Genomic DNA, 57671 nt, shown 5'->3' with positions numbered 1-57671 from the left:
AGGCCTCGGGGGCCGGGGCGGCCTCCTGGGTCTGAGCCTCGGCGATGGAGGCGCGGACGGCGTCCATGTCGAGCGCCTTGACCTGGCCGATGAGGTCCTCGAAAGTCGGGGCGGGAAGCGCACCCGGCTGCGAGAAGACCAGGATGCCGTCGCGGAACGCCATCAGCGTCGGGATGGAGGTGATGCCGGCGGAGGCCGCGAGGGCCTGCTCCGCCTCGGTGTCGACCTTGCCGAACACGACGTCGGTGTGCTCCTGCGAGGCCTTCTCGAAGATGGGGCCGAACATGCGGCACGGACCGCACCACTCCGCCCAGAAGTCCACGAAGACGATGTCGTTCCCGGTGATCTTCGACTCGATGTTCTGCGCGGTCAGCTCGACGGTGGCCATGGGTGTCTCCTAATGGTCGAGGGGTTCTCGCGGCCGTCGGGTGCAGTGGGCCGCACTGAGTGGAACGGTACGCCCTCCTTCGGCATTCCCCTGCTCTCAGCGGACGAACAGGGACGGGCAGTCGAGCAGGATTGGAGAAGCACCGCGGAGGTCAGGGCTCCTACCGTGATCTCCATGACCTCCATCGATCACATCACCCTCGAGGTGGCGGACGCCTCCGCCGCCGAACGGTTCTACGCCGAGGCCTTCGGGCTCGGCGACCGGGTGCGCGTCCGGGCCTCCGACGCGCCGACTTCCGGCTTCCGCGGCTACACCGTCTCCATCACGGTGTCGCAGCCCGCCGACGTGCGCGCCTACGTGGACTCCGCGGTCGCGGCCGGCGCCACCGTCATCAAGCCGGTCACCACCTCGCTCTGGGGTGTCGGCGCGACCGTGCAGGCGCCCGACGGCGCGATCTGGAAGATCGCGACCTCCGCCAAGAAGGACACCGGCCCGGCCACGCGCGAGCCCGAGTCCGTCGTGCTGCTGCTGGGAGCCGACGACGTCAAGGCGAGCAAGCAGTACTACGTCGGCCGCGGCCTCCCGGTGGGCAAGAGCTTCGGATCGTACGTGCAATTCGACCTGAAGGGCAGCCCGGTGCAGCTGGGCCTCTACAAGCGCCGCGCCCTCGCGAAGGACGCGGGGGTGCCCGAGGACGGCGACGGCTCGCACCGCATCGTCATCGGCGGCGGCACCGACGACGTCGTGGATCCGGACGGGTTCGCCTGGGAGGCCGCAGCCGACTGAAGGGAGCTCCATAGCAACCCCTCAGAAGACGCATTCGCAGGGCATAACCTCGCGAAAGGTCACAGGAATGTAACGACGCCAGGGTGGCTGTCATGTCCCAGCCATCGACCCTCTCGCTCGACATCGTCGTGCCCGTGTACAACGAGCAGGCGACGCTCGACACGTCCCTCCGCCGGCTGCACGCCTACCTGACCGACGCGGTGCAGGCGAGCTGGCGGATCACGATCGCCGACAACGCCAGCACCGACGAGACGCCCGCCATCGCGGACGGTCTCGCCGCAGAGCTCGGCGGGGTCGTCGCCGTGCACCTCCCGCTGAAAGGACGCGGTCGCGCCCTGAAAGCGGTGTGGGGCTCCTCGCCCGCCGAGGTGCTCGTCTATCTCGACGAGGACCTCTCAACCGACCTCGCCGCTCTGCCGCCGCTCGTCGCGCCGCTCCTCTCCGGTCACTCCGATCTCGCAATCGGCACCCGGCTCGGGAGGAGCTCGCGCGTCACGCGCGGCGGCAAGCGCGAGTTCATCTCCCGCAGCTACAACCTCCTGCTGCGCCGCACGATGTCGGTCGGGTTCTCCGACGCGCAGTGCGGCTTCAAGGCGATCCGCCGCGACGTCGCCCAGCGGTTGCTCCCGCTCGTGGAGGACGACGGCTGGTTCTTCGACACCGAGCTGCTCATCCTCGCGGAACGCGCAGGGCTGCGGATCCACGAGATCCCCGTCGACTGGGTCGACGATCCGCACAGCTCGGTCGACATCGTGCGCACGGCACGCGACGACCTCAAGGGGATGTTGCGGGTCGGCACCAACATCGCGCGCGGCCGCATCCCCGTGGAGGCCGTCTACGCCGAGCTGGGTCGCCGCCCGTTCGCGCAGCCCAGCCCTCCGAGCTTCTTCGGCCAGGTCGTGCGGTTCGCGATCGTGGGCGTGCTCTCGACCGCCGCGTACGCATTGCTGTACCTGCTGCTGTCGGGTGTCCTCGGCGGTCAGGTCGCGAACTTCGCGGCCCTGCTGTTGACGGCCGTCGCCAACACCTGGGCCAACCGGCGCTTCACCTTCGGTGTGCAGGGCCGCTCCGGGATGGTCCGGCACCAGTTCCAGGGTCTCCTGGTGTTCGGGATCGCGTGGGCGCTGACCAGCGGCTCGCTCGCGGTGCTGCACGCCGCCGCGCCCGGCGTCTCCCCTCGGGTCGAGCTGATCGTGCTCACCGCGGCGAACCTCGTCGCGACCCTGCTGCGGTTCGTGCTGCTGCGGCTGTGGGTGTTCCGGGCGTCGCGCCGGGCGACGGCGTCGACGCCTGCCGTGCCCGTCCCCACGGCGTCCACTCGGGCCGCCCTAGTCCTCACCCCGACCGAAACGGAGAAGTGACCCATGTCCGTCACCACCGCATCCACCCCGACCGCCCCTCCCGCGAACGCGCCCGCGGCCTCCCCGGACGCGAGCCCACCGACCTCCCGGCTCGGCTCCGCCCTCCGTCGTCTGATGCGCGGACGGGAGGACGCCGCCGCCTGGGAGCGCCCGGCGCTGCTCGGCCTCCTCGCCGTCACAGCGTTCCTCTATCTGTGGGATCTCGCCGCCAGTGGCTGGGCCAACTCGTTCTACTCGGCGGCCGTGCAGGCGGGGTCTGTGAACTGGGAGGCCTTCTTCTACGGCTCCAGCGACGCCTCGAACTCGATCACGGTCGACAAGCCGCCGGCGAGTCTCTGGATCATGGCCCTCTCGGTGCGGATCTTCGGGCTCAGCTCGTGGAGCATCCTGGTGCCGGAGGCGCTCATGGGCGTCGCGACGGTGTGGCTCGTCTACCTGACGGTGCGCCGCAACTTCAGTGCGCGCACCGCGCTGCTCGCGGGCGGAGTGCTCGCATTGACGCCGGTCGCCGCGCTGATGTTCCGGTTCGACAATCCGGACGCGCTGCTCGTGCTGCTGCTGACGCTCGCGACCTATCTGACACTTCGCGGCATCGAGTCGGGCCGCATCCGCTGGGTGATCTGGGCGGGCGTCGCGGTGGGCTTCGGGTTCCTCACCAAGCAGCTGCAGGCCTTCCTCATCCTCCCGGTGCTGGCCGGCGTCTACCTCGCCGCGGCGCGCGTCTCGTGGGCCAAGCGCTTCGGGCACCTGTTCGCCGCGCTCGGCGCGGTCGTCGTGGCGGCCGGATGGTGGGTCGCGATCGTCGAGCTCGTGCCGGCGTCGATGCGCCCGTACATCGGCGGCTCGCAGACCGACAGCTTCCTCGAGCTGACCTTCGGCTACAACGGACTCGGCCGGCTCACCGGCAACGAGACCGGCAGCGTCACCGGTGGTGGCGGAGCGACCGCCGGCGGCGCGACCGGCGGCGGCATGTGGGGCGCCACCGGCATCCTGCGGCTGTTCGAGAACGAGATCGGCGGTCAGATCACCTGGCTGCTGCCGGCCGCGCTCGTGCTGTTCGTCGTCGCACTCGTGCTCGGCAGGACGGCCGCGGGCACGGACGCACGCCGGGCGACGCTCCTCCGCCGCGCCACCCTTCTGCTGTGGGGCGGCTGGCTGATCGTGACCGCTCTCGCGTTCAGCTTCATGGCCGGCATCTTCCACGCCTACTACACCGTGGCGCTGGCACCTGCGCTCGCCGGGGTGGTCGCCATCGGCGCCTCCGCGGTCTGGGGCGCACGCGACCGGCTGTGGGTGCGAATCCTCTCGGCCGTGACGATGCTGGGCACCGGCATCTGGGCGTGGGTGCTGCTCGACCGCGCGACCGACTGGCTCCCGTGGCTCAAGGTCGTCGTGCTGATCCTGGCGGTCGCGGCGTCCGTGCTCCTGCTCCTTCCCCAGCGCAGCCGGGCGCTGTCGGCCGTGACCATCGGCGTGACTCTGATCGCGGCCGTGCTGGCGCCCACGGCCTACACGCTCCAGACGATCACGACAGGCCACAACGGCTCCATCGTCACGGCGGGACCCACGGTGTCCGTGGCGATGGGCGGACCCGGTGGAGGTCCCGGCTTCGCGGGCGCGCCGAATGGCGGTCGGGGCGTGTTCGGCGGGACGCAGGGTGCGCCCGGGGGCACCGCCAACGGCCTCCCCGGCGGCACCGCGCAGGGCGGCGCGGGCGGGATGGGCGGCCTCCTCGGCTCCAGCACCGTCAGCTCCGAGCTCAGCACCCTCCTGAAGGCGGACGCGTCGAAGTACACCTGGGTCGCCGCGGCCATCGGCTCCAACTCCGCCGCGGGCTACCAGCTCGCGACGCAGGAGGCCGTGATGCCGATCGGCGGGTTCAACGGCTCCGACCCGTCGCCCACCCTCGCGCAGTTCGAGCAGTACGTGGCCAAGGGCGAGATCCACTACTTCATCGCGGGCGGCGTCGGTCAGTCGAACGGCGGGAGCAACGCCTCCAGCCAGATCGCCGCCTGGGTGGAGGCGAACTTCACCTCGACCACCGTCGGAGGCGTCACCCTCTACGACCTGACGAAGTAGCCCGCGCTGTCCGCGGATGAGCGAAGGATGGCAGCGGATGGGCTGCGCGATGTCGGTGGCCCGCGCCAAGATGATCGGGTGACGGAAAGCGCGCCATCGACCACGCGAGTGCCGGCGGGGCAGTCCGTCGAGCATCGCGGCCACCTCGGAGTGGCCGGAGGCACCGCGCTCTACGTCGCCGCCGTGCTCGGCACCGGCATCCTGGTGCTCCCGTCACTCGCGGCGGCTGCCGCGGGGCCGGGCGCCATCCTGGCCGTCGCCGCCCTCGCGCTCATCTCGGTGCCGCTCGCGGCCACCTTCGCCGCGCTCGCCCGGCGGCATCCCGACGCGGGAGGTGTCGCGACCTTCGCCCGCCGTGCGTACGGCCCCACGTCGGCACGCATCGTGAGCTATTGGTTCTTCTTCGGCACCCCGATCGGCGCTCCGATCGCCGCGCTGATGACCGCGCGCTACGTCGTCGCCGTGATCGGGGGCGACGCCGCGCAGACCGTCCTCATCGCGATCGCGCTCATGGTGATCCCGGTCGCCGTGACCGCCTTCGGCGTGCGGTTCGCCGCCTCCGTCCAGCTCGTGCTGTCGGGCGCGCTGGTGGCGGTGCTCGTCTTCGTCCTGGCCGCCGCCGCGCCGCACGGCCGGGTCGAGAACCTCGAGCCGCTCCTCCCGCACGGCTGGTCGGGCGTCGGGCTCGCGATGAGCCTGTACATCTGGGCCTTCGCGGGGTGGGAGGCCGTGGCCGGCATCGGCGGCGAGTTCCGCAACCCGCGCCGAGACATCCCGCGCGCCACCGCTCTCGCGCTCGTGATCGTCTCGGTGGCCTACCTCGCGATCCAGACGGTCACGGTGACGGTGCTGGGCGGCGCGGCCTCCACGTCGGCGGTGCCGCTGCTCGATCTGGTCGACGCGGCGACGGGATCCGGTGGCGGCGTGGTCGTCGCGGTGATCGCCGCGATCGTCGTGACGGGCGTGTTCAACGCCTACCTCGCGGCCTTCAGCAAGCTGGGTGCCGCGATGGGTCGCGACGGCGACCTGCCGCGCTGGTTCGGCCGCGGGGCCGAGAACGGCGCTGTGGCCCGGCGCGGGCTGCTGCTCTCTGCGGTCGTCATGGCGCTGTACTCGGTGGTCGTTCTCGCCAGCGGCGACCTCCAGCCGTTCATCCTCGTGCACACCAGCATCGCCGCGGCGGTCTACGGGCTCGGAGTCGCGAGTGCGATCGTCCTGCTGCCGACACGATCGGTCGGCTGGTGGATGGCGGTACTGTCGTGCGTGTTCGCCGCGGGGCTGCTCGCCCTCGCGGGATGGCACCTCGTGTTCCCGGCAGGCATTGCGGTGATCGCCGTGCTGGTCGGAGCGTTCGCCCGGCGCACGAGGCGTCGTCGCGCATAATGGGTGCACGCTCCTCACCCGGAGGAGCACCGCGGGCGCCAGCCCGCATGCGACACCGCGGGGGAGGGTGCCGTGACCCACGAGCCTGCGACGCCGGAGGACGCGGCCGCTCCCGCCTCCGTCACCACCGCGTCCATCCCGATCGTGCGCGCCGCCAGCATGCGCGACGTCGCGCAGTTGGCCGGCGTCTCGCACCAGACGGTCTCGCGCGTCATCAACGACCATCCGAGCATCCGCGACACCACCCGGCAGCGGGTGCTCGACGCGATGGAGGCCCTGCACTACCGGCCCAACCCGGCTGCGCGCGCCCTCGTCACGGCGAGGTCGCGCACCCTCGGAGTGCTCTCGACGACCGCAGCGGCCCTCTACGGACCGGTGTCGAGCATCAATGCCGTGCAGAGCGCCGCCCGCGACGCCGGGTACTACCTCGCCGTCGCCCAGCTCGCCGAGCTGAACGCCGAGGGGATCGCCGCGGCCCTCGACCACCTGCTCGCCCAGGCCGTCGAGGGCATCATCGTGATAGCGCCGCAGGAGCTCGTGATCGAGCAGCTCTCTGGCGCAGGACTCGTCGTGCCGTACGTCACCCTCCAGGGCGGCGCCGAGTACGACGCGCGCGTACTCACCGTCGACCAGGAGGCCGGCGCGAGGGCGGCGACCGCGCACGTGCTCGCGCTCGGTCATCGCTCCATCCACCACATCACCGGACCTCTCGAATGGTTCGAATCGCAGGCCAGGGTCGCCGGCTACACGCGCGAGCTGGAGGCCGCCGGCCTGCCCGTTCCTCCGTTGCTGGAGGGAGACTGGTCGGCCGAGTCCGGCTACCGCGCCGCACGCGAGCTCCTGAGCGACACCGAAGCGACCGCGGTCTTCGCGTCGAACGACCAGATGGCGCTCGGCGTCTACCACGCGGCACGCGAGGCCGGCCTGCGGGTTCCGGACGATCTGAGCGTCGTGGGGTTCGACGACATCCCGGAGGCCGCCCACTTCTGGCCTCCGCTGACGACCGTGCTGCAAGACTTCACCGAGCTCGGCCGCCGCAGTGTCGGCCGGCTGGTCGCCGAGATCGAGGGCGGCGAGGTCCCCGGCCCGGTGAGCCTCGTCCCTGAGCTGATCGTCCGCTCGTCCACGGCCCCGCGCTGAGGCTCGTAGCCGACTCGCGAGACGGCGCAAAGTCGCCCCGAATCCGCCGAGGCGGCGGATTCTCCGCCGCCTCGCGGCGCTCTCAGGTCCGCCCCGACGTCACCCGCAGGCCGTAGGCTCGAGAGATGAGCACCGACCGGGGATCGACGACGGCCGCCGGGCAGCTCTCGAAGCCGGAAGGGGTGCTCGCACCCCGGTATCGCTGGGTGAGCATCGGCATGTGCCTGCTCGTCACCCTGGCCGCGTTCGAGGCGCTCGCCGTCACGACGATCATGCCTGCCGTGAGCCACGAGCTCGACGGCGCCGCGCTCTACGCCTTCGCGTTCGCCGGGCCGCTCGCCGTCGGCGTCGTCGGGATGGTGATCGCGGGCACCTGGTGCGACCGCGGCAACCCCCGCACCGTGCTCTACGCGTCGGTCGTGCTGTTCGCCGCCGGCCTCACGCTCGCCGGGGCCTCGCCGACGATGCCGCTCTTCGTGACCGGGCGGCTCGTCCACGGGCTGGGCGGCGGGGCGCTGACCGTGGCGCTCTACGTGATCGTCGCGCGCGTCTATCCGCCGCGCCTCCACCCGAGCATCTTCGCGGGCTTCGCCGCGGCGTGGGTCGTCCCGTCGCTGATCGGCCCGGTGATCGCCGGAACGGTCGCCGAGACCGCGGGCTGGAGGTGGGTGTTCCTCGGCGTCGTCGCACTGGTCTTCCTGGCGATGCTGATGGTCGTCCCCGCCATGCGCGGCGTCCACGGCCCGAGCGAGCGTCCCGAAGGCGGAGGCCGCGAGTTCGCGCGGATCGGCCTGGCCGTGCTGGTGGCGGTGGCGGTTCTCGCGCTCACCCTCGCGGCCGAGGCACGTGGGCCGGTGCAGTGGATCGTGCCCGTCGTCGCAGCGGTGGTCGCGGTGGCGGCGTTGCGTCCGCTCCTCCCGCGCGGCGTCCTGCTCGCGCGTCGCGGGCTGCCGAGCGTGATCCTCGTGCGCGCGATCGTGGCGGGCACGTTCTTCTCGGCCGAGGTCTACGTGCCGCTGATGATGGTGACGCAGTACGGCGCCTCCCCGGCGATCGCCGGCCTCGCCCTGACGGCCGCCGGGCTGAGCTGGGCCGCAGCGTCGTGGGCGCAGGGCCGGTTCCCCGCGATCGGCAACCGTCTCGCCGCTCTGCTCGGCGCCGTGGGGTTGACGATCGCGATCGGGTCGCTGCTGATCACGGCACTGACCGGGGCGTCGCCGGTCGTCGTCGTCGTCGTCGGGTGGGCGTTCGCGGGGCTCGGCATGGGAGTGCTCTACCCGAGGCTGGGCGTCCTCACCCTCGAGTACTCGACGCCGAGCGACCAGGGCTTCAACAGTTCGGCGCTCTCGATCGCCGACTCGACCGGCTCCGCCATCGCCCTGGCGGCGACAGCGATCGCGTTCTCGGCGCTCGGCGGTGCGGCGTCGCCGGCCGCCTTCGCGGGGGTGTTCGGCGTGAACGGCCTCCTGTGCGTCGCCGTGTGGCTCTGCGGGCCGCGCATCCTGGCGCGCTGAGGAGGGCGCCCGGCGCGGCGTCGGCGCCCACTGCGTCCGTCAGGATGGGACCGCGGCGTCCCCGTGCTCGTCCCGAACGCCTGCGGTGTCGGCGGGATCGCCCTGTCGGCGGCTGGCGAGCAGGAACGGGATCCCGATCAGCTCGATCGCCCCGCCGATGACGAGCGAGGTGCCGTACCCCCAGAGGTCGGCCGCCCGTCCGAGCGCCGGCTGGATGACGACGCCGCCGAGACTCCCGAACAGAGAGTCGAACGACAGCACCGTCGCACGCTGCTTCGACGGGATCATGTCGTTGAGGTACGCCTGCCGCACCGGCCCGGCGACGGCGTAGACGAAGCCCCACACCACCAGCAGCACCACTGCGAACCAGAAGAGCGACGTCAGCCCCAGCAGCACCAGCACGACGATGCTGCTCAGGGATGCGCCGATCACCGTCGTCGTCCGCTTGGCGAACATCTTCCGCAGCCGGGGTGCGATGAGGCCGCCGGCCACCTGCGCGAGCGACAGGATGGCCGCCGCCAGCCCGGCTATCGAGTAGGCCTTCGGGTCGCCGTAGAGCTCGAGGAGATACGGCTGCAGGGCATAGAACGCGTAGATGCCGACACCGGAGGCGAACGGCGCCGAGAGGATGACGTACCGGACGGAGCGCTTGCGCATCCCGTGCTCGATCGACTGGGTCAGGATGTTCCTGGTCGCCTTCAGCGGTCCCATGGATTTGTCGGGAGTGAAGCCGAGGTCGCGCATCGCCACGAACGCGAAGACGAACATCACCACCAGCACGGCCGCCCGCAGCAGGAACGGCACGCCGAGGTTCGTCGCCTGCGCGATCACGCCGCCCAGCACCGACCCGGCGAACATCGCGACACCGGTCACGACGAGCCCGCGGCCGAAGACCGCCTCCAGGCTCCCCGTGTAGCCGGTCGCGGCGAGGGCGTCGACGAGCCAGGCATCGACGGCGCCCGAGAAGAAGGTGAAGCCGAGCCCGAGGAGCATGGAGGCGAGCGCCCACCACACGAATGGGGCGTGCCACACCCAGAGCAGCCAGTAGAGCGCGGTCGACAACGACAGGGTGATCGTGCCGAGCAGATAGGAGGCGCGCCTCCCGATCGTGTCGGCGACGACGCCGGTCGGGATCTCGAAGATCACCATGCCGGCCGTGAAGAAGGCGTTCGCGGCGAACGCCTCGAAGTTGGTGAGCCCGGCGTCGAGGAGGAACAGCGTGTTGATGCCCCAGATGAACGACGCGGCGAGGGTGTTGCCGAGCAGCAGCGTCAAGTAGACGCCTTGCACTCGCCGTGCGGAGGAGGTCATGGTGCCGACCCGCGTGATGCCGTCATGGCGGACATCATCGTCCGACCGCGGGCCGTGCGCCAGAGGCCCGTGCGGCAGAGGCCCGTGCGCCAGAGTCCCGTGCGCCAGAGGCCCGTGCTGCGGCCGCGGTTGTGGCAGGGTGAGTGGCATGGCCACCGTCGTCTTCGCCCCCGACTCGTTCAAAGGCTCGGCGACCGCGACCGAGGTGGCGACGGCGCTCGCCGCAGGCTGGGCCTCCGTACGCCCGGACGATCAAGTCGTGCCGGCGCCGATGGCGGATGGCGGGGAGGGCACGCTCGACGCGTTCGAGGTGGCCGTGCCCGGCTCACGCCGGCGCGCGGTGACCGTGACCGGCCCCGACGGCGCCGTGCGGGACGCGAGCTGGCTCGCTCTGCCCGACGGGACCGCGGTGGTCGAGCTGGCGGAGTGCAGCGGCATCGCGCTGATGCCCGCGCTCGCGGCGTTCGACGCCCAGACGATCGGGTTCGGCCAGGCGATCGCCGCCGCGCTGGATGCGGGGGCGACCGGTCTGCTGCTCGCGATCGGGGGCAGCGCCTCCACCGACGGCGGCGCCGGGATGCTGAGCGCCCTGGGCGCGCGGCTGCTCGGTGCGACGGGCTCGGAGATCGTCCCGGGCAACCGGGGGCTCGCGCAGCTCGCCCGTGTCGACCTCGCGGGTCTCCGACCTCTTCCACCCGCCGGGGCGCGCATCCTGAGCGATGTGACGAGCCCGCTGCTCGGGCCGGACGGCGCCGCAGCGGTGTTCGGGCCGCAGAAGGGCGCCTCCACCGGCGACGTGCCGGTGCTGGAGGCGGGGCTCGCCCGCTTCGCGTCGGCGGTGCGGGAGGCCGGGGTCGCGGTCGATCCGCGGACTCCCGGCGCCGGCGCGGCCGGCGGCACCGGTTTCGGCTTGCTCGCCTGGGGTGCCGAGCTCGCGCCCGGGGCGGCGGCGGTGGGGGAGGCGCTCGGACTGCCGGATGTGCTCGCGGATGCGGACGTCGTGGTGACCGGGGAGGGCCGCTACGACTCCCAGTCGGCGGCGGGCAAGGTCCCGCAGTACGTCGCCCTCCTCGCCGCCGCGGCCGGCATCCCCGCGCTGCTCGCGGCGGGCTCGATCGACGCCGGACCGCGCGGCTTCGCCGGCGCGGTGTCGCTCTCCGAGCTCGCGGGCGACTCCGCCACCGCGATCGCGGACCCGCAGCGGTGGGCACGCGCCGCCGGCGCCGCCCTGGCCCAGACGTGGTGAGATTTGCGGCAAATGCGGCGTCAGGGCGCACCTGACGCCGCATTCGGCGCAAATGTGAGCCGCTACGGGAGGTATGCCGCCCGCTGCTCCCGGATCACCGGCCGCGTGTCGACGGCGAGCGGTTCGGCCGACTCGACGGCCCAGGCCGGGCGGGCGCCCGTGAGGGCCCACGCCGCCTGCACCGCACCGCCGTCGGCGACGTACTCGCCGGGGGAGGGGATGACGACCGGCGCGTCGAACACTTGCGCCGCGATGGTGGAGACGGCGGGGTTCTGCGCTGCGCCGCCGATCAGCAGGATGCGCTGCTCCTTCACGCCCACCCGCCGCACTGCGTCGAGGCCGTCGGCGAGACCGCACAGCATCCCCTCGATGGCGGCGCGCGCGAAGTTGGCGGGCCGGGTCGTGGCCAGGGTGAGGCCGTGGAGGCTGGCCTTCGCGTCGGGGAGGTTGGGCGTGCGCTCGCCCTCGAAGTAGGGGATCAGCACGACTCCGCCCGCGCCGGGATCGGCCTGCAGGGCGAGGGACGCGAGACCGTCGTGGTCTACGCCGAGCAGTCCGGCGATCGAGTCGAGCACGCGCGCGGCGTTGAGCGTGGCGATGAGCGGCAGGGAGACGCCGCTCGCGTCGGCGAAGCCCGCGACCGTTCCGCTGGCGTCGGCGACCGGCTCCGCAGCGACCGCGAAGACGGTGCCGGAGGTGCCGATCGAGACGACGACGTCGCCCTCGGTCGCGCCGAGGCCGAGCGCGCCTCCCGCGTTGTCGCCGGCGCCGGGGCCGACGAGCACGCCGCTCGGCGTCCGGCCGGCCGAGTCGGCGGGACCGAGCACGCGCGGCAGGACGACGCCGTCGCCGGCCGTTCCGGCCTCTCGGCCGGGCCGGCCCAGGGCGCGCTCGAACAGGTCGAGGTCGTAGGCACCGGTGGCGGCGCTCCAGTACGCCGTTCCGCTGGCGTCGGAACGGTCGGTGGTCAGCGCCTCCAGGTCGGGGCCGAGCGGGCTCTCGTCAGCGGGGCCGTAGCCGCGCACGCGCCAGGTGAGCCAGTCGTGCGGCAGGGCGACGGCGGCCACGCGGGCGGCGTTGGCCGCCTCCGCGTCCCGCAGCCAGCGCAGCTTGGTGGCGGTGAAGGAGGCGACGGGAACGACACCGACGCGTTCGGCGTAGGCGTCGGCGCCGACCTCGTCGATCAGGTCGCGCGCGGCCTGAGCACTGCGGGTGTCGTTCCAGAGCAGGGCGTCGCGGATCACGCGGCCGTCGGCGTCGAGCACGACCATGCCGTGCTGCTGGCCCGCGATCGAGATCGCCGCGACGTCATCGAGACCTCCGGCCGATTCGATCGCCTGCTGCAGGGCCGCCCACCAGGCGGCCGGGTCGACCTCTGTGCCGTCGGGATGCCCCGCGCGGCCCGAGCGCACCAGCGCGCCGGACTCGAGATCGCGGACGACCGCCTTGCAGCTCTGCGTCGACGAATCCACGCCCATGACCAACGTCACATTCACTCCTTCAGTGTGCTTTCACCTGCCGAAGGGCACGTCGTTGTCGCTTTCGGAGGCCGAAAGCGACAACAACGTGCCCTTCGACAGCAGAGACGGGCAGCGAGATCAGCCGCGGGCGCCCAGGAGGTGCTCGAGGGCGAGCTGCTGCAGGCGCACGAAGCCGAAGCCCTTGCCGCCGAAGTACACGCTCGCGTCGAAGTCCTCGTACGCGCTGCGGTCGGCCAGCAGGTCGTCGTAGCTCTCGCCGGCGCCCAGGGTCGGCTGCGACAGCTCGGTGACGCGGGCGGCCTCCAGGGCCTCCTGCACCTCGGGGTCGGCGCGGAACGCGGCCGCGCGCTCCTTGAGCAGCAGGTAGGTTCGCATGTTCGCCGCCGCCGAGTCCCACACGCCGGTGATGTCTTCGGTGCGCGACGGCTTGTAGTCGAAGTGCCGCGGGCCGTCGTAGGCCTGGCCGCCGTTGGGGCCGCCGTTCTCGAGCAGGTCGACGAGGGCGAACGCGTTCTGGAGGTCGCCGTGACCGAACACGAGGTCCTGGTCGTACTTGATGCCGCGCTGGCCGTTGAGGTCGATGTGGTAGAGCTTGCCGTGGTACAGCGCCTGGGCGATGCCCGCGGCGAAGTTCAGGCCCGCCATCTGCTCGTGGCCGACCTCGGGGTTGAGGCCCACGAGCTCGGGGCGCTCGAGCGAGTTGATGAAGGCGAGCGCGTGGCCCACCGTCGGCAGCAGGATGTCGCCGCGCGGCTCGTTCGGCTTGGGCTCGATGGCGAAGCGGATGTCGTAGCCCTTGTCGGTGACGTAGTCGCCGAGCAGGTTGACGGCCTCCCGGTAGCGCTCGAGCGCAGCCTGGATGTTCTTGGCCGAGTCGTACTCGGCGCCCTCGCGGCCGCCCCACATGACGAAGGTCTTGGCGCCGAGCTCAGCGGCCAGGTCGATGTTGCGGAGCACCTTGCGCAGCGCGAAGCGGCGCACGGCGCGGTCGTTGGAGGTGAAGCCGCCGTCCTTGAAGACGGGCGCGCTGAACAGGTTGGTGGTGACCATCGGCACGATGACGCCGGTGTCGGCGAGCACCTGCTTGAGGCGGTCGATCTGCGTCTGGCGCTCGGCGTCGGTCGAGCCGAACGCGAAGAGGTCGTCGTCGTGGAAGGTGAGGCCGTAGGCGCCGAGCTCGCTAAGCTTGGTCACCGCCTCGACCACGTCCAGCTGGGGGCGGGTCGGGCCGCCGAACGGGTCGGTGCCGTTGTAGCCGATGGTCCACAGTCCGAACGAGAACTTGTCGGCGCGGGTGGGGGTGAGGCTCATGGAGGGTTCCTTCAGCGTCGTCGGTGATTTGTTGTTTCACTAAACTTATACCAGGAGTAGCGCGTGCGCGCCACCGGCACCTACCGTGGTGCGGCGGTCGAGCTGCGCACCACCAGCGACGTCGCCAACTCCAGGCGGGTGTTCTCGACGTCCTCCGCACGCAGGCGCAGCGCCAGCCGCGCCGCCTCCTCCGCCATCTCCTGCAGGGGTTGGCGGATGGTCGTGAGCGGAGGCCGCGCCCAGAGCGCGGGAGCGACGTCGTCGAACCCCACCACCGAGACGTCGCCCGGCACGTCCAGTCCGAGTGCGAAGGCGGCGTCCATCACCCCGAGGGCCTGCAGGTCGTTGCCGCAGACGATCGCGGTGGGCCGGTCGTCCCGGCTGAGCAGACGCCCGGCCTCCCGCTCGCCGGAGGCGCGGCTGAAGTCGCCCGCCGCCGCGATCGCCGGGTCGAAGCCGAGGCCGGCCTCCTGCAGCGCCGACTGGTACCCCGCCACCCGCGCACGCGAGCACATCATGTCCGCCGGCCCGGAGATCACGGCGATCCGGGAGTGACCGAGCCCGAGGAGGTGCCGGGTAGCGGCGACGCCGCCGGCCCAGTTCGTCGCCCCGATGGCGGGGACGTCGGCAGGCGGGTCGCCCGCGGGGTCGACGACGACCACGGGGATGTTGCGCGTGCGCAGCTGCCGCCGATGCGAAGCCGTGAGGTCGGAGAACTGGAGCACCACCGCGACCGGTTTACGGCTCAGCACTCCGGCGATCCAGTCGGCACCCGGGCGCCGCACGTCGTCGAGCGCGCTCAGCCCCAGCACGAGTCCCGCCTCGCGGGTGACGCGCTCGACACCGCGGATGATCTCGATCGACCACTCGCTCGTCAGGTCGGCGACGACGAGCTCGAGCAGGCCGCCGCGCTCGGGACCGAGCCCGCGGCGGGCGTACCCCGAGTCGTGCAGCAGCTGCTCCACGCGCCTGCGGGTCTCGGCGGAGACGCCCGGGCGACCGTTGAGGACCTTCGACACCGTGGAGAGCGAGACCGCCGCACGGCGGGCGATGGCCTCCAGCGTGGGCCGGCCCGGTGCGTGTGCCGCTGAGGGCGGCGACGTCGGTTCCGGCATGGGGACACTGTGCCACAATGTCGGGCAGCCCGACCGCCCTCCGGTCGATCCGCCCCCCATCTCGCCGAGGAGACGCATGCCGCTCACCGATCTCACCCTGCCCGAACTGCTGGCCTTCCGCCCGGAGGTCGCCGAGCCGGACGACTTCGACACTTTCTGGGCGGACACGATCGCCGAGGCGCGCGCGGCCGGAGGCCAGCCGACGCTCGCCCCCGCCTCGACCCCGGTCACCCAGCTGATCATCGAGGACCTCACGTTCCCGGGGTTCGGCGGCGAGCCGGTGCGCGGGTGGGTGTCGCGGCCCCGGGACGCCGAAGGCCCCCTGCCCGCCGTCGTGCAGTACCAGGGCTACAACGGCGGCCGCGGCCTGCCGGGTGAGAACGTGCTGTGGGCGCTCGCCGGCTACGTGCACGTCTACATGGACACCCGCGGCCAGGGCAGCGGCTGGGGCACGGGAGGCGTCACCGCCGACCCGCACGGCTCCGGGCCTGCGACGGCGGGCTTCATGACCCGCGGCATCCACGACCCGCACGAGCACTTCTACCGCCGCGTGTTCACCGACGCCGTGCGCGCCGTCGACGCGGCACGCGCCCTGCCCTTCGTCGACGCCGACCGCATCGCCGTGACCGGAGGCAGTCAGGGCGGCGGCATCGCGCTCGCCGCGGGCGCGCTTGCCGGCGTACAGGCCGTGCTGCCCGACGTCGCCTTCCTGTGCGCGTACCGCCGCGGCGCCGAGGTCGCCATCGGCGGCCCGTTCCAGGAGCTCGCGACGTACCTGTCGGTGCACCGCGACGAGGTGGACACCGTGTTCCGCACGCTCTCGTACCTCGACGGCGTCAACTTCGCGCGTCGCATCCACGCGCCTTCGCTGTTCTCTGTCGCGCTCATGGACACCGTCGTGCCGCCGTCGACCACGTTCGCGGCGTACAACCACCTGGCGGCCGCAGATCGCACGATCGAGGTGTACGCGTTCAACGACCACGAGGGCGGGCAGACGGCGCACTGGCAGAAGCAGGCGGAGTGGCTGGCCGCTCGGATCTGACCCCGGGGGACCGCCTGGCGGAAACGAAAACTTTCCAATAGTCGAGCGAAACTTGTTCGGCTCTCGCCCCGGCGAATAGCGTCGCAGCATCACGGACGCGAAGGGGCTGGAACGATGACGCGAGCGCGCGAGTTGCGAGTGGCGATGGTCGGCTACGGCTTCATGGGCGCCGCGCACTCCCAGGGCTGGCGGGTCGCGCCGCGTTTCTTCGACCTGGACGCCGAGCCGGTGATGGCGACCATCGTCGGCCGCGACGCCGACCGCGTGGAGGCCGCGCGCGAGCGCTTCGGCTGGCAGCGGAGCGAGACGGACTGGCGACGCGTGGTCGACGACCCCACGATCGACATCGTCGACATCTGCTCGCCGGGGTCCTCGCACGCCGAGGTGGCGATCGCCGCACTCGAGGCGGGCAAGCACGTGCTCTGCGAGAAGCCCCTGGCCAACACGGTCGACGAGGCGGAGGCCATGGTCGCCGCCGCCGAACGCGCAGCCTCCCGAGGCGTGCGCTCGATGGTCGGCTTCAGCTACCGGCGTGTGCCCGCGATCGGCTTCGCGCGGCAGCTGGTGCAGGACGGCCGGCTCGGCGTCATCCGCCAGGTGCGCGCCCAGTACCTCCAGGACTGGCTGAGCGACGAGAACGGCCCGATGACCTGGCGGCTCGACAAGGCAGCGGCCGGCTCCGGGTCGCTGGGCGACATCGGCGCGCACGCGATCGACCTGGTCGAGCACCTCACCGGCGCGCAGCTGTCAGCGGTCTCCGGAACCCTCGCGACCTTCGTGGAGGAGCGCCCGCTCCTCGGCGAGACCGTCGGCCTCTCCGGCACCGCCTCGCAGGAGCGCGGCCGCGTCACCGTCGACGACGCCGCCTGGTTCACCGCGAAGCTGGCCGGAGGCGCGGCAGACGGCGCGATCGGCGCGTTCGAGGCCACCCGCTACGCGACCGGCCGCAAGAACGCGCTGCGCATCGAGCTCTCCGGATCGCTGGGCGCGATCGCCTTCGACCTGGAGTCCATGAACGAACTCGAGTTCTACGACGCGACGGCTCCGGCGGGGGAGCAGGGCTTCACCCGGATCATCGCGACCGAGCCCGAGCATCCCTACATGGCCAACTGGTGGCCGACCGGCCACGCGATCGGGTACGAGCACGCCTTCAGCCACGAGGTGGTCGACTTCGTCACGGCGATCACCGGCGGCACCGACCCCCAGCCGTCGTTCGCCGATGGCCTCCACATCCAGCGCGTCCTCGCCGCGGTCGAGGCGAGCGCCGCTGCCGACAGTGCCTGGACCTCCACTCACTGACCGACGAAAGTCCGGAAGGAATCATGACCAGAAATGCGCTCGTCGTCCGCGGCGGCTGGGACGGGCACATGCCCGTCGAGACCACCGACAGCTTCATCCCGTTCCTGGAGGCGAACGACTTCACTGTGCGCGTCGAGGAGGGCTCCGCCGTCTACACCGACGACGCGTACCTCGCGACGGTCGACCTCATCGTGCAGGTCAACACCATGAGCAGCATCACCCGCGAGGAGTTCGCGGGGCTGCAGCGTGCGGTCCTCAACGGCACGGGGATGGGCGGCTGGCACGGCGGCATCGCCGACTCGTACCGCGACAACGCCGACTACCTGCATATGATCGGCGGCCAGTTCGCGCACCACGCGGGCAAGCACCCGGACGAGCGCACCGGCGGTCAGGAGGACAATTACATCCCCTACACCGTGCACATCACCGAGTACGGCAAGACCCACCCGATCACGCAGGGCATCGACGACTTCGACCTCGTCACCGAGCAGTACTGGGTGCTGTCGGACGAATACAACGACGTGCTGGCGACGACCACGCAGGAGGCGCGCCCGTGGGACGCGTGGAACCGTCCCGTGACCGCGCCGGCGATCTGGACCCGCCAGTGGGGCGAGGGCCGGATCTTCGTCTCGGCGCCCGGTCACCGGCTCGAGATCGTGCAGAGCCAGCCGGTCCGCACCATCATCGAGAGGGGGCTGCTGTGGGCGGCACGCTGAACGACTCCGCGCTGAACGTCGGAGTGGTCGGAGTCGGGAACATCAGCCGGCAGTACTTCGAGCACCTCCCCGCTCTCCCGAACCTCCGGCTCCGGGCCGTCGCCGACCTCGACGTGGACCGCGCAGCGGCGGTGGCGGGCGAGCAGGGCGCGGAGTCCCTGACGGTCGACGCGCTGCTCGCGCATCCCGACGTCGACGTCGTGCTCAACCTCACCATCCCGCAGGCGCACGCCGAGATCGCGCTGGCGGCGCTGGAGGCGGGCAAGCACGTCTACGGCGAGAAGCCGCTCGCGCTCGACATCGCCCAGGCGACGCCCGTGCTGAAGCGCGCGTCCGCGCTGGGCCTGCGGGTCGGCAGCGCGCCCGACACCGTGCTGGGCACGGGCATCCAGACCGCGCGCGCAGCGCTCGACGACGGAGCGATCGGCGTGCCGCTCGGGGCCGCGGTCTCGTGGACCGCTCCCGGGCACGAGCGGTGGCATCCCGCGCCGGCGTTCTACTACCAGCCGGGCGGCGGACCGCTGTTCGATATGGGGCCCTACTATCTGACCGCGCTGGTGACCTTCTTCGGCCCGGTCGTGCGGGTGTCCGGCGCGACCTCGCGCTCGGCGCGGGAGCGCACCGTGGCGACCGGCCCGCAGGCGGGCGCGCGCATCCCCGTGGACGTCGAGACGCACGTGACCGCGATCCTCGAGCACGCCTCCGGGGTGATCTCGACGGTGACCGTGTCGTTCGACGTGTGGGCCTCGCGGATCCCGCTGTTCGAGGTGTACGGCACGGAAGGCACGCTGTCGGTGCCCGACCCGAACGGATTCTCCGGCACCCCGGCGATCGCGACGGCGGCCGACCGCGAGTTCCGCGACCTCCCGGTCGCCGCCGGCTACACGGAGGCCGGGCGCGGCTTCGGCCTGGCCGACCTCGCTCGCGCGATCGAGACGCAGCGGCCCCACCGAGCCTCCGGTGCGCTCGCCTTCCACGTGCTCGAGATCATGGAGGCCGTGCTCGCGGCCGGCGCCCGGCACGAGGTCGTCACGCTGACCTCCACGGTCGACCGGCCCGAGGTCGTGCCGCTGGGGGCGCGGCCGGAGAGCTGGTGACCCGACCGGCGCCCGAGCCGGAGGCCGGAGGCCGGGAACTCGCTGGGCCGGACCCCCGTGGCGCGTGGGGCCGTCGGCGCGGGGCTATTGTCATCACATGAGCGCCGCCGACCTGAGCACCGTGCGTCCGGCGAGCGGGGGCGCCACCGACGCGCTGCGCCGCAGCAACCTGGCGACCGTGCTCGGCCTGGTGCACCGCGAGGGCGCCCTGTCGCGCAGCGAGCTCACCCACCGCACCGGCCTGAACCGCTCGACGGTCGGCGATCTCGTGGCGGAGCTGTCGGCGCTCGGCCTCGTGGAGGTCGACGAGACGCCGATCGCAGGCGGCCGTGGTCGGCCGAGCCCGGTGGTGCGCGTGTCCGACACGATCGCCGCCATCGCGGTGAACCCGGAGGTCGACGCCGTGATCGTCGGACTGGTGGGGCTGGGCGGCCGTGTGCTCAAGCGGGTCCGCATCGAGACGCCGTCCGCGCGCTCGGCGGCGCAGACCGTCACGCTCGCCTCCGCCGGAATCGCCGGGATGCTCGCCGGTGAGACCGGCATCAGGATCGCCGGTCTCGGTGTGGCGGTGCCCGGCCAGGTGCGGCTCTCCGACGGCATGGTCCGGGAGGCCACGCACTTCGGCTGGGTGGACGAACCCCTGGCGGAGCTGCTCGAGGAGGCGACCGGTCATCGCGTGTGGGCGGCGAACGCGGCGGTGCTGGGCCTGCGCGCCGAGAGCGCGTTCGGCGCGGGCCGCGGCGTCGACGACCTGGTCTACATGATCGGCGGTGCGAGCGGCATCGGCGGCGGCGGCATCAGCGGAGGACGCCTGCTCACGGGCGCCGCGGGCTACGCCGGCGAGTTCGGTCACACCTTCGTGCACTCGGAGGGCCGCCAGTGCTCGTGCGGATCCCGTGGCTGCCTGGAGGCCGAGGTCACCCAGGCCGAACTGCTCGCCGCTGTCGGTCTGGGCTCGCCGGATGCGGCCTCCCTCGCCGACCGGCTGGTCGCCACCGACGACCCCGATGCGCGTGCGGAGGTCGCCCGCGCCTATGCGTATGTGCGCATCGCCGCGCGCAACGCGGTCAACGTCTTCAACCCGTCGGTGGTCGTCCTCGGCGGCTTCCTCGCCGCGCTCTACCGGGGCGCGATGGCACACGGAGCGCCCGATCTCCTCGGCGAGGTCGTCCACTCGTCGCGCGACGGCGTGACCGTCGTGGAGGCCGGACTCGGCGCGGATCAGCTGCTCATCGGCGCCGCCGAACTGGTCTTCGCCGAGCTCATCGCCGATCCCGCACGCGCGCTCGCGGCCTAGCCTCCCGCTGCCGGAACCGACCTGTGGTCGGCATTGTTGTGCACGCGAACTAATCGTTTCGGCATGATAAGTGGCTATTCGTGTCGAGATTTTCGACTTGCATTTCCTCCGAGGGCCGCTTATGTTGTGTTCGTCAACAAAATGCATCGGAGTGGCTGCGGGGCCTGCAGACGCGCGTCCACTCCTACTACAAGGAGGTAATCGATGCGCAAGAAGCACCTCGCGATCGGCGCGATTCTCGCCGCCGGTGCGCTGCTGCTCGCCGGCTGCTCCAGCTCGTCCGGCTCCGATTCCGCAAGCACCGACGGAAAGGGCAAGACGCTCACCCTCTGGCACTACGAGGGCGAGGACTCCGCCATGGGCAAGGCCTGGGACCAGGCCATCACGGACTTCGAGAAGGAGACCGGCGCCAAGGTCGACTTCCAGGCGAAGGCCTTCGAGCAGATCCGCTCCACGGCCTCCCAGGTCCTCAACTCCAATCAGGCACCCGATGTGCTGGAGTACAACAAGGGCAACGCGACCGCAGGCCTCCTCGCCAGCCAGGGCCTGCTGAGCAACCTCGACGACGCCGTCAAGAAGTACGGCTGGGACAAGAAGCTCGCCAAGAGCCTCCAGACCACGGCCCGGTACGACGACAAGGGCATCATGGGGTCCGGCTCCTGGTACGGCGTTCCGAACTACGGCGAGTACGTCGAGGTCTACTACAACAAGGACATGTTCGCGAAGTACGGCATCGAGGTGCCGAAGACGCAGGACGAGTTCGTCGCAGCACTGCAGAAGTTCAAGGACGCCGGCATCACCCCGCTCGCCGAGTCGGCCGCGGAGTACCCGCTCGGGCAGCTCTGGTACCAGCTCGCGCTGACCAAGGCCGACCGCTCGTTCGTGGACGACTACCAGCTCTACAAGGGCAAGGTGAACTGGCAGGGCTCCGAGCTCAGCTCCGCCACCAAGACCGTCGACGACTGGGTGAACAAGGGCTACATCTCCAAGGACGCCTCCGGCCTCAAGGCCGAGGACGCCGGCACCGCGTTCATCGCGGGCAAGTATCCGATCTTCTTCTCGGGCAGCTGGTGGTACGGCCGCTTCGTCAACGAGATCAAGAACTACCAGTGGGGCACCTTCCTGTTCCCCGGCGCGAAGATGTCACCCGGATCGGCCGGCAACATGTGGGTCGTGCCGGAGAACGCCAAGAACAAGGCGCTCGCCGAGAAATTCATCGACATCACGATGAGCCCGAAGATCCAGGCGATCCTCGGCAACAACGGCGGCATCCCGGTCGCCGCGAAGCTCAGCGACATCACCGACGCCAAGTCGAAGGAGCTGATCGCCAACTTCAACACCCTCACCGGCGAGGACGGCATCGCGTTCTACCCCGACTGGCCCACGCCGACCTTCTACGACCAGCTGAACGCCGGTCTGCAGGAGCTCATCACCGGCACGAAGAGTCCGGCGGACGTCAACAAGGAACTCGGCTCCGAGTACCAGTCCGGCGTCGACGACATCGTCAATCAGTAACCCCATCCATCGTTCCCGGAGTTCTGTACACCGACGCGCCTGCGGAGGCGTGCAGAACTCCGGAACGGATGGAGCACCACGGAGGAAATGATGAGTGTTGCAAGTGCGCGGGCGGTCCGCAAGCGCAGCGAAGCGCTGCTGCCCGACAGCGGCCGCGGGTCGTTCTGGTGGTACCTGCTGCCGGGGTTCGTCCTGCTCGCGGTGATCGTGCTGATACCGCTCGTGTGGAACATCTACCTCAGCTTCACGAGCTACCGGGGCATCCGGCCTCCCAAGTTCATCGGCGTGACCAACTGGGTGCGCCTGTTCGGCGATGAGAAGTTCTGGACGTCGTTCGGCAACTCGATCGCCATGATCGTCGCGATGGTCATCATCCCGACGCTCGTCGGCCTGGTGCTGGCGGCGATGCTGTTCGACCTGGTCGGCAAGAAGTTCGGCGGCAAGCTCGCGAGCTTCCTGCGCGCGACCTACTACCTGCCGCAGATCCTCCCGGCGGTCATCGCGGCCATCGTGATCGGCTGGATCCTGCGGCCGGACAACGGCGCGCTGAACACGATGCTCGCCGCGATCGGCCTCGGCGACCTCCAGCACAACTGGCTCGGCAGCCCGGACACCGCGCTCGCCTCGATCATGGCCGTGATGGTCTGGGTGCAGATCGGCTACCCGGTCGTCATCTTCATGGCCGCCCTCCAGCGCGTCGACCCCGAGCTCTACGAGGCGGCGGAGCTCGACGGGGCCAACTGGTTCCAGCGGTTCCGCTCGATCACGGTCTCGATCATCCGGCCCGAGATCTTCGTGGTCACCCTCACCTGCACGATCGCCGCCCTCAAGGTGTTCGGCCCGGTCTACACCCTGACCCGTGGAGGCCCGGGCACCGCGACGATGGTGCCGAGCTACTACTCGTACAGCGAGTTCTTCCAGAGCCAGCAGGTGGGCTACGGAGCCACGATCGCGACAGCGCTCACCGTCGTCATCGTCGCGGTCTCCATCCTCTTCATCGTCGCCCAGAACCGGGCCGAGCGCAGGGAGAACGAGCGCTGATGTCCACCACGATCACGCGCGACGCGGCCGCCGCCACGACGCAGGCCCCCGCCCCGCGCACGCTGAAGCGGCAGAAGCCGAAGAAGACCGCGAGCGACTGGATCATCCTGGTCGTCGCCATCGTCATCGGCGTCGCGATCGCCTTCCCGTTCCTGCTGATCCTGCTCAACTCGTTCAAGAGCCCGGCGGACTACAACACCGGCGGGCCCCTCCAGCTGCCGACGCATCTCTACACCGACGGGCTCGTGAACTTCTGGAACCGGGTGAACTTCCCGCAGAAGCTCGGGAACTCGATCTTCATCTCGGGCGTCGTGTCGATCCTCGCCGTCGTCATCTCGGTGCTGAACGCGTATGCGATCGGGATCGGCCGGGTGAAGGCCCGCACCTGGATCATCGTGCTGTTCCTACTGGCGAACATGCTGCCGCAGGAGGCCCTGCTCTACCCGCTGTACTACATGTTCAAGCAGGTGGGCCTCTACGACAACGTGTGGAGCGTCATCATCATCTTCACGGTGATCCAGAGCGCGTTCGGCACCTACCTGCTGTCGAGCGTCTACGGCACCTTCCCCAAGGAGGTGCTGGAGGCCGCCTCGCTCGACGGCGCCGGCCGCTGGCGGATCCTGTGGCGGGTCGTCGTGCCGATCTCGCGACCGACGCTGAGCGTGCTGCTCATCTTCTTCTTCATCTGGACGTGGAACGAGTTCCTCATCCCGCTGACGTTCCTGGTCTCGAACGACAACCAGACCGTGCCCGTCGCCATCAGTGTGCTGCAGGGCGACCGGCTCATGGACGTCACCACGACCTCCGCTTCGGCGCTGCTGGGCCTGATCCCCACGCTCGTCTTCTTCCTCATCTTCCAGCGCACCCTCACGCGCGGCATCACAGCAGGAGCTGTCAAGTAAATGAAGTTCACCGATGGTTTCTGGCAGCTCCGCGACGGCGTCACGCCGGTCTACGCCCAAGAGGCGTACGACCTGTGCGCCGGCGACGGGGAGGTCACGATCACCGCGCCCGGCAAAGTCATCGAGCGCCGCGGCGACACCCTCAACCGGCCGACTCTCACGGTCACCCTGAGCTCACCACTGCCCGACGTGATCGGCGTGCGCGTCGACCACTGGCAGGGCGGTCGCCACGATCGCGGGTTCGCGCTGGCGTCGGAAGAGGGGCATGTCGTGGTGGACGCCGACGACACGTCGGCGACGCTCCGAGCGGGCTCCCTCGCCGCGACCGTCACGCGCGGCGCCCTGTGGTCGCTCGCCTTCACCGCGGGCGAGCCGGGGGAGGAGCGCACGCTGACCTCCAGCGGCCACAAGTCGCTCGGCTACATGACGGTGGAGGGCGAAGGCACGTTCGTGCACGAGCAGCTCTCGCTCGGCGTCGGCGAGCTGGTCTACGGGCTCGGAGAGCGATTCGGCCCCCTGGTGAAGAACGGCCAGACGGTCGACATCTGGAACGCCGACGGCGGGACCTCCAGCGAGCAGGCCTACAAGAACATCCCCTTCTACCTGACGAATCGCGGCTACGGCGTCTTCGTGAACCACCCGGGTCACGTCTCCTACGAGGTCGGCTCGGAGTCGGTGGAGCGCGTCCAGTTCTCCGTCGCGGGCGAGAGCCTCGAGTACTTCGTGATCTACGGTCCGACGCCCAAGCGGATCCTCGAGCGCTACACCGCTCTGACCGGCCGACCGGCCTCCGTGCCTGCGTGGTCGTACGGGCTGTGGCTCAGCACGAGCTTCACGACCTCCTACGACGAGGCGACGGTGACCTCCTTCATCGACGGGATGGCCGAGCGCGACCTGCCGCTGTCCGTGTTCCACTTCGACTGCTTCTGGATGCGCGAGTTCAACTGGTGCGACTTCGAGTGGGACCCGCGCACCTTCCCGGACCCGGACGGGATGCTGGCGCGCCTGCACGACAAGGACCTCCGCGTCTGCGTGTGGATCAACCCGTACATCGGCCAGCGCTCGCCGCTGTTCGCGGAGGCCGCGGAGGCCGGCTACCTCGTGAGGCGGCCGAACGGCGACGTCTGGCAGTGGGACCTCTGGCAGGCCGGCATGGGACTCGTGGACTTCACGAACCCGGACGCGACCCGCTGGTACCAGGACAAGCTGCGCGCGCTCGTCGCTCAGGGCGTCGACTGCTTCAAGACCGACTTCGGCGAGCGGATCCCGACCGAGGTGGAGTACTTCGACGGATCCAGCCCGGAGCGGATGCACAACTTCTACACGCAGCTCTACAACGAGGCCGTGTTCGAGGTGCTCGCCGAGGCGCGCGGTGAGGGCGACGCCGTGCTGTTCGCCCGGTCGGCGACGGCCGGCGGCCAGACCATGCCCGTGCACTGGGGTGGGGACAACACCTCCAGCTACGAGTCCATGGCCGAGACGCTGCGCGGCGGCCTGTCGCTGGCGCTCAGCGGTTTCGGGTTCTGGAGCCACGACATCGGCGGGTTCGAGGGCACGCCCGATCCCGGGGTGTTCAAGCGCTGGACCGCATTCGGCCTGCTGTCGAGCCACTCGCGCCTGCACGGCAGCGACTCGGTGCGCGTGCCGTGGGCCTTCGACGAGGAGGCCGTGGACGTCACCCGCATCTTCACGAAGCTCAAGCTGCGTCTGATGCCGTACCTGTTCGCCGCCGGGCGGGAGGCGCACACCTCCGGCACGCCGGTGATGCGGCCCATGCAGCTCGAGTTCGCAGGCGACCCGGCCGTCGACTACCTCGACCGGCAGTATCTCCTCGGATCCGAGGTGCTGGTGGCGCCGGTGTTCTCGCCGGCCGACGTGAGCTTCTACCTGCCGTCGGGCGCCTGGACGCGGCTCCCGCTCGACCTCGGCGCGCTCGTCGCCGGCGGCGCGACGGTCGAGACGGTGGAGGGCGGCCGCTGGCTGCACGAGACGCACGGGTTCGAGAGCCTCCCGCTGTATGTGCGCGAGGGCGCCGTGCTGCCGATCGGGGCGCGCGACGACCGGCCGGACTACGACTACCGCGACGGGCTCACGCTCGCGGCGTTCGCCGGCCGCGACGGCGCTCGCACGGTGAGCGTGACCACGCCCGACGGCACGGTCGCCGAGTACACGGTGACGCGCGAGGGATCGACGCTCACGGCCTCCGGGCCCGGCGAATCCGGCTTCACACTGCTCGACGTCGCGACCGGCCGCATCGCAGCATCGTCCGGAGGGCGCGCCGAGCTGTAATACAGTAACCGGGACCATGAACGGCAGGACGACGGGGACGAACCTCGACACGGTGCGACGGCACAACCTCGCCACCGTGCTGGGCATGGTGCACCGCAGCGGCCCCGTCGCCCGCTCGGCGCTCACCCAGGCGACCGGCCTCAACCGGTCGACGATCGGGGCGCTGGTGGCCGAGCTGGTCGAGCTGGGGCTCGTGCTCGAACGCGAACCGGAGACCAGCAACCGGGTAGGGAGGCCGTCTCCGGTGGTCGCCGCCGACGGCCGGGTCGTCGCTCTTGCGGTGAACCCCGAGATCGACGCGGTCACGGTCGGCGTCGTCGGTCTCGACGCCCAGGTGCACCGCCGGGTGCGGTATCCCACCGGGCACGTTCCGACCGCGCAGGAGGCCGCCGCGATCGCCTCCGCGGTGATCGACGGCCTGCGACCCGACCTGGCCTCGGCCTCCCGGGTCGTCGGCATCGGCGTCGCGGTGCCCGGCCTGGTGCGGGAGGACGACGGCGTCGTGCGCCTGGCCCCGCATCTGGAGTGGGCAGAGGAACCGTTCGCCGCGGAACTCGCGGCGGCGACCGGCTACCCGGTGCTCGCGGCCAACGACGCGCACCTGGGCGCGAACGCCGAGCGGCTGTTCGGCGCGGGCCAGGGCGCCGCCGACCTCGTCTACCTGAACGGTGGAGCCTCCGGCATCGGCGCCGGCGTGATCGTCGGGGGAGCGCCGCTGACCGGCATCAGCGGGTACGCGGGCGAACTCGGCCACACCCTGGTGAACTCCAACGGCGTGCGCTGCCACTGCGGCGCGATCGGCTGCCTGGAGACCGAGGTGAGTCAACGGGCGCTGCTGCGGGTGCTCGGGCTGGAGTCGGCCGACCCCGACGAGCTCGCGCGCGCTCTGGGCGGTGCGGTGGAGGCCGGCAACGCCGACGTGATCGCGGAGGTCGACCGGCAGCGGGGCTTCCTGGCGACCGCGCTGCGCAACGCCACCAACGTCTTCGACCCCGAGCGGATCGTGCTGGGAGGCTTCTTGGGCGCGCTGCACGAGCTCGCGCCCGAACGTCTCCCCGAGCTGGTGGCGGCCCAGGCGCTCGCCGCCTCCGCCGAGACCCTCACCATCACGCGCGCGGCCCTCGGCAGCGACATCCTCCTCATCGGCGCCGCCGAACTCGCCTTCACCCCGCTGCTCGCGTCCCCCTCCGCGCCGTAGCCCGCGCAGCGGCCCGGCAGGCGATGGCTCAGAGGGAGGCGGGTGCGTCTCCGAAGTCGGGGATGGGAAGGCGGGCGCCGTCCTGGAGGGCGGACTGGTGCGCGATGATCCCGGGAAGCGTGTAGCGGGCGGCCTGCCACGCGTTGACCGGCGGGAGGCTGCGGTCGTTCACCGCGCGCACGAAATCGTCGGCGAGGAAGTGGTGGCTGCCCTCGTGGCCGTTGCTCGCGTGGTCGAACTCGCGCGGCAGGCGCGCGCGATCGTGGATCGGCGCGCTGCCCGATGTGAAGGCGTCGCGGAGCGCGGGCGACACGTGGGCGAGCGACGGGTCGTCCGGCGAGAGGGTCGGCTTCGGCTGCAGGAGGTCCGTGATGTCGGTCACGCCCTCCTTGTCGGTGCGGTGCGACACGGTCGCCAGCTGTTCGAAGCTGCCCTCGGTGCCGAAGAATCGGAACCGCGACTCCCGGATGTGCGACGGATAGCCCACCCGGCGGAACTCGTTCGTGCGGAACGACCCGCCGCCCGCCACTTCGAACAGCGCGGTCGCGTTCGAGAAGTCATTGCCGAACATGCTCACCTCGCGGTCGAAGACGCCGTCGCCCCGGTCGTCGCTGACGCCGATCGCCGAGACGCTCACAGCGTGCGTGTCCCACGCGCCGAGGATGCCGCCGATCGAGTGCGTCGGGTAGAGCAGGGGCGGGTAGCTGGCCGTCGACTTCCATTCGTCGCCTCCGGAGTAGCGGTAGGCGTCGTAGAAGCCGAGGTCCATGTCGTGCACGTAGTCGCCCTCCGCGTAGAACACACGGCCGAACGCGCCCTCTGCGATCTGCGACCGCGCGTAGACGGTCGCCGGGTTGTAGTGGCTCGTCTCGCCCATCATGTAGGTGAGTCCGGTGCGGCGGACCGCGTCGATGATCGCGGCGATCTCGTCGGCGGCGATCGCCATCGGCACGGCGGAGTAGACGTGCTTGCCCGCCTCCAGAGCCCGGACGACCAGCGGGCCGTGCGTCCAGCGCTGCGTGAAGATCGCGACGGCGTCGACCCGCGAGTCGTCGAGGGCCGCCTCGAACGATGCGAGCGTGCCGTCGAGGCCGTAGTCCGCATTCAGCCGCTCTGCGCGGTCGGGTAGCAGGTCGGTGGCGTACACCGCGCTCACACCCGGGTGCAGCGCGAACAGCTTGGCGAACTGCCCGGCGAACTGGCCGGCGCCGACCATGGCGATGGAGAAGGTCATGTCACTCTCTTTCCGCGCGCACCCCGCGAAAACGGGGCAATGTGCACGTTCACATTAACACTGGAAATCCGATAGCATGTAGGTGCGCCTGCAATCGAATCGATTCGAACAGGCGATCTCTCGCACCATCTCCCAGCACCGCGCTCGCCGCGGTGCTGTCATTTTTGCGTCCAGCGCCGGGCGCGGCTCTCCCACATCCGCACTCCAGCAGAAGGACGTCTTCCTCGTGACCACCGTCGTGCATCCCGGCGACTCGCTCTCCGGCCGTCAGCGCCTGGCGTACATCCTCATCCTCGGCGCGCTCACCGCACTCGGGCCGTTCACGATCGACATGTACCTCCCGGCGCTCCCGACGCTCGAGTCGGACTTCGGCGTCTCGACCGCGATGATCCAGCTCACCTTGACGGCGACGACGATCGGCTTCGGCCTCGGCCAGTTGCTCGTCGGCCCGTGGTCCGACAAGGTCGGCCGCCGCATGCCGCTCATCGCGGCGACCGGAGTGCACATCCTCGCGTGTCTCGCCGCCGCGGTGGCGCCCAACGTCGAGCTGCTCGGTGCCGCGCGCGCCCTGATGGGAATCGGCGCGGCTGCCGGCGGAGTGGTCGCGATGGCCATGGTGCGCGACCTGTTCGGAGGCCGCCCGCTCGTGCGCATGCTCAGCAGGCTCGCCCTCGTCAACGGCCTCGCCCCGGTGCTCGCGCCCGTACTCGGATCGTGGCTGCTGCTGGTGATGCCGTGGCGGGGCATCTTCGTCGTGCTCGCGTGCTACGGCCTCTTCGTGATCGTGTGCGTCTCGCTCTGGATCACCGAGACCCTCCCGAAGGCGCGCCGGCACGACGCCGGCCACGCGACCGTCGGCCAGCGCTACCGGTCGGTGCTGAGCGACCGTGTGTTCGTCGGCATCGCGATCGTGGGAGCCGCGAACTTCACCGGCCTGTTCTCATACCTGTCGGCCAGCCCGTTCATCTTCCAGGGCCTCTACCAGTTCACCCCGCAGGAGTACGGCCTCCTGTTCGCGGTCAACTCCATCGGCATCATCATCGGCGTGCAGTCGGCGTCCCGGCTGACGAAGTACTTCGGCCCGCAGTGGATCCTGGCGGTCTCGACCATCGTGATGCTCGTGGCCTCCCTCGCCATCGTGGTGCTCGACCAGGCGCACGTCGGCATCTGGGGTGTCGCCGTTCCGCTGTGGTTCTTCATCGCGGCATGCGGGTTCGGGTTCCCCTGCGTGCAGGTGCTCGCGCTCAACAACCACGGCCACGAGGCCGGCACGGCGGCGAGCCTGCTCGGCGCGCTCAACTTCGGCGCTGCCGGTGTCTTCTCGCCGATCGTGGGGCTGCTCGGCACCAGCAGTGCGGCGCCGATGGGCGCGATGATGGCGATCTGCGCGACGGTCTCCATCGCCTCGCTGTGGCTGATCGTGCGGCCCCGGACGGTTCCCGAGCTCGCTCACTGAGCGGTTCCTTGGAGGGCTCCCGGTACGGTGAGTCCATGACGGGCGCCACTCCGAACGACCTCCACGCCGCCGCGCGCATCCAACGGAGGTGGCCGCTCGTCTCGGCGTCGGTCGCGGTCGCGCTGGTGATCCTCCTCGGTGCGATCATCGCCTTCCGTCCCGCCGAGCCGTTCGCGGTCGACCTGAAGTGGATGGCCGAGATCGTCGAGCACCGCTCGCCGGTGTGGACCGTGCCCGCGCTGTTCTTCAACTACGTGGGCGGCGGCATCCTGGGCTCGGTGGTCATCCCTGTGGTGATCTTCGCGCTGCTGCTCGCCTTCCACCGGCCGTGGGGTGCGGCTTTCTTCGGCATCGCGAGCGTCGTCTCGGTGATCTGCGTGCAGCTGCTCAAGCACACAGTGGGCCGCGAGCGTCCGTCCACGATCCTGATCCACGTGGACACCGGTTCATTCCCGTCGGGGCATACGGCCAACGCGGCGACCATGGTCGTCGTCTTCGCCATCCTCTTCCCGCGGGTGTGGGTGTGGTGCGCAGGCGCCGCGTGGGCGCTGCTGATGGCGTTCAGCCGCACGTATCTCGGAGCGCACTGGCTGAGCGACACCATCGGGGGCCTGCTCCTCGGCGCGGGGGTCGCCGTCATCGTGTGGGCGCCGCTCGCCTACCGGCTCGCGTCAGAGAGCAAACGGCCGCACCCGTTCCTCGGGTGGCACGCCGGCCTGGATTCTCCCGGTTCGCACTGAGGGGAAGCGCTCAGCCGACACCCGCGCGGAGGGCGAGACGCCCCACGCCGACAGCGATCGCCGGGTCGTCGCCGCTGCGCTCCGACCACGCGGCCGACAGCCCGGCCCAGGCGATCGCCCAGCGCAGCAGCCGCCGTTCGCCGATCCCCGTCTCCTCCGCGATGACGCTCACCGTGCGCTCGAGCCGTCCGGGCGCGAGGGCGACCTCCCGGCTGGGATTGCAGAGGATGTTGGCGAAGTCGAACGCCGGATCGCCGTGGATGTGCTTGGGGTCGATGGCGAGCCAGCCGTGCCCTCCGCTCCGGGCGTCGCCGAAGTCGAGGACGTTGCCGTGGTGGAGGTCGCCGTGCAGCACGACGTCGCCCGCCGAAGCCTCCAGCAGCGCCTCCGCCTCCTCCGCCGCGCGGGCGAACAATCCGTCATGGACCTCCGGATGCTCGACCGCGTGCTCGAAAAGCTCGCGGAACCAGCGCCGCAGCCCGACCAGCCCCTCCGGTCTCGGCACATCGTCGATGGCGTGGAGGCGCAGCACGACCCGGCACAGGATGCGCGTCGCCTCGTCGTCACCGGCCGCACCCGACGTCGCCAGGGCGACCAGGTCGCGGTCGCCGCTCGCGCGCTCGAGAACCAGCGCGTCGCCGTCGCCCGCGAGGACGGCTGCCGCGCCCCGGCCGGCCCACCAGCGCAGGACGCCCCCGCCCGCGGCCTCCTCTGCTTCGGTCGCCAGCTTGAGGAAGGCCGCGGCTCCGTTCAGCCGGACGGGCTGCAGCGCGCTCGACGGCGTCGAGAAGGCGGCGCCGTCGGCCGCCAGACCCCAGCGCCTCCGCCAGGGCGCCAGCAGCGCGTCCGCCTCCGCGTGATCCGCTCGGGCGACGTGGGAGGAACTCACCCTGGCATACTTTCACGGTGAGCACGATCCGTCCGTACCGACCGACCGACCGTGACGACGTCTACGACGTGTGCGTGCGGACGGGGGCTGCGGGGCAGGACGCGACCGGGCTGTACTCGGACGATGCGCTGCTGCCCGACATCTTCGCCGGCCCGTACGTCGCCTATCAACCCGATCTCGCGTTCGTCGTCGACACCGGCGAGCGCGTCGCCGGGTACGTCATCGGTGTCGCGGACGGCCGGGACTTCTCGCGCTGGTACGACGCCAACTGGCTGCCCGACTTCCGCCGGGCCCATCCGCTGGACGACGCCCCGAGCGCGCCCGAGCGCGAAGTGATCGGGTGGGGACTCGACTCGCGCGACAGCATCGTGCCCGAGATCGACAGCTATCCCGCCCACCTGCACATCGACCTCCTGCCCGAGCTGCAGGGGCAAGGGTTCGGTCGCCGGCTCATCCGGCGGATGCTGATCGCGCTGCACGAACGTGGTGTGCCCGGCGTGTTCCTGCGGGTGTCCGCCGCCAACACGTCCGCGCTGGGGTTCTACGGACGCCTCGGCTTCCACGAACTGCCGTCGAGCCGACCGGACTCACCGGTGCTCGGCATCGCGACCGACGCCGAGGTCTGATGGCCTCTACCGGAACCGCGGCAGCCGCTCGAACCAGTAGAGCAGCTCGGGCGATCTGCGACGCAGCTGGGTCATCGTCATGAAGTCTTCGGGGCGGGTCACCGGCCGGTCGAGCTCCTCCGCCACACGCTCCATGTCCTCCGCCGACCAAAACTGGCCGCGCATCCGCAGCAGCACGCGGCCGTCGTGGCCCGTGACGAAGAGCTGCGGAAGGGTATCGAGGGTGCTGCCGTCGTAAAGGCGCACCACGAGGATCGAGCGCACGTCGACCGGGCGGACGAGCAGGGTGCGACCGAAGAATCCGCGTTCGCGCACGCCGTCGGGACGCAGGGTGATCGTCGCGCTGAAGAATCCGTAGACGCCGACGATCGTCGCCAGCACGACGAGGATGTGCGCGCCGAGGACGAAGGTCCACTCGCCGTCCGGGATGGTGAGCCAGTACAGGACGGCGAAGACCGGGGTCGTCAGCGCGAGGACGGCTGTGAGGCCGCGCATGAAGAGATCACGATGCGGGCGCAGCACGACAGCCGGCGCCACGTCCGTCTCGAGTTCCGACCCCTGCTGCCTGCTCATCGAGACGAGCCTGACCGATTCCTCCCGTCGTCGGTAGCGGCATTTTGGGGGACACGGCGGGCGCGCTCGGCCAGCGTGCGTGCCCGGAGCGAGCGCACGCGGAACGCGGACAGGAGCGTGATGAGCACGCACACGGCGAACAGCACGATCGTGGCCGGATCGTGCATCGAGCGACCGATCAGCACGGTCACGACCGCGAGCACGACGGTGGCGCAGAGCTGGCTGAACATGCGACCGGTCATCCGACATATCTAACATGTGAACCTGGGTGGATACCGCCGCGGCGCGCTATCCCTCCGCGCCTGACGTCACGGTCGCCTCCGTGAGAGGCGCTCCTCCATCGCCCGCGCGGAACAGCGGGTCGGCCGTGTCGAACGGCACGTCCTCGCGGGAGGCCTCCACCGCCTCCATGCTCCGGGGCAGATCGAACGGGAGAGTGGCCCGGAACTCAGCACCGCCTGCGACGGCGTCGACGATCACCTGATCGCTCGCGCCGAAATGTCCGACGATGGTGGCTGCGAAGCGCGCGACCGAGGTCAGCACGGCGGGGCGTTCGAGGTACACGACCAGGATCACCGGGACCCGGGAGGCGAGCTCCCGGAGATGAGCGACCGTCCCCTCTGGGAATTCGAGGGTGCCGGTGCGGAAGAAGTCGCCCAGCGGACTCGACGGGTCGGACTGCCAGGGCGAGTCCAGCTGCACGAGCGCCACGTCCGCTTCGCCTGGCGAGTCGACGGGCACGAACTCGTGTTCGGTCCGCGACAGGTCCAGGCCCTCCGCGTACACGCGGGTGAGTGGCGTCAACGGCAGCAGGCCCGGCTTCTCGCCGCCGAGGAAGACCATCGCGTCGGCCTGAGCGCGCGTGCCTTTTGCCGCCAGGTCGGGATCGGAGCCGACCGCTCTGGCGTTGTCGAGGTCGACGTATCGCTGCTCGAACAGCCCCAGCCGGAACTTCTCGAGCAGGAGGCGCTCGACGGACTCGTCGATGCGGTCCTCGGAGACGAGTCCGTCCCGGACGACCCGGGTCAGCTCAGTCGTGAGCGTGTCGCCGCCGAACTGGTCGATGCCGTTCGTCAGCGCGATCCGGAGCCGTTCGTCGATGGTGAGGTGCTCGACCCCGTAGGCGTTCGGGCCGAACAGCTTGCCCTCGATCGTGGCGGTTCCGATGACGTTCCAGTCGCTCATCACAATGCCCTCGTAGCCCAGCCGGCCGCGCAGCAGGTCGCGCACAACCGGAGTGTTGAACGCGAAGCCCACCTCCTCCCAGTCGGTCCCGAGTGGGCGCCCGTAGTACGTCATGACCTGGGTCACACCGTCCGCGATGGCGTCGACGAACGGCAGGAGGTGCAGTTCCTGCATGCCGCCCGGGTACACCTGGTCGGGGAAGCGGGAGTCCACGGCGTCGTTGCCGTCCTTCTGCGGGCCTCCGCCCGGGAAGTGCTTGAGGACGGCCGCGACGCTGTCGTCACCCAGCCGCGGGCCTCCGCGAAGGCCCGCGATGAACGCCCGCGTCAGCTCGGTCACGACGCGGACATCCTCCCCGAACGTTCCGAACCCGCGCGTCCAGCGCGGCTCTGTGTAGAGATCCGCCATGGGCCCCAGGTAGACGCGGATGCCCATCGCGAGGAACTCCCGCCGGATGGTGTCGGCGAATTCGCGTGCCCGCGCGGGGTCGCCGATGGCGCCGAGTCCCGTGGGCTCCGGCCACTTCGAGAGCTCGTCGATGGTCTGTCCGGTGAAGGGCGTGCTGCGGTAACCATTGCGAGGGTCGGACGAGAATGTGATCGGGATGCCGAGGCGGGTCTCGGCCGCCCATTCCTGGAGGCGGTTGGTCCAGGCGGCGACCTCGATCGCGCTGGTGCCGTTGAGCACGTTGAAGTGAGAGATGAGCTTGTCCGATACGTCGCCGCGTGCGATCTCCGCGGCGCGTTCGTCGCTGAATCCGATGGACGACGGCAATTCCGACTGCGGGTGGAACAGCAGCCCGGCCTTCTCCTCCAGGGTCATCCGCGGGATCAGGTCGGCGGTGCGTCGTTCCGGCGTCAGGGCGCGGTCGAGGTAGTCAGGGGTGGTCATGGTGATCACTTTCCAGGTGGGGCGGACGGGGTCCGGCGCGAGAGGGTCGGGGTCGGCGAGGGTTCAGGCGACGCGTTCGCCGGCGAACACGTGGAGGCCTTCGGGAGCGATGGCGAAGCGAATGCTCTGACCTTCGGTGAACCGCTCCGCGTCGTGCGAGAGCAGCGTGGCGGGGACGCGCACTCCACGGGCGTCGACTTCGGCGCGGGCGAGCGGGCCGAAGAAGTCCAGCGCGCGCACCACTCCGTCGAACTCGTTGACCGATCCGCTTTCGCCGGGCAGGAGCAGACGGACGCTCTCCGCCATCACGAGCACGTCGACGCGGTCGCCCTCGATGTGGTCGCTCTGGCCGGTGTGGAGGGAGAGCGGGCCGACCTCCACGGTGGCCGACGGGCCGGTGCCGTGCACGACGCCGGTGCCGAGCAGCTGACCCCCGAGGAACTGCGCCACGAACCGGTTGCCCGGGGTGCGGTACATCGACTCGGGGCTGTCGTTCTGTTGCACGACGCCGTGGTCGAGCATCATCACCTGGTCGCCGAGGTCCATCGCCTCCTCCTGGTCGTGCGTCACCATGATCGTGGTGAGGCCGGTCTCCTGGTGGATGCGCTTGAGCTCGCGCTGCATTTCGCCGCGGATCTTCTTGTCCAGTGCCGAGAGCGGCTCGTCGAGCAGGAGCAGGTCGGGTGAGGTCACCAGTGCGCGGGCGAGGGCGACGCGCTGCTGCTGGCCTCCGGAGAGTTGCGCCGGCGAGCGGCCGCCGAAGTCGCCGAGGCCGACCAGGGCCAGCATCTCCTCGGCCTTCTTTTTCGCGGCAGACCGCGGGGTGCGGCGGGCGCGGAGGCCGTACATCACGTTCGACAGCACGCTCAGGTGCGGGAACAGCGCGTAGTTCTGGAAGACGAACCCGATGTTGCGCTTCTCGACCGAGAGCCGGGTGATGTCGCGCGAACCGACGCGGATGGCGCCCTCGTCGGGCTCCTCCAGGCCGGCGATGATGCGCAGCAGGGTGGACTTGCCGGATCCGGAGGATCCGAGCATGCAGCAGAACCGGCCGTCGCCGACGGTGAGGTCCAGCGGTTCGAGGACGCGCGTGCCGTTGAAGGTCTTGGAGACGCGCGAGACGGTGAGCTCGGCCATCAGTTTCCTTTGTTCGTGGAGGTGGTGAAGAGCTTGGCGGCGTTGCCGGACAGCCAGTTGAGCACGACCACCAGCAGCACCGTGGAGAGGATGATGATCGTGGCGAGCGCGTCCACGTCGGGGGTCACGCCGAACCGGACCATCGAGTAGATCTGCACCGGCAGCGTCGAGAGCCCGATCGGGGCGAGGAAGAGCTGGATCGCGAAGTTGTTGAACGTCACGACGAACGAGAGCATCGCCCCGGCGACGATCGAGGGAGCGATCAGCGGGATCGTCACCGTGAGGAACGTGCGCACCGGTCCGGCGCCCAGGGAGTGGGCGGCCTCCGCGTAGTTCGGGTTCAGCTCACGCAGCCTCCCGGACACCAGGAGGACGACGAACGGGAGGGAGGTCACGATCGACGCCAGGATCAGGCCGACCGAGCTGGATCCGAGCCCGAACCATGCGAACACGATCACGAACCCGGCGGCGAGGATCACCGCGGGCACGGTCAGCAGGGCCAGCAGGATGCTGTTGATCGGTGCCGTGATGTAGACCTTCGCCCGCGACATGCCGAGCGAGAGCAGCGTGCCGACGATCACCGCGAAGATGGTCGCTTGCGTCGCCAGGTTCAGGCTCGTCTCGAGCGCGCCGATCAGTGCGGTGTCGTTCCCGAGCGACGCGTACCAGTCGAGAGTGAAGTGGAACGGAAGGGTTCCGTAGCGGGACCGGTTGAGGCTCAACGCCAGCATGCTCAGCAGTGGCAGTGCCAGGATGACGAGCACCACGTAGAGCCAGATCTTCATCAGGCGGGGCAATACAGCGTTCTTCAACGGAGCACCCCCTGAGCGGTGAGCGCGTCGTCGCCGGGGACGACGGCGTCGGAGACGGCCGGAGGAGCCGCTATCGGCTTCGCCCTCGTGTTCGCCTTCGCGCCGGGGGACGCCGAGACGCCGGACAGGGCGCGGCGCGACCAGGTGAGCAGGCCGGTCACTCCGCCAACGATCGCCAGGGAGGTCACCAGCAGCACCAGCGACATCGCCACCGCGAACTGCTGGTGCACGCCGGATTGCAGCTGAGTGGCCAGTGCGTTGCCGAGCATCTGTCCGTTCGGGCCGCCCAGGATCGTCGGCTCGGCGAACGCGCCGACGGTCTGCACGAAGGTGAGCGCGAAGTTCACACCGATCATCGCGGTCGACAGCGGCCAGATCACCCGGGTGAACACGAAGCCCTTGCTCGCGCCGAGGGTGCGGGAGGCCTCTAGCACCGAGCCGTTGATCTGCTCGGAGGCCGAGTACATCACCAGGATCGCGGTGGGGATCGACTCCTGCACCAGCATCAGGATGTTGGCAGCCGGCGTATACATGATCGACGCCTGCGGACCGGCCACGCCGATCGCCGACAGCAGCGACATCACCGGTCCGCCGGCCTGGATGAGGCTGACGAACCCGTAGATCAGCAGCAGCTGCGACGTGATGTACGGGATGATGACGAAGCCCAGGATCAGCGGCTTCGCCTTCGGGCTCGTGTAGCGGGCGAGCGCCCACGCGGCCGGCCAGGCGAGCGCGATGCTGAGCACGGTCACGCAGAACGCGATCAGCAGGGTACGGCCCAGCAGCGACATGTACACCGCGCTGCCCAGCATCTGCGCGAAGTTCGCAGCGGTGAACGAGCCGCTGTCGGAGGTGAAGCCGATCACGATGATGGCCGCGAGGGGCAGTACCGCGAACAGCAGCAGCAGGAGGCCGGCGGGGGTGAGCAGGAAAGCCGCGCCGGCCGTCCCTCTGGGCCGCCGAGGGCGGCGGCCCGAGGATAGCGGAGCAGTGCTCATCAGGATCCCGCCTTGACCTGGGTCCAGGCATCGACCCACGACTGGAGGCGCGCGGCGGGCTGGGGGAGCTGCAGCGCGAGGCTGGAGATCTTGTCGGGGTTCGCCTGCAGCCGGGCCAACGTCGTTTGGGGCAGGGCGTCCACGACGCTCTTGTTCGCCGGGGCTGGCGAGGAGTCGGCCTGAGTGTTCGCCCACTTCGTGAGGAACGCGGGACTCGTCATGTAGTTGAGCCACTTGTACGCGAGATCGAGGTGCTGCGTCTTGGCCGCGATCGCCCAGTTGTCGATCCAGCCGATCGCGCCCTCCTTCGGAATCTCGTATTTGAAGCTTGCCGTGCCCGTCGCCTTGCTCGCGATCAGGCTGCCGAGGCTCCCGGAGTCGCCTGTGCCGGCGACGATGGAGCCGCTCGCGATCGCCTTCGCCAGGTCGTCGGTCGACGAGTACAGCAGCTTCGCGTTGTCCTTCAGCTTCTGGAGGGCCGGGGTCACCTTGGTCATGTCGGGGTTCTGCGGGTCCTCACCGAGGTAGAGCGCGGTGAGCGGGATCAGTACAGTCGGGTCGTCGAAGAGGGCGATCCGGCCCTTGTACTTCGGATCCCAGAGGACGCTGAGCGAGTCGGTGGGCGGCGAGATCTTCGCACTGTCGTAGAAGACTCCCGAGCTGCCCCATGTCCACGGGATGCCGTAGAGCTCGCCGGCCTTGCGGATCTCCTTGCGGGAGGAGAACGCGGGGTAGATGTCCGGGTAGTTCGTCAGCTTGGAGGTGTCGAGCGAGTGGAGGATGCCGGAGTCGATCCCCTGGCCGATGTACTGGATGTTCGGCAGCACGACGTCGACAGCGCCGTTCGCTTTGTTCACCACCTGGAGAGCGCTCGCCTCCGAGTCGATGTACTGGTACTTGACGGTCGCGCCCGTCTCTTTCTTGAACGCCGCGGCGACCCAGGGCAGGTCGGCTCCGTAGCCCTTCCAGGTCGCGACGGTGAGGGTGTCGCCGCTGCTGGCGGTGCTCGGCGTCAGCGAGCAGCCGGTCAGGCCGACCGCGACGGCTGCCGCTCCCGCCAGGACGGTGACGAGCATCGTCCTGGGCCGGCGCCGGCGCCCGCTGGTGCTGCGTGGTCGGTTCACGTCGTGTCTCCTTGATCTTCGTTGACGTATGGAGGTCCACCGGATGCATGGTGGGAACTCATCTCCGGATTCGATACCGGTAACGTTTCCGGTGGCGTTACCGGTAAGATAATCTCTGAACACCGGAGATGTCAAGCGATGATTGCCGGACAGTGGACGAGGGGGTGGACGATGGCTCGCAGGGTGACGCTCGCCGACGTCTCGAAAGAAGCCGGCGTCGGGATCGCGACCGTCTCTCGCGCACTCGCACCGCAGGACCATCCCGACGTGAGCGCTGACACGCGTTCCCGGATCCGGGCGGTGGCGGACCGGCTCGGTTATCGCCCATCCGTCACGGCCCGGGCGTTGCGGACCTCCGACTACCGCGCGGTGAGCATCCTGGTTCCGGAGGGGGTCTGGGGATGGTGGGATCCCGCGGTGCGCAGCGCGACGGCCGCGGCCGATGCGTTCGGCTACCGGGTCCTCGTGCAGCCGTTCGGCTTCGCAGAGCGGCCTCGGGCAGACGGGCCGCCCACGCTCCCGTATGCAGGACCGTCCACGGCCGCCTCGATCGTGGCGAGCCTGGTCGAGGTGCCGACCGAGGGACTGCTGATCTTCGGGTCGGCGGACGACGCTGGAGTGGCGGAGGCGGCGCACCGGCTCCGTCTGCCGATCGTGTCGCTGGACGACGTCGCGGAGAACCTGCTGATCCCGGCGATCGTGACGGACAGCAGGCTGGGGGCCCGGCAGGGCGTCGAGCACCTCATCGGCCTGGGCCGCCGGAGGATCGCCTACGTCGGAAGCGATTACAGCGCCTTCTACGTCGCAGAGCGCAGGCAGGGCTACCGCGACGCGCTCGCCGACGCCGGCATCCCCTACCGCGATGAGCTCGTGGTCGCTTGCGCTGACACGATCGACGAGTCGCAGCGCACCTATCGCGAGTTCGATCGCTTCCTCGAGACCGAGTCGGACATCGATGCGATCTTCTGCGAGGCGGACGAGATCGCGGCTCCCGTGCTGCGCTCCCTGCGCGCCGCCGGTCGGAGCGTCCCGATGGAGATCTCCGTGGTCGGATTCGACGACGAACGGGCCGCCCTCATCGTCGACCCGCCGTTGACCACCGTTCGCCAGCCCTACGAGGAGCTGGGCCGCCGGGCCCTCGACGCGCTGCTCAAGCTGATCGCGGGCGAGCCGATCCCGCTGGGCCGCGAGCTTCTGCCGCCGCGACTCGTCGTCCGCGACTCGACCGCGCCGCTACGACCGCAACGCTGAGCTCGTCGCCGCCGATGGGGCGGATCGCTCGCCTTCACCCGACGGACCGCTCGGATTGTGCGATGCTATCAACGTTGTAAATCCGTTCGCGGAAGAGTGTGGAACAAGGAGGTGTCATGGTCGCGACGCTGAAGGATGTCGCCGGGGCGGCGGGCGTCTCGGTGAAGACGGTCTCCAATGTCGTCAACGGCTACGACTTCGTGAAGGCGGCGACGCGCGAGAAGGTGCTGACCGCGATCGAGGAGCTGGGCTACCAGCCGAACCTGGCGGCACGCAACCTGCGCGCCGGCCGGACGGGCGTTATCGGTCTGGCCGTTCCGTCGCTCAGCTTCAGCTACTTCGCCGAGCTGGCCGATGCGGTGCTGGAGGCCTCCCGGCGGCTCGGATTCGTCACGCTGATCGAGCAGACCGGCGGCGACCGGGAGGCCGAACTGGAGCTGCTGCGCGGATCCCGGCTGTCGATGCTCGACGGCCTGATGTTCTCGCCGCTGGGGATGTCGATGGACGACGTGCAGGCCTTGAACGTCGACTACCCGCTCGTCCTCCTGGGCGAGCGGATCTTCGGGGGACCGACCGATCACGTCGTCATGCAGAACGTGGAGGGCGGGTATGCGGCGACGGAGCATCTCATCGGCTCCGGCCGCACGCGCATCGCGGTGCTCGGTGCGCACGTGGCCGAGCGCGTGGGGTCCGCTTCGCTCCGCCTGCAGGGCTACCACGCCGCGCTGAAGGATCACGGCCTCGATCTCGGCGACGAGCTGGTCGTGTTCCGAGAGGGCTGGCACCGCACCGACGGCGCGGCGGCGACGCAGGAGCTCCTGGACTCGGGAGTCTCGTTCGACGCGATCTTCGCCCTCAACGACGAGCTCGCGCTTGGCGCGCTTCGCGTGCTCAACCAGGAGGGAGTGCGAGTACCGGAGGACGTCTCCGTGATCGGCTTCGACAACCTCATCGAGGGCCAGTTCGCGATGCCGAGTCTCAGCACCATCGACCCGGGGCGTTCGAGCATCGCCGAACGCGCGGTCGCGGCGCTGATCGAGCGCATCGGCGACCGCAACGGGGACGTCGGAGCGCCTCGCGTGATCGAGGTCCCGTTCACCACGGTCGTGCGCGAATCGTCCCGCGCCAATGCCTCGGTACCGACCGCGTAACGGCGATTGACATCCTGAAACAGATGCTCCTATAATCCGATACAACGTTGGAAATGCAACGTTGTAAAAATGTGATCGACCCGGAGTCGGTCAACGTCGAGAGGCATTCAATGAAGAAACTCATCGCAGCCGTCGCGCTCGCGGCCGGTGCGGCCGTCGTGCTCGCGGGCTGCTCCGGAACCGGTGCGGCATCCTCCACCGGCCACGTCGATCTCACGTTCTGGCACGGGTACACCGAAGCCGACGGCAAGGTCCTCGACACCATCGTGGACGACTTCAACAAGTCGCAGAAGAACATCACGATCACCACCACCACCAAGACCTGGGGCGTCATCGGCGACACTCTGCTCCCCGCACTCTCCGCGAAGAAGGGGCCCGACATCGTCGCCGTGCCCGCTGAGACCCTTCCGGTCTACGCGACCAAGGGCGCGTTCGCGAAACTCGACGACTTCTACGCCGGTGACGTCAAGAACGCCAACCTGAACCCGCGCGCGGTCGAGATGGAGAAGGTGAACGGCGCCTACTACGGCGTCCCGACCGGCTTCGTCCCGCTCTCGGTGATCTACAACAAGACGCTGTTCGAGAAGGCCGGCATCACCACGTTCCCGACGACCTGGGACGAGTGGGTCGCCGATGCCAAGAAGCTCACCGATCCCTCCACAGGTCAGTACGGCCTCGCCCTCCCGGATCACGCCACGGTCGGCAACGGCGTCTGGGCCAGCCTCTTCTACGGCAACGGAGGCGAGATCGTGAACGGCTCGAAGTCGGCGGTGGACTCGAAGGCCAACCAGGAGACGCTGAGCTACTGGTCGAAGGCTGTGATCGACGACAAGATCTCGCCCACCGGACTCGACGGCGTCGCCTCCGACAAGCTGTTCTCCTCGGGCAAGGCGGCCATGGAGATCGGCGGCCCGTGGATGGCCGGCGTCGCCGAGGCGAACAAGATCGACTACGGCATCGCAGGCATCCCCGCCGGTCCGAAGGCCTCCGCCTCGTCGGCCATCGGCATCTCCGCCGCGGTCACAGCTCAGGCCGACCCGGCCAAGCAGGCCGCCGCGAAGAAGTTCTTCGACTACTTCTTCACCAAGGAGGTCGCCACGAAGTGGTCGCTCGGCTCCGGCTGGCCGCCGCTGCGCACCGACATCCCGTCCTCGGCGGTGTCGGCCAACCCCGTCGTGGAGGCGCTGACGAAGATCGCCGGTGATGCCCGGCCGCTGCTGCCCGGCGTCGCGAACAGCACCGATGTGCTCGCCGCGGTCGACGAAGCGACCCAGAAGGCGCTCACCGGTGGAGACCCCGCCCAGCTGCTGAAGGACGCCTCCGCCAAGGTTCAGCAAGCGCTCGCCAAGTGATCGACCGGCGGGCCGCCGGCGACCCCACGCCGGCGGCCCGCCCCTCCTGGAAGACACCATGACCAGTCTCACCCGCACCCGTACCCGGCGTGCCTACCGGCCGCCGGCGCCGCTCGGCGGACGGCCCCGGAGCGCGCGCAGCCGGGCGCCGATGGCGCTGCTGTTCCTGCTGCCGGCGCTCCTCATCCTCATCGCCTTCGTCGGCTGGCCGATGCTCTCGGCGCTGCGGCTCTCGTTCACGAACGCGAGCGGGTTCGGCGCGGAGAGCTGGGTCGGCATCGACAACTACGTGCGGATCTTCACCGATCCGCAGATCCTCGCCACGCTGGGCAACACCGCGCTCTACACGGTGCTCTTCACGCCGACGGCCCTGATCGCCGCGCTGCTGCTCGCGCTCCTGCTCGGCAACCGCCGCCTCATCGCCCGCGGCTTCTTCCGCACCGCGCTGTTCCTGCCCTTCGTGGTCTCGCTCGCGGTCGCCGCCTTCGCGTGGAGCTACCTGCTGGATCCCCAGGTCGGCCTCGTGAACTACTGGCTCCGCGGCGTCGGCATCCAGCTGGGCAACGTCCTTCAAGACCCGGCGCTCGCCATGCCCACCGTCGTGCTGGTCGCGATCTGGAAGAACTTCGGCTTCTACATGGTGATCTTCATCGCCGGGCTCCAGGAGATCCCCGAGTCGCTCTACGAGGCGGCCAAGATCGACGGTGCGGGCGCCTGGCGCCGCTTCGTCAGCGTGACGCTGCCGCAGCTGAGCAACACGCTGGCGTTCGTGGTGGTCTTCGCGATGATCGCCGCGCTTCAGGCTTTCGATCAGATCTACGTGATGACCGGAGGCGGCCCCTACCGCTCGACCCAGACCGTCGTGATGGAGATCTACCAGGAGGGCTTCAAGAAGCTCGACCTCGGCGGCGCGACAGCGCTCTCCTACGTGCTGCTGGCGGCCACCCTGCTGCTCAGCCTCATCCAGTTCCGCTTCTTCGGACGACGCGAGAAGGACATCGCATGACGACCACCGCCGCCCCGCGCACCGCGACGCCGCCGCGCACCGCGCCCGGCCGTTCGCGCCTCCGGATCGGCCGCCGCGCCGAACGGTGGCTGCTGTTCGCCGCGGTCCTGGTGCTCACTGCGATCGTGCTGCTCCCCGTCATCGTGATCGTGCTGACCGCGTTCAAGCCGGCGGCCGAGATCAACGCCTTCCCGCCGACCCTGCTGCCGGGAGCGTGGACGCTCGACAATTTCGCGAAGATCTTCGACGACCTCCCGTTCGGCCGCCTGTTCGTCAACAGCCTCGTCTTCGCGGGCGGCGTCACCGTGTTCGCGCTCGTCTTCGACTCGCTCGCCGCGTACGCCCTCGCCCGGATCGACTTCCGGGGCAGCCGCGTGCTCCTGATCGTGATCGTGGCCAGTCTGATGATCCCGTTCCAGGCGACGCTCATCCCCGTCTACCAGCTGGTCGCCCAGCTCGGCTGGGTGAACACGTTCGCCGGGCTGATCATCCCGCGCGCCGCCGACGCATTCGGGATCTTCTTCCTCCGGCAGTTCTTCATCTCGCTGCCGCGCGACCTCGACAACGCGGCGCGGATCGACGGCGCGGGGGAGTTCCGGATCTTCAGGAGCATCGTGCTCCCGAACGCTGTGCCCGCCCTCCTCACCCTCGCGATCTTCACGTTCGTGAACAACTGGAACGACCTCCTGTGGCCGCTGGTCTTCACGACGTCGCCCGAGATGGGGACGATCACCTCAGGGCTGACGCTGCTGACCGGGCCGAGCGGAATCATCCCGTACGGCACGATGATGGCCGGGTCGCTGATCGCGGTGCTCCCGCTCGCGATCATGTTCCTGATCATGCAGCGGCGCTTCATCGAGTCCGTCGCGACGACGGGGCTGAAGTGATGGCGCCGCGCTGGTTCGAGGACGGCCGCCTCCGCCTCGGACTGGGGATCGAGGACACCTTCGTGCCGCAATCGCGGCCAGGAGAGGGAACACGGCCAGCGGAGCGGCCCATCGACGAGTACGAGCTGACCGAGCACTACGAGCGGTTCACCGACGACTTCGCGCTCGCAGCGGGCGTCGGCGCCGAGTTTCTGCGCTGGGGCGTGCCCTGGTACCGGGTCGCCCCCGAGCCGGGACGGTGGGACTGGGAGTGGACCGACCGCGCCATCGACGCGCAGCTGGCCGCCGGGCTGCGCCCGATCATCGACCTCCTGCACTACGGCACCCCGGTGTGGCTGGACGCGCAGTTCGCCAACGCGGACTACCCGCACCACGTCGAGGAGTACGCCGCTCGGTTCGGCGAGCGATACGGCGACCGGGTGTTCGACTACACACCCGTCAACGAGCCGGTCATCCACGCGCTGTTCTCGGGGGAGTACGGCTACTGGCCTCCCTATCTGACCGGCGCCGAGGGGTTCGCTGCGATCGCCGCCAACCTGGCCCGGGGCTTCGTGCGCAGCCAGCGCGCGCTCGCCGACCGCGTCGGACCGGCCGCGACCTTCGTCCACGTGGACGCCGCGATGAGCTTCATCGGCGACGACACCGCTCCCGAGCACCGGGAGGAGGCCGACCGGCTCCGGCATCAGGTGCACCTCGTCGAAGACCTCGTCACGGGCCGGGTCGACTCGGCGCACCCGCTGCTCGACCGCGTCTCGCCGGCGATCCCCGACGTCGAGCTGCAGTGGTTCCGCGACAACGCCGTGCAGCCCGACGTGATGGGCGTCAACTACTATCCCCGGCACTCGACCGAGCTGTTCGAGGCCGGAGTGCACCACCGCGGCGGCTTCGCCGACCCGCGGCCGAGCGTCGACCGCGGCGCCGACGGCCTGCGCGAGGCGCTGGGGGCGTTCGCCGCCCGCTACGGCGCACCGGTGATGGTCACCGAGACCTGCGTGACGGGCAGCGTGGAGGAGCGTATCGCGTGGCTCGACGAGTCGATCACGCTCGTGGAGCGGCTGCGCGCCGAAGGCGCACCCGTCGTCGGGTACACCTGGTGGCCCCTCTTCGACATGTACGAGTGGACCTGGCGGCACAGCTCGAACCCGCGAGCCGATCATCTGCTGACGATGGGGCTGCACGACCTCGTCGAGTCCGCCGACGGCCTCCTGCGCGTCGCGAACCCCGTCGCCGACCGCTACCGCGCGCACAGCCGACGCCTCGCAGCGCTCGCCGGATCCTGACCCAGAACGACAACACCGGAAGAATCACATGCACTCAGCACGTCTCACCCTCCAACCCGCCGCGACGATCGGCGCGATCAACCCGCGCCTCTACGGCTCGTTCCTCGAGCACCTCGGACGCGCGGTCTACGACGGGATCTACGAGCCGGGCCACCCCTCGGCCGACGCAGAGGGCTTCCGGACCGACGTCATCGACCTGGTGAAGGAGCTCGGCGTCTCGGCGATCCGCTATCCCGGCGGCAACTTCGTGTCGGGCTTCCGGTGGGAGGACTCGGTCGGCCCGCGCGAGCAGCGGCCTCCCCGGCTCGATCTCGCCTGGCACACGACCGAGACGAACGAGGTGGGCCTGCACGAGTTCCAGTCGTGGCTCGACAAGGTCGGCAGCGAACTCATGCTCGCGGTCAACCTCGGCACCCGCGGAGTGCAGGAGGCGCTGGACCTGCTCGAGTACACGAACCACCGCGGCGGAACCGCGCTCTCCGAGAAGCGCATCGCCAACGGCCGCGCCGAGCCGTTCGACGTGCGGATCTGGTGCCTCGGCAACGAGATGGACGGCCCGTGGCAGCTGGGCCACAGCTCGGCGGAGGAGTACGGGAGGCTGGCCGCGAAGACCGCCGGCGCGATGAAGGCGTACGATCCCGACCTCGAACTCGTCGTCTGCGGTTCGTCGAGCTCGTCGATGCCGACCTTCGGCGAGTGGGAGCGGGCCACCCTGACCGAGACCTACGAGCTCGTCGACTACATCTCGTGCCACGCCTACTACGAGAACACCGGCGACCTTGGCTCTTTCCTGGCCTCCGGCGTCGATATGGACCACTTCATCCGCAGCGTCGTCGCCACCGCCGACCACGTGAAGGCGGTGCGCGGCAGCCACAAGCGCGTCGACATCTCGTTCGACGAGTGGAACATCTGGTACAACACCCGCTTCGAGAACGTCGACCGGATCACCGGCACGGACAACTGGCCGGTCGCCCCGCGACTGCTGGAGGACGTGTACACGGTGGCCGACGCGGTCGTCTTCGGCAGCCTCCTGATCACGATGCTGAAGCACGCGGACCGGGTGACGAGCGCCTCCCTCGCCCAGCTGGTGAACGTGATCGCCCCGATCATGACCGAGCCGGGCGGCCCGGCGTGGAAGCAGACGACCTTCTTCCCGTTCGCCGCCACCTCGGCGCACGGGCGCGGCGTCGCCCTCGACGTCGACCTCGTCTCCGGCAGCTACGCCACCGAGCGGTTCGGCGATGTGCCATTGGTGGATGCCGTCGCGACTCACGACGAGGCAGCGGGCCGCTACGCGGTCTACGCGGTCAACCGCTCGGTGGACGCACCCACCGAGCTGGTGATCGATCTCGCGGCGCTGGGCGCGGCCGGGCGCGACCTGAGCGTCTCGGCACGAACGCTCTCCGACCCGGACCTCGATGCGGCCAACACGCTCGACCACCCGGAGCGCGTCGCGCTGGCCGACCTCCCGGTCGCCCGCGACGGCGACACGCTCCGGCTCGAACTGCCCGCCGTCTCGTGGACCGAGGTGCTGCTCGGCTGACCCCTCGTGACGGCGACCCGACGTCGTGACAGCCCGTGCGCGCCCGCGCGCGGGTCGGCAGTGAGAAAGGGAACGAAGATGCTTCCATCACGTACCATGTCGCGATCGCCCCAGACGGGATCGCTCCGCCGCAGGCGGATCAGGACCCTCGCGGCGGCCATCGCCGCCGCGGGCGCCCTCGTCGCCGCCGCGATCGTCGCGGCCCCCGCCGAAGCCGTCACGACGGGCAACGGCTCGCTGGTGTACTCGCCGGCCGCCGGCACCTCCTTCAACCCCGAGGGAGGCCGCGCCGCCGGCACGACGTACGCCAAGAACATCGTCCTCAAGTACAGCGGGTCGTCGAACGGCACGCAGCTGGTCACGTTCGATCAGCTGGTCCTGGTCAACGGCAAGCAGGTGTACCCGATCTACCGGAGCACCGACAACGGCGCCACCTGGAGCCACCTGACCGACGTCGTCCCGAACAACGACTTCTCGACCCTCACGCGCACGGCTCAGCCGTTCCTCTACGAGCTGCCGCAGCAGGTCGGGAGTCTTCCCGCCGGGACGATCCTGCTGTCCGGCATGATCATGCCGACCGACCGGTCGAGCAGCCGGCTCGTGGTCTACAAGAGCACGGACCACGGCGCGAGCTGGTCGTATCTGAGCACCATCGACACCGGAGGCCCGGCGACCTACGACCCGACCCCGACCTCCACGACCACCACCGTCTGGGAGCCGTCGCTCATCGTCGACGGCAACGGCAAGCTCGCCGCCTACTTCTCCGACGAGCGGCAGAAGGCGAGCGGCGTGCTGCAGGCCGTCGCGTACCGGGAATCGAGCGACGGCGGTCTGACCTGGGGCGCGGAAGGGAACGTCTCGGCTCCGACGAACAGCAGCGACCGGCCCGGGATGATCACCGTCACCAAGCTCCCCGACGGCCGCTACCTCGCCACCTTCGAGGTGGTCAATCGGCCGAGCCAGTCCAATAACACCGCACCCGTGTACTTCAAGATTTCGGCGGACGGCGTGACGTGGTCGCCGACCACGAGCATCGGAACGCAGATCACCCTGGCGAACGGCCGCGGGATCGGTTCGTCGCCGTACGTCAAGTGGGTGCCCACCGGAGGCCCGAAGGGCATGGTGGTCGTCGCGTCCAAGTGGGGGCTCGACGCCTCCGGCAACATCAGCGGCGGCGAGGACTTCTACGTCAACTACAACCTCGGCGCCGGCCCCTGGGAGCGTTTGCCGATGGCGGTGACGTACGACTCGACGGACACCGCGGGCGGCACCTTCTCCGGGTTCGCGCAGAGCGTCGACTACAGCGTGGACGGCCGCACCCTGTACCAAGCGACCAACGTCGAGAACGCCGCGACGACCTACAACGACATCCGCGTCGGCTCGATCCCGCTGGACGCCCAGCAGTACGAGGCGGAGAAGGCGACCCGCACCTCCGACACGTCGCTGGTGACCGACGTCAACGCCGCCAACGGCAGCAAGGTCGGCAACATCAACCTCGCGACGAGCGCGGTCACCTTCACCGTGCGGGTGCCGTCGGCGGGGTCGTACACGCTCAATGTGCGGTACGACAACGGGACGGGAGGCGCGAGCACCCACAACGTCTCGGTCAACGGAGGGACGGCGAGCTCCATCAGCTATCCCGCGACCGTGGACTGGGGCCGCTTCGGCTGGGCGCAGAAGACCGTCACGCTGAACGCGGGGACGAACACCATCGCCTTCACCAAGGGCACCTCGTACGCGGAGCTCGACCAGCTGCAGGTGTACCAGCCGAGCACCCAGCTCGACTCGCAGTTCCGGATCGTGAACCGCACCAGCGGCAAGCTCCTGGAGATCGCGTCGGCACAGCTCACGGACGGGGCGCTCGCACAGCAGTGGGGCGACACCGCGAACGCCTGCCAGATCTGGAACCTCCACCCGGTGACCGGAAGCACACAGCTGTACAACGACAACAGCGGCAAGCTCCTGGAGATCCCGGGGGCGCAGACCGGCAACGCCGTGCAGGCCGGTCAGTGGGGCCCGACCGGAAGCGCCACCCAGAACTGGAACCTCGCTACCAGCGGCGGGTACTGGACGCTGACCAACGCGAACAGCGGAAAGGTGCTCGAGATCGCGGGCTCCTCCACCGCCGACGGCGCCGCGGCGCAGCAGAACCCGTCAACGGGTGCGTCCAACCAGCAGTGGCAGTTCGTGCGGGAGGGCATCCAGTAGCGCGATCACCGCGCTGACGCGCGGGCGGGTCACCGATCGGTGACCCGCCCGCGCATCAGTCCTCCTCGAGCTTGGGGAACCTTTTGCGCCGAGCGGACATGAGTGGATGAGAGGATCCGACCGGGTCCGCATGAACATCCGTGACAGGGGGAGCACCGAACATGAGCCGTACATCCACTTCTCGCGCACTTGCCGTGGCCTTCGGGGGACTGAGCGCGCTTCTCGCGCTCAGCGGGTGCGCCGGCGCCGGCGCGGAGGCAACGGCTGCCGCACGGGCGACCACGGTGGCGACGCCCGCTCCGACGGTCACGGTGACGGCGGCGCCCGCACCCGCGACCCCGAGGCCCGATGACCCGATCGACGCGATGGGCGCCTGGACCGCGTGCGCCGTCCTCGGTCTCGCGGAGTACGCGGGCGAGAATCCGGGTGCCGAGCTCCGGCACTACGATCCCGCGAAGCCGCCGACGAAGAACGCCGACGGCACGTTCCAGGCCTACGCGTCCTTCACCTTGCCGAAGCCGGTGGAGGGCGCGAACAGTATGGTCGCGATCTGCACGATCGGCGGAACGCTGGGGCACCCCACGCTGATCAGTTGGCTCCTCAAGGACGTGTGATCGCCGCGTGCCGGTGACAGTGGCGCCCGGTACCATCCCGGCATGATCTCCACCGTCGCCGTCTCGGGCTACCGGTCGCTCCGCGATCTCGTGCTGCCGCTCGACCGGCTCACGGTGGTGACCGGCGCCAACGGCGTCGGCAAGTCGTCGCTGTATCGCGCGCTGCGTCTTCTCGCGGCGTGCGGTCGTGACGAGGTCGTCGTCGCCGTCGCGCGGGAGGGCGGCCTCGATTCGACGCTCTGGGCCGGCCCCGAGCAGATCGGGCGGGCGGTGCGCGACGGCGAACACACTGTGCAGGGCGTCGTTCGTCGGGGTCCTGTCGCCCTGCGCCTGGGCGTACAGCTCGACGACGACGGCACGGGCCTCGGCTATGCGCTGGATCTGGGGCTCCCCCAGAAGAGCGACTCCGCGTTCGCCCGCGACCCGGAGCTCAAGGTGGAGACGGTCTGGACGGGGGACGCGCCGCGGCCGTCGGCGATCGCCGCCGACCGCCACGGGGCGCACGTGCGCGTGCGCAGCGACGACGGAGGCTGGTCGGAGTTGGGCCGGTCGCTACGACCGTTCGAGAGCATGCTCACCGAGGTGGTCGACCCCGTCCGCGCCCCGGAGGTGCTCCGGATGCGCGAGCAGCTGCACGCCTGGCGTTTCTACGATCACTTCCGCACCGATGCCGCGGCGCCGGCCCGCCTCCCGCAACTCGGCACGCGCACGCCGGTGCTCGCGGCCGACGGCACCGATCTGGCGGCGGCCGTGCAGACGATCCGCGAGCTCGGCGCCGGCGCCGCGTTCGACCGGGCGATCGAGGAGGCCTTCCCCGGCAGCCGGGTGGACATCGTCGCCGAAGGCGCACAGTTCTCGATCGCCGTGCGCCAGCACGGCCTGCTGCGGCCGCTGGGCGGCGCGGAGCTGTCGGACGGCACGCTGCGCTTCCTGCTGCTCGCCGCGGCCCTGCTGTCTCCGCGCCCGCCGAAGCTGCTGGTCGTCAACGAGCCCGAGACGAGCCTCCACCCCGACCTCCTGGTGGCGCTGGGCTCGTTGATCGTCGACGCGTCGCGCGCCGCGCAGACCGTCGTCGTGACGCACTCCGCCCTCCTGCTCGAAGCCATCGCCGCAGCCGCAGACCGCGCGGGCGCGTCGGACGACCTCATGCGCGTGGAGCTCGAGAAGAGCTTCGGCGAGACGACCGTGCGCGGTCAGGAGGGCCTCCTCGACCGGCCGACCTGGCATTGGCTCAGCCGGTGAGCGACGGGATCATGACGAATCCCTGCCCGCGCACTCGGGAGTTCAGTCCCCGTTAACCTCCGCGTGCCACGCTGCCGGCCATGTCCGATTCGTTCGTGCCGTCATCGTCGGATCCGCTCCTGCCGAGCGCCTTCCCGGGGACGCCTCAGGTCCACGGCGACGCGGACCTGCACGCCGGACCGGCCGACGGACCCGACGTGCTCGAGGAGCCAGACGAGTCGGAACCGTCGTTCGAATCGCATGTGCTCGGCCACGACCTCCCGATCCGCAAGCCGACCGTCGGCGAGACGCTGTCGATCGACGAGCTGACGGCGGAGCTCGACGACTCCGAGTGATCTGACGCCTCTCGTCTCAGGGCGCGGCGGCTCGCCTGCGTTCCGCCCACACGTAGAAGCCGAGGTAGGCGAAGAACGACACCGCGATCCCGCACACGAACAACGCAGCGGCGGGTCTGTCCCAGAGCAGTTCGCCGCCGCGCAGTGTCAGCGCCAGCACGATCAGGACCAGGCTGAGCAGCTGGCACTGGAAGATGCGCCGGAATGCGGACCAGCGGCGGTCGCCGAGCATCCACAGGTTCACCATGCCCGGCAGGGTCAGGATCGCACCGCACACGCGAGCGGTCAGCGGGGTGAGGGGCCATGCCCACACGTCGATCGCGAGCTGAGGGAAGACGAACAGGCAGAGGCCCGTGACCAGCGACGCGATGCCGATGGCGGCGATCAGGATGCGCACCCAGGCAGGCAGGATCACGTCGCGTTCGTCTGGGCGACGCGGATCCTCGCCTCTGTTCACGATCATCGCCACCACGATCAGCACCGGAGTCGTCACATAGAGGGTCACCCAGACGATGAACGAAATGTGTCCGAAGTGGAACTTCCCCCAGTGGAGGAAGGTGGACGCGGCCAGCAGGGTCGCGAACAGCAGCACAGCGGGAAAGCCGTAGCGGAGTTCGTGCCAGCGGAACGGCCAGACGACCTGAGCGAAGAACCAGACGCCTCCCGCATACGCCGACGCGAGCAGCATCGCCGTGATCGGAGGCATGATGGTCCAGGCGAAGAGCTGATCCGTTCGGTCGGCCAGGGGATAGAGCAGCACGAACGCGATGACGAGGAAGGGGACGATGATCGCGCCGACGATCCGAGTGTACGGGTGGATGGCGTCGCTCACCGGGCATCCCCTGCAGGTGACGTCGGAGCGTCAGGCCCGGCGGCGGTCTCCGCCGGAGCCGAGGCGACCTCGACCGCCTCCTCGATGGTGAGCGTGCGTCCGCGGGCCACATCCTCGTCGAAGCCGTCCGCACCTCCGCTCGCGGTCAGCCGGTCGACGAAGAGCTGGTGGAAGGTGAAGGCCGGGAGGTTGTGAAGTCCGGTCCTTTCCCGAAGCGATTGCGATGCTCCGAGGAGGAGTGCCGCCCGGTGCGCGTCTCCGCCGAGGGCGGCGACAGCGACCGTCCCCTCGAGCGCATATGCCACGCCCTCGACATGACCCAGCCGCGAAGACAGCGTGAGGCACGCTGCGAAGTCCGCCGTGGCACCCTGGACGTCGCCGACCAGTAGCCGGGCCCAGCCGCGATGGTGCTGCGCGATCGTGACGCCGAGCTCGTCACCGTTGGCGATCGCAGCTGCAGGCTCTCTTCGAACCGTTCGGCTGCGACGCCGACCTGCTGCCGCAGCAGAGCGACCCGGCCGAGCGTGACGAGCGCCATGGACTCGCCCCACCGGTCGCCCGAGGAACGGAACAGGTCGCGGCTGGCCTCCATCGTCCGGTCGACCTCTGCCGGATCGGGGTCTGCGGAGGCAAGTTCGGCAAGCGCCAACGAGATCAGTGCGAGCGCCTCACCCGGGCGGTCTCCTGCCCGTTGGAACAGCTGGGCGCTTTCGGCGAGCCCGCTGGCGACCGTGCCCTCGGGGTCCTGCCAGAACGTGATCGCCCTGCTGAAGTACAAGGCGGTGCCGCGTGTGAGGTCGTCGAGTGCATCCGGTCCGTCGGCGCCGGAGTCCGCTGCGAGCACCTCGTCCATCCATCCGCGAACCTCGCCGAGGAGGCCGGCCACCCACCAGTAGATGTAGAGCGTCCACGCCAGATGGGCGGCGCGCGTCCAGTCGCGTCGGTCGAGCAGGAACCGCTCCGCTGCGCGCAGGTTGTCGGTGTCGTCGCCCAGCCGCTGCACCCAAGTCTGCTGCCCGGCGCCCTCGAGCTCCGGATCCGCCCGGTCACCCAGTGCGAGGAAGTAGCGTGCGTGCAGTTCGCGAAGCCGCTCCAGCATGTCGTGCTCGACGAGTTGCTCCCTGGCGTATTCGCGCACCGTTCCGAGCATCGAGAACCGCGGATGGTCGTTCGACTCGTGCTGGCGCAGGAGGCTGTCGTCGACGAGCGTCGACATGGCGGCGAGAGCCTCCGGGCCTCCGTCCGGCGCTCCCTCCGCCCACACGAACTCGGCCGCCTCGAGTGTGAATCCGCCCTCGAAGACTCCGAGGCAGTTGAGCAGCCTGCGTTCTTCAGCACTGAGCAGGCGGGTGCTCCACTCGATCGTGCTGCGGAGGGTCTGCTGACGCTGGGGGAGGTCGCGTGGGCCGCCGACCAGCAGCGGGAGGCTGCGGTCGAGTCGGCGGCCGAGTTGCGCCGGGCTGAGCACGCGGACCCGTGCGGCCGCCAGCTCGATGGCGAGCGGGAGGCCGTCGAGTGCGGAGCAGATGCGTTCGACGGCCTCCGCGTTCTCCGGCGTGATCTCGAAGTCGGGTTTGACTGCGTGGGCGCGCTCCAGGAACAAGGCGGTCGCCGCCTCGGAGGCCAGCGCGCGGACCTCGAAGCTGCGCTCGCCGCCGACTCGCAGCAGCGAGCGGCTCGTCACCAGGATGCGCAGATCGGGCGCGGCCGCCAGCAGCGTGGTGACCGTCGGGGCGGCATCCAGGACCTGTTCGAAGTTGTCGAGCACCAGCAGCATCCGCCGAGGGGCGAGAGCGGTGATCACCTTCTCGGCGATCGGCGCTTCGCCCGTGTCGCGCACCCCGATCGCCTGCGCGATCGCCCCGGATACGCCTTCGGGGTCGTGGACAGGGGAGAGGTCGACGAAGACCGTCCCATCAGGAAAGTCCGGCGCGAGCCGAGCCGCGGTCGCGATCGCGAGGCGGCTCTTGCCGATTCCGCCCGGACCGACCAAGGTGACGAGTCGCGCGCCGCGGTCAACGACGCCTTGGAGAGCAAGGAGGTCACGTTCCCGGCCGATCAGCGCCGTGAGGGGCACCGGGAGCGACACGACCGACGATATCGGCGGTGCCGCCTCGGGCGGATGCACTGCGGCGGAGGTCCCGGCTGCGCGACTGACCTCGAACCGTTCGGCGAGCAGGATGGCGAGGTCCGACTCCAGGAGCACGGCCAGCTCTTCGGCCGACTCGAAGTCCTTGTACGAGGCGCGGTCGTCGGACTTGATGCGGTCGAGCAGCTCCGTCAGGCGAGGCTCACGATCAGGGGCCGGCCTCTTCACGTAGATCAGCCTCGGCAGATCGGGCGGGCACAGCTTGTACTCGTCCTCCAGGCCCGACACCGCCTCGTCCGGAGCGACCCATCCGTAGCGCTCCCAGTAGAGGCCGACGAAGATGTCGCTCTGTTCGAGGTAGGCGCGGTAGAGCTCTCGAGGGGGATGCGGCCTCGCACCCAACTCGAACATGACGGGCGCGAGATGCAGACGCTCGATCGCGGAGCGCGCCGCCCGGCGTTCGGGGGCGAGTTCCTTGAGAGTCGAACTGACGAAGATGCGCAACCGCTGGTCCGGGGTGCGGATGACGCGAGCCCCAGCGCTCATGCTGGAAGTCTGGGGCAGATCGGGGCCGATAGTCCAGAGGCTGTTTTGGCGGAAGCCGCAGATGCTGGGGCGATGATCGTTTTGCGCAATATCGCCATGACCGGGCCCAGGGCCGGGCGTGTTCTGCGAGGCTGAGAGTGACGTCCGGCGCCTGTCGGCGAAATCGTGCAGTCGGAGGACTTTGATGTCGCGCATTCTTTTCAACGACAACTGGACCGTCGGACCAAACGTAAGCGTATTCACCGAACTCTCTGCGTCTACACCGCCGACGCAGGTCACGCTTCCGCATGACGCGGCCCTGGATGAGCTTCGAACCGTTGATGCGCCCAGCGGGAAACAATCGGGCTATGCGCCCGGAGGAGCGGTGCGCTATCGCAAGACGTTTGATGTGCCACCCGAGTGGAATTCGAAGCGCGTCGCGATCGAGTTTCAAGGCGTCTATCGGGACGCAATGGTGTTCGTCAACGACGCGTACGTAACTCAACGGCCGAATGGGTACGCGACCTTCCGTGCCGAGATCAGTGAATTCCTCAAGTTCGGTGAGAAGAACACCATCAGGGTCGAAGCACGGTCGCACCTGGATTCGCGGTGGTACTCGGGGTTGGGCATTCACCGCGATGTGGTGCTGATCGTGTCAGAGATGACGCGGTTCTCGGACGATGGTCCTCAGGTGACCACGGTCAGCCTCGAGGCTCCGATGGCTGTTATCGAGGTTGCTGTGAACATCGTCAATGATCTTCCTTCCTCGGTCACGCTCACGCTCCTCACGCGAGTGACCGACCCGCTCGGGCAGACAATCGCCACGCGGGCCGTACCGGTCACCGTGCGAGGCGTCGACAGGGCTACAGCTCGTCAGCGTTTGGTGATCGAGGACCCACAGCCCTGGAGCGCGGAAACACCTGCGCTGTATGCGGTGACGGCAGAGCTCCGGCGGGGAGAGCAGGTCGTGGATGCGGCTGACGCGCGGTTCGGCGTTCGCACCCTGCAACTTGATCCAGAGCTCGGGCTCCGCGTCAACGGCGAGGTGGTGAAGTTGCGTGGCGCGTGTATCCACCACGACAACGGGATCCTCGGTGCCGCAAGTTGGCCGCGCGCGGAAGAGCGAAGGATCGAGACGCTCAAGGATGCGGGGTTCAACGCCGTCCGCTCCGCCCACAACCCGATCAGTCAGTCGCTTCTCGACGCGTGCGACCGGCTTGGGATGTATGTGATGGACGAAGCATTCGATATGTGGGCCGATGGCAAGAACCCCTTCGACTACTCCCTTGCGTTCCCTGAATGGTGGGAGCGCGACATCGAGTCGATGGTTCAAAAGGACATCAACCACCCAAGCGTGATCATGTACTCCATCGGCAATGAGGTTCTGGAGGCGGGTAGCCGATTCGGCGCCCATCTCGGACGGCGTCTGGCGGAGAAGGTCCGAGAGCTCGACCGAACACGATTCGTCACGAATGGTGTGAGCGGCTTCGTGGGAACGATTTATGAGACCCTGCAGGACGTGCAGGACAGAGCACACGCGTTGAAGTCAGGAGGCATCAACGACTTCATGGAGACCTTCCACGCCCTCCTGGACGAGATCAGCCTCTCCGACCGAGTAGCCGAACTCACCGAGGAATCGCACTCGGTCGTGGACGTTGTCGGCCTCAACTACGCGCATGAGCGCTACCTCGGTGACCGGACCAAGTATCCCGATCGGGTGATCGTCGGCACGGAAACGCTTCCGCGAGACATCAGCGAGATCTGGAGCCTCGTCATCGAAAACCCACACGTCATCGGCGACTTCACCTGGACGGGTTGGGACTATCTGGGCGAGGCGGGCCTGGGCGTGACGGTATACGAGGACGCGGCTGGGGGCCTTCCTGCGGTGGATGAGTTCCCCGCCGCCCTCGCCGGGTGCGGCGACATCGACATCACCGGCATGCGCCGGCCTGCGTCGTTCTTTCGCGAGATCGTCTTCGGCCTTCGGGCTGAACCCTATGTGGCGGTTTATCGGCCGGCTGGTCAGGGCCGGCGATCCAATGCCCTGAACTGGGCATGGACGGACACCTTCGCCAGCTGGAGCCTCGACCTCACCCTCGGTGAACCCGTGGATGTCGAGGTCTACAGCCGAAGCGAGACAGTCGAGTTGTACCTTAACGGACAATGTGTAGCCACGATTC

General features: G+C 69.7%; 48 protein-coding genes (2 of these 48 cut by a window edge). 32 read left to right on the top strand and 16 right to left on the bottom strand.

The genetic code is table 11. The annotated features are described in order from the left end of the window. Positions 1-388: the 5' portion of a thioredoxin gene (gene trxA, locus AC0HS0_RS10020; RefSeq protein WP_472963704.1), read on the bottom strand. Its footprint begins 2 nt before the window's first position; the window shows 388 of its 390 coding nt (coding positions 1-388); its start codon is at positions 386-388; only part of the stop codon is in view: it crosses the left edge, with 1 base visible at position 1. Between the two features lie 174 nt (positions 389-562). Between trxA and AC0HS0_RS10015 the strand changes: the two genes are divergently transcribed. The 6 genes from AC0HS0_RS10015 (at position 563) to AC0HS0_RS09990 (ending at position 8651) form a co-directional block, all read left to right on the top strand. Beyond that, the gene (locus AC0HS0_RS10015; RefSeq protein ID WP_472963702.1) at positions 563-1174 is read left to right on the top strand and encodes a glyoxalase; all 612 of its coding nucleotides are present in this window, start codon (positions 563-565) and stop codon (positions 1172-1174) included. Positions 1175-1266: 92 nt separating this feature from the next. After that, a complete protein-coding gene (locus tag AC0HS0_RS10010) occupies positions 1267-2535 on the top strand; it encodes a bifunctional glycosyltransferase family 2/GtrA family protein (protein ID WP_472963700.1) in 1269 nt (422 codons plus the stop codon). 3 nt (positions 2536-2538) lie between these two features. Continuing rightward, the gene (locus AC0HS0_RS10005; RefSeq protein ID WP_472963698.1) at positions 2539-4614 is read left to right on the top strand and encodes a glycosyltransferase family 39 protein; all 2076 of its coding nucleotides are present in this window, start codon (positions 2539-2541) and stop codon (positions 4612-4614) included. 78 nt (positions 4615-4692) lie between these two features. Then, complete coding sequence (locus AC0HS0_RS10000; protein ID WP_472963697.1) at positions 4693-5997, top strand: APC family permease; 1305 nt, start codon at positions 4693-4695, stop codon at positions 5995-5997. 159 nt (positions 5998-6156) lie between these two features. Further along, the gene (locus AC0HS0_RS09995) at positions 6157-7137 is read left to right on the top strand and encodes a LacI family DNA-binding transcriptional regulator (RefSeq protein ID WP_472964177.1); all 981 of its coding nucleotides are present in this window, start codon (positions 6157-6159) and stop codon (positions 7135-7137) included. Between the two features lie 125 nt (positions 7138-7262). Next, on the top strand, positions 7263-8651 hold the full coding sequence (locus tag AC0HS0_RS09990) for an MFS transporter (protein ID WP_472963694.1): 1389 nt from the start codon (positions 7263-7265) through the stop codon (positions 8649-8651). A 39-nt stretch (positions 8652-8690) separates the two neighbouring features. Here AC0HS0_RS09990 and AC0HS0_RS09985 read toward each other — a convergent pair whose 3' ends face one another. Then, positions 8691-9962: an MFS transporter gene (locus tag AC0HS0_RS09985; RefSeq protein ID WP_472963692.1), complete on the bottom strand. Its 1272-nt coding sequence runs from the start codon at positions 9960-9962 to the stop codon at positions 8691-8693. Between the two features lie 148 nt (positions 9963-10110). On the opposite strand from AC0HS0_RS09985, the gene AC0HS0_RS09980 reads away from it, so the two are divergent. Next, positions 10111-11208 (top strand): glycerate kinase, encoded by a 1098-nt coding sequence (locus AC0HS0_RS09980; RefSeq protein WP_472963690.1) that lies wholly within the window; start codon positions 10111-10113, stop codon positions 11206-11208. 62 nt (positions 11209-11270) lie between these two features. Here AC0HS0_RS09980 and AC0HS0_RS09975 read toward each other — a convergent pair whose 3' ends face one another. From AC0HS0_RS09975 to AC0HS0_RS09965, 3 genes are all read right to left on the bottom strand, one after another. Then, positions 11271-12686: a xylulokinase gene (locus tag AC0HS0_RS09975; protein WP_472964176.1), complete on the bottom strand. Its 1416-nt coding sequence runs from the start codon at positions 12684-12686 to the stop codon at positions 11271-11273. A 120-nt stretch (positions 12687-12806) separates the two neighbouring features. Then, positions 12807-14000: a xylose isomerase gene (gene xylA / locus AC0HS0_RS09970; RefSeq protein WP_472963688.1), complete on the bottom strand. Its 1194-nt coding sequence runs from the start codon at positions 13998-14000 to the stop codon at positions 12807-12809. Positions 14001-14080: 80 nt separating this feature from the next. Beyond that, positions 14081-15115 (bottom strand): LacI family DNA-binding transcriptional regulator, encoded by a 1035-nt coding sequence (locus AC0HS0_RS09965; protein WP_472963685.1) that lies wholly within the window; start codon positions 15113-15115, stop codon positions 14081-14083. Between the two features lie 76 nt (positions 15116-15191). Between AC0HS0_RS09965 and AC0HS0_RS09960 the strand changes: the two genes are divergently transcribed. The 10 genes from AC0HS0_RS09960 (at position 15192) to AC0HS0_RS09915 (ending at position 27511) form a co-directional block, all read left to right on the top strand. Continuing rightward, the gene (locus AC0HS0_RS09960; RefSeq protein WP_472963682.1) at positions 15192-16157 is read left to right on the top strand and encodes an acetylxylan esterase; all 966 of its coding nucleotides are present in this window, start codon (positions 15192-15194) and stop codon (positions 16155-16157) included. A gap of 114 nt (positions 16158-16271) precedes the next feature. Next, positions 16272-17456, top strand: coding sequence for a Gfo/Idh/MocA family protein (locus AC0HS0_RS09955; protein ID WP_472963680.1), 1185 nt, complete (start codon positions 16272-16274; stop codon positions 17454-17456). A gap of 23 nt (positions 17457-17479) precedes the next feature. Continuing rightward, positions 17480-18172 carry a ThuA domain-containing protein gene (locus tag AC0HS0_RS09950; protein ID WP_472963677.1) on the top strand — a complete coding sequence of 231 codons (693 nt, stop codon included), beginning with the start codon at positions 17480-17482 and terminating at the stop codon, positions 18170-18172. Then, positions 18157-19269: a Gfo/Idh/MocA family protein gene (locus AC0HS0_RS09945; RefSeq protein WP_472963675.1), complete on the top strand. Its 1113-nt coding sequence runs from the start codon at positions 18157-18159 to the stop codon at positions 19267-19269. Before AC0HS0_RS09950 ends, AC0HS0_RS09945 begins: the two co-directional genes overlap by 16 nt. Before the next feature lie 97 nt (positions 19270-19366). After that, a complete protein-coding gene (locus AC0HS0_RS09940; RefSeq protein ID WP_472963673.1) occupies positions 19367-20566 on the top strand; it encodes an ROK family transcriptional regulator in 1200 nt (399 codons plus the stop codon). 204 nt (positions 20567-20770) lie between these two features. Beyond that, on the top strand, positions 20771-22081 hold the full coding sequence (locus AC0HS0_RS09935) for an ABC transporter substrate-binding protein (protein WP_472963671.1): 1311 nt from the start codon (positions 20771-20773) through the stop codon (positions 22079-22081). Between the two features lie 90 nt (positions 22082-22171). Continuing rightward, positions 22172-23122 carry a carbohydrate ABC transporter permease gene (locus AC0HS0_RS09930; protein ID WP_472963669.1) on the top strand — a complete coding sequence of 317 codons (951 nt, stop codon included), beginning with the start codon at positions 22172-22174 and terminating at the stop codon, positions 23120-23122. After that, positions 23122-24024, top strand: a complete 903-nt coding sequence (locus AC0HS0_RS09925; protein ID WP_472963667.1) for a carbohydrate ABC transporter permease — start codon at positions 23122-23124, stop codon at positions 24022-24024. The genes AC0HS0_RS09930 and AC0HS0_RS09925 overlap by 1 nt, the downstream gene beginning before the upstream one ends. Next, complete coding sequence (yicI, locus tag AC0HS0_RS09920; RefSeq protein ID WP_472963664.1) at positions 24025-26313, top strand: alpha-xylosidase; 2289 nt, start codon at positions 24025-24027, stop codon at positions 26311-26313. A 16-nt stretch (positions 26314-26329) separates the two neighbouring features. Next, positions 26330-27511, top strand: a complete 1182-nt coding sequence (locus AC0HS0_RS09915) for an ROK family transcriptional regulator (protein ID WP_472963662.1) — start codon at positions 26330-26332, stop codon at positions 27509-27511. A gap of 28 nt (positions 27512-27539) precedes the next feature. Here AC0HS0_RS09915 and AC0HS0_RS09910 read toward each other — a convergent pair whose 3' ends face one another. After that, the gene (locus AC0HS0_RS09910; RefSeq protein ID WP_472963661.1) at positions 27540-28745 is read right to left on the bottom strand and encodes a Gfo/Idh/MocA family protein; all 1206 of its coding nucleotides are present in this window, start codon (positions 28743-28745) and stop codon (positions 27540-27542) included. 226 nt (positions 28746-28971) lie between these two features. Here AC0HS0_RS09910 and AC0HS0_RS09905 point away from each other — a divergent pair, with 226 nt between their 5' ends. After that, the gene (locus AC0HS0_RS09905; RefSeq protein WP_472963659.1) at positions 28972-30201 is read left to right on the top strand and encodes a multidrug effflux MFS transporter; all 1230 of its coding nucleotides are present in this window, start codon (positions 28972-28974) and stop codon (positions 30199-30201) included. 35 nt (positions 30202-30236) lie between these two features. Continuing rightward, positions 30237-30941: a phosphatase PAP2 family protein gene (locus AC0HS0_RS09900; protein ID WP_472963658.1), complete on the top strand. Its 705-nt coding sequence runs from the start codon at positions 30237-30239 to the stop codon at positions 30939-30941. Between the two features lie 10 nt (positions 30942-30951). Here the strand turns inward: AC0HS0_RS09900 and AC0HS0_RS09895 are convergent, their stop codons facing one another. Continuing rightward, positions 30952-31830 (bottom strand): aminoglycoside phosphotransferase family protein, encoded by an 879-nt coding sequence (locus tag AC0HS0_RS09895; RefSeq protein ID WP_472963657.1) that lies wholly within the window; start codon positions 31828-31830, stop codon positions 30952-30954. A 17-nt stretch (positions 31831-31847) separates the two neighbouring features. Here AC0HS0_RS09895 and AC0HS0_RS09890 point away from each other — a divergent pair, with 17 nt between their 5' ends. After that, complete coding sequence (locus tag AC0HS0_RS09890; protein WP_472963655.1) at positions 31848-32456, top strand: GNAT family N-acetyltransferase; 609 nt, start codon at positions 31848-31850, stop codon at positions 32454-32456. 6 nt (positions 32457-32462) lie between these two features. Here AC0HS0_RS09890 and AC0HS0_RS09885 read toward each other — a convergent pair whose 3' ends face one another. The 7 genes from AC0HS0_RS09885 to AC0HS0_RS09855 all read right to left on the bottom strand — a co-directional run bounded on the left by AC0HS0_RS09885 (position 32463) and on the right by AC0HS0_RS09855 (position 39176). Beyond that, positions 32463-33029, bottom strand: a complete 567-nt coding sequence (locus AC0HS0_RS09885) for a hypothetical protein (protein ID WP_472963653.1) — start codon at positions 33027-33029, stop codon at positions 32463-32465. Next, entirely contained in the window at positions 33026-33271 is a 246-nt protein-coding gene (locus AC0HS0_RS09880) for a hypothetical protein (RefSeq protein WP_472963651.1), read from the bottom strand. The genes AC0HS0_RS09885 and AC0HS0_RS09880 overlap by 4 nt, the downstream gene beginning before the upstream one ends. Positions 33272-33317: 46 nt before the next feature. Then, positions 33318-35105, bottom strand: a complete 1788-nt coding sequence (locus AC0HS0_RS09875; protein WP_472963649.1) for a glycoside hydrolase family 3 protein — start codon at positions 35103-35105, stop codon at positions 33318-33320. Between the two features lie 63 nt (positions 35106-35168). Then, positions 35169-36242, bottom strand: coding sequence for an ABC transporter ATP-binding protein (locus AC0HS0_RS09870; protein WP_472963648.1), 1074 nt, complete (start codon positions 36240-36242; stop codon positions 35169-35171). Continuing rightward, complete coding sequence (locus AC0HS0_RS09865; protein ID WP_472963645.1) at positions 36242-37027, bottom strand: ABC transporter permease; 786 nt, start codon at positions 37025-37027, stop codon at positions 36242-36244. Before AC0HS0_RS09865 ends, AC0HS0_RS09870 begins: the two co-directional genes overlap by 1 nt. A 23-nt stretch (positions 37028-37050) precedes the next feature. Beyond that, positions 37051-38052, bottom strand: coding sequence for an ABC transporter permease (locus tag AC0HS0_RS09860; RefSeq protein WP_472963644.1), 1002 nt, complete (start codon positions 38050-38052; stop codon positions 37051-37053). Next, on the bottom strand, positions 38052-39176 hold the full coding sequence (locus AC0HS0_RS09855) for an ABC transporter substrate-binding protein (RefSeq protein ID WP_472963643.1): 1125 nt from the start codon (positions 39174-39176) through the stop codon (positions 38052-38054). The genes AC0HS0_RS09860 and AC0HS0_RS09855 overlap by 1 nt, the downstream gene beginning before the upstream one ends. Positions 39177-39347: 171 nt before the next feature. Between AC0HS0_RS09855 and AC0HS0_RS09850 the strand changes: the two genes are divergently transcribed. From AC0HS0_RS09850 to AC0HS0_RS09800, 11 genes are all read left to right on the top strand, one after another. Then, positions 39348-40427: a LacI family DNA-binding transcriptional regulator gene (locus AC0HS0_RS09850; protein WP_472963641.1), complete on the top strand. Its 1080-nt coding sequence runs from the start codon at positions 39348-39350 to the stop codon at positions 40425-40427. Between the two features lie 116 nt (positions 40428-40543). After that, entirely contained in the window at positions 40544-41578 is a 1035-nt protein-coding gene (locus AC0HS0_RS09845) for a LacI family DNA-binding transcriptional regulator (protein ID WP_472963639.1), read from the top strand. Between the two features lie 110 nt (positions 41579-41688). After that, positions 41689-42930, top strand: coding sequence for an ABC transporter substrate-binding protein (locus AC0HS0_RS09840; protein ID WP_472963637.1), 1242 nt, complete (start codon positions 41689-41691; stop codon positions 42928-42930). A gap of 58 nt (positions 42931-42988) precedes the next feature. Continuing rightward, a complete protein-coding gene (locus tag AC0HS0_RS09835) occupies positions 42989-43936 on the top strand; it encodes a carbohydrate ABC transporter permease (RefSeq protein ID WP_472963635.1) in 948 nt (315 codons plus the stop codon). Further along, complete coding sequence (locus tag AC0HS0_RS09830) at positions 43933-44823, top strand: carbohydrate ABC transporter permease (RefSeq protein WP_472963633.1); 891 nt, start codon at positions 43933-43935, stop codon at positions 44821-44823. Before AC0HS0_RS09835 ends, AC0HS0_RS09830 begins: the two co-directional genes overlap by 4 nt. After that, a complete protein-coding gene (locus AC0HS0_RS09825) occupies positions 44823-46103 on the top strand; it encodes a family 1 glycosylhydrolase (protein WP_472964175.1) in 1281 nt (426 codons plus the stop codon). The genes AC0HS0_RS09830 and AC0HS0_RS09825 overlap by 1 nt, the downstream gene beginning before the upstream one ends. A 28-nt stretch (positions 46104-46131) precedes the next feature. Beyond that, a complete protein-coding gene (gene arfA / locus AC0HS0_RS09820; protein WP_472963632.1) occupies positions 46132-47646 on the top strand; it encodes an arabinosylfuranosidase ArfA in 1515 nt (504 codons plus the stop codon). A 96-nt stretch (positions 47647-47742) separates the two neighbouring features. Continuing rightward, entirely contained in the window at positions 47743-49854 is a 2112-nt protein-coding gene (locus AC0HS0_RS09815) for an RICIN domain-containing protein (protein ID WP_472963631.1), read from the top strand. A 161-nt stretch (positions 49855-50015) separates the two neighbouring features. After that, a complete protein-coding gene (locus AC0HS0_RS09810) occupies positions 50016-50468 on the top strand; it encodes a hypothetical protein (protein WP_472963629.1) in 453 nt (150 codons plus the stop codon). A gap of 42 nt (positions 50469-50510) precedes the next feature. Next, positions 50511-51710 (top strand): AAA family ATPase, encoded by a 1200-nt coding sequence (locus tag AC0HS0_RS09805; RefSeq protein WP_472963627.1) that lies wholly within the window; start codon positions 50511-50513, stop codon positions 51708-51710. Between the two features lie 80 nt (positions 51711-51790). Beyond that, positions 51791-52045 (top strand): hypothetical protein, encoded by a 255-nt coding sequence (locus AC0HS0_RS09800; RefSeq protein ID WP_472963625.1) that lies wholly within the window; start codon positions 51791-51793, stop codon positions 52043-52045. A 16-nt stretch (positions 52046-52061) separates the two neighbouring features. Here AC0HS0_RS09800 and AC0HS0_RS09795 read toward each other — a convergent pair whose 3' ends face one another. Together AC0HS0_RS09795 and AC0HS0_RS09790 are read right to left on the bottom strand one after the other, a co-directional pair. Further along, on the bottom strand, positions 52062-52877 hold the full coding sequence (locus AC0HS0_RS09795) for a hypothetical protein (RefSeq protein WP_472963623.1): 816 nt from the start codon (positions 52875-52877) through the stop codon (positions 52062-52064). A 145-nt stretch (positions 52878-53022) separates the two neighbouring features. Further along, complete coding sequence (locus tag AC0HS0_RS09790) at positions 53023-55512, bottom strand: ATP-binding protein (RefSeq protein ID WP_472963622.1); 2490 nt, start codon at positions 55510-55512, stop codon at positions 53023-53025. 184 nt (positions 55513-55696) lie between these two features. On the opposite strand from AC0HS0_RS09790, the gene AC0HS0_RS09785 reads away from it, so the two are divergent. After that, positions 55697-57671, top strand: the 5' portion of a protein-coding gene (locus AC0HS0_RS09785; protein ID WP_472963621.1) for a glycoside hydrolase family 2 TIM barrel-domain containing protein. It continues 458 nt past the right edge of the window; the window shows 1975 of its 2433 coding nt (coding positions 1-1975); its start codon is at positions 55697-55699; its stop codon lies beyond the right edge, outside the window.

This window comes from Leifsonia sp. PARNA 1/14, assembly GCF_055720965.1.
This window is presented reverse-complemented; position numbering and strand designations above follow the sequence as displayed.

Bases quoted from the DNA above. Each gene is read 5' to 3' on its own strand.
- AC0HS0_RS09980 (WP_472963690.1), top strand. From the start codon at position 10,111: ATGGCCACCGTCGTCTTCGCCCCCGACTCGTTCAAAGGCTCGGCGACC.
- arfA (WP_472963632.1), top strand. From the start codon at position 46,132: ATGCACTCAGCACGTCTCACCCTCCAACCCGCCGCGACGATCGGCGCG.
- AC0HS0_RS09805 (WP_472963627.1), top strand. From the start codon at position 50,511: ATGATCTCCACCGTCGCCGTCTCGGGCTACCGGTCGCTCCGCGATCTC.
- AC0HS0_RS09840 (WP_472963637.1), top strand. From the start codon at position 41,689: ATGAAGAAACTCATCGCAGCCGTCGCGCTCGCGGCCGGTGCGGCCGTC.
- AC0HS0_RS10005 (WP_472963698.1), top strand. From the start codon at position 2,539: ATGTCCGTCACCACCGCATCCACCCCGACCGCCCCTCCCGCGAACGCG.
- AC0HS0_RS09865 (WP_472963645.1), bottom strand. From the start codon at position 37,027: ATGAAGATCTGGCTCTACGTGGTGCTCGTCATCCTGGCACTGCCACTG.
- AC0HS0_RS09845 (WP_472963639.1), top strand. From the start codon at position 40,544: ATGGTCGCGACGCTGAAGGATGTCGCCGGGGCGGCGGGCGTCTCGGTG.
- AC0HS0_RS09875 (WP_472963649.1), bottom strand. From the start codon at position 35,105: ATGACCACCCCTGACTACCTCGACCGCGCCCTGACGCCGGAACGACGC.
- AC0HS0_RS09800 (WP_472963625.1), top strand. From the start codon at position 51,791: ATGTCCGATTCGTTCGTGCCGTCATCGTCGGATCCGCTCCTGCCGAGC.
- AC0HS0_RS09830 (WP_472963633.1), top strand. From the start codon at position 43,933: ATGACGACCACCGCCGCCCCGCGCACCGCGACGCCGCCGCGCACCGCG.
- AC0HS0_RS09960 (WP_472963682.1), top strand. From the start codon at position 15,192: ATGCCGCTCACCGATCTCACCCTGCCCGAACTGCTGGCCTTCCGCCCG.
- AC0HS0_RS09860 (WP_472963644.1), bottom strand. From the start codon at position 38,052: ATGAGCACTGCTCCGCTATCCTCGGGCCGCCGCCCTCGGCGGCCCAGA.
- AC0HS0_RS09925 (WP_472963667.1), top strand. From the start codon at position 23,122: ATGTCCACCACGATCACGCGCGACGCGGCCGCCGCCACGACGCAGGCC.
- AC0HS0_RS09880 (WP_472963651.1), bottom strand. From the start codon at position 33,271: ATGACCGGTCGCATGTTCAGCCAGCTCTGCGCCACCGTCGTGCTCGCG.
- AC0HS0_RS09950 (WP_472963677.1), top strand. From the start codon at position 17,480: ATGACCAGAAATGCGCTCGTCGTCCGCGGCGGCTGGGACGGGCACATG.
- AC0HS0_RS09965 (WP_472963685.1), bottom strand. From the start codon at position 15,115: ATGCCGGAACCGACGTCGCCGCCCTCAGCGGCACACGCACCGGGCCGG.
- AC0HS0_RS09850 (WP_472963641.1), top strand. From the start codon at position 39,348: ATGGCTCGCAGGGTGACGCTCGCCGACGTCTCGAAAGAAGCCGGCGTC.
- AC0HS0_RS09870 (WP_472963648.1), bottom strand. From the start codon at position 36,242: ATGGCCGAGCTCACCGTCTCGCGCGTCTCCAAGACCTTCAACGGCACG.
- AC0HS0_RS09940 (WP_472963673.1), top strand. From the start codon at position 19,367: ATGAGCGCCGCCGACCTGAGCACCGTGCGTCCGGCGAGCGGGGGCGCC.
- AC0HS0_RS09885 (WP_472963653.1), bottom strand. From the start codon at position 33,029: ATGAGCAGGCAGCAGGGGTCGGAACTCGAGACGGACGTGGCGCCGGCT.
- AC0HS0_RS09815 (WP_472963631.1), top strand. From the start codon at position 47,743: ATGTCGCGATCGCCCCAGACGGGATCGCTCCGCCGCAGGCGGATCAGG.
- AC0HS0_RS09835 (WP_472963635.1), top strand. From the start codon at position 42,989: ATGACCAGTCTCACCCGCACCCGTACCCGGCGTGCCTACCGGCCGCCG.
- AC0HS0_RS09955 (WP_472963680.1), top strand. From the start codon at position 16,272: ATGACGCGAGCGCGCGAGTTGCGAGTGGCGATGGTCGGCTACGGCTTC.
- AC0HS0_RS09910 (WP_472963661.1), bottom strand. From the start codon at position 28,745: ATGACCTTCTCCATCGCCATGGTCGGCGCCGGCCAGTTCGCCGGGCAG.
- AC0HS0_RS09935 (WP_472963671.1), top strand. From the start codon at position 20,771: ATGCGCAAGAAGCACCTCGCGATCGGCGCGATTCTCGCCGCCGGTGCG.
- yicI (WP_472963664.1), top strand. From the start codon at position 24,025: ATGAAGTTCACCGATGGTTTCTGGCAGCTCCGCGACGGCGTCACGCCG.
- AC0HS0_RS09975 (WP_472964176.1), bottom strand. From the start codon at position 12,686: ATGGGCGTGGATTCGTCGACGCAGAGCTGCAAGGCGGTCGTCCGCGAT.
- AC0HS0_RS09825 (WP_472964175.1), top strand. From the start codon at position 44,823: ATGGCGCCGCGCTGGTTCGAGGACGGCCGCCTCCGCCTCGGACTGGGG.
- AC0HS0_RS09790 (WP_472963622.1), bottom strand. From the start codon at position 55,512: ATGAGCGCTGGGGCTCGCGTCATCCGCACCCCGGACCAGCGGTTGCGC.
- AC0HS0_RS09915 (WP_472963662.1), top strand. From the start codon at position 26,330: ATGAACGGCAGGACGACGGGGACGAACCTCGACACGGTGCGACGGCAC.
- AC0HS0_RS10010 (WP_472963700.1), top strand. From the start codon at position 1,267: ATGTCCCAGCCATCGACCCTCTCGCTCGACATCGTCGTGCCCGTGTAC.
- AC0HS0_RS09930 (WP_472963669.1), top strand. From the start codon at position 22,172: ATGAGTGTTGCAAGTGCGCGGGCGGTCCGCAAGCGCAGCGAAGCGCTG.
- AC0HS0_RS09995 (WP_472964177.1), top strand. From the start codon at position 6,157: ATGCGCGACGTCGCGCAGTTGGCCGGCGTCTCGCACCAGACGGTCTCG.
- AC0HS0_RS09900 (WP_472963658.1), top strand. From the start codon at position 30,237: ATGACGGGCGCCACTCCGAACGACCTCCACGCCGCCGCGCGCATCCAA.
- AC0HS0_RS09810 (WP_472963629.1), top strand. From the start codon at position 50,016: ATGAGCCGTACATCCACTTCTCGCGCACTTGCCGTGGCCTTCGGGGGA.
- AC0HS0_RS10015 (WP_472963702.1), top strand. From the start codon at position 563: ATGACCTCCATCGATCACATCACCCTCGAGGTGGCGGACGCCTCCGCC.
- AC0HS0_RS09985 (WP_472963692.1), bottom strand. From the start codon at position 9,962: ATGACCTCCTCCGCACGGCGAGTGCAAGGCGTCTACTTGACGCTGCTG.
- AC0HS0_RS09990 (WP_472963694.1), top strand. From the start codon at position 7,263: ATGAGCACCGACCGGGGATCGACGACGGCCGCCGGGCAGCTCTCGAAG.
- xylA (WP_472963688.1), bottom strand. From the start codon at position 14,000: ATGAGCCTCACCCCCACCCGCGCCGACAAGTTCTCGTTCGGACTGTGG.